The 56,623-nt window shown below is 39.3% G+C and carries 64 protein-coding genes, 8 tRNA genes and 1 rRNA gene (1 of these 73 cut by a window edge); 8 read left to right on the top strand and 65 right to left on the bottom strand.

Going from position 1 to position 56,623, the window contains the following annotated elements:
• From IHV10_RS21540 to acpS, 14 genes are all read right to left on the bottom strand, one after another.
• Window positions 1-1,382, bottom strand: the 5' portion of a protein-coding gene (locus IHV10_RS21540; protein WP_197134397.1) for a Tex family protein. It extends 748 nt beyond the left edge of the window; the window shows 1,382 of its 2,130 coding nt (coding positions 1-1,382); its start codon is at window positions 1,380-1,382; its stop codon lies off the left edge, out of view.
• A gap of 564 nt (window positions 1,383-1,946) precedes the next feature.
• Window positions 1,947-2,558 (bottom strand): SpoIIE family protein phosphatase, encoded by a 612-nt coding sequence (locus IHV10_RS21535; protein ID WP_197134384.1) that lies wholly within the window; start codon window positions 2,556-2,558, stop codon window positions 1,947-1,949.
• Window positions 2,555-3,346 carry an RNA polymerase sigma factor SigB gene (gene sigB, locus IHV10_RS21530; RefSeq protein ID WP_066390807.1) on the bottom strand — a complete coding sequence of 264 codons (792 nt, stop codon included), beginning with the start codon at window positions 3,344-3,346 and terminating at the stop codon, window positions 2,555-2,557. Before sigB ends, IHV10_RS21535 begins: the two co-directional genes overlap by 4 nt.
• Window positions 3,312-3,800 (bottom strand): anti-sigma B factor RsbW, encoded by a 489-nt coding sequence (gene rsbW / locus IHV10_RS21525; RefSeq protein ID WP_197134381.1) that lies wholly within the window; start codon window positions 3,798-3,800, stop codon window positions 3,312-3,314. Before rsbW ends, sigB begins: the two co-directional genes overlap by 35 nt.
• Window positions 3,797-4,129, bottom strand: coding sequence for an STAS domain-containing protein (locus IHV10_RS21520; RefSeq protein WP_191755225.1), 333 nt, complete (start codon window positions 4,127-4,129; stop codon window positions 3,797-3,799). Before IHV10_RS21520 ends, rsbW begins: the two co-directional genes overlap by 4 nt.
• Before the next feature lie 63 nt (window positions 4,130-4,192).
• A complete protein-coding gene (locus tag IHV10_RS21515) occupies window positions 4,193-5,200 on the bottom strand; it encodes a PP2C family protein-serine/threonine phosphatase (protein ID WP_197134378.1) in 1,008 nt (335 codons plus the stop codon).
• Window positions 5,201-5,211: 11 nt separating this feature from the next.
• Window positions 5,212-5,613: an anti-sigma regulatory factor gene (locus IHV10_RS21510; RefSeq protein WP_066285716.1), complete on the bottom strand. Its 402-nt coding sequence runs from the start codon at window positions 5,611-5,613 to the stop codon at window positions 5,212-5,214.
• Between the two features lie 2 nt (window positions 5,614-5,615).
• Window positions 5,616-5,972 carry an STAS domain-containing protein gene (locus IHV10_RS21505; RefSeq protein ID WP_066239455.1) on the bottom strand — a complete coding sequence of 119 codons (357 nt, stop codon included), beginning with the start codon at window positions 5,970-5,972 and terminating at the stop codon, window positions 5,616-5,618.
• A 17-nt stretch (window positions 5,973-5,989) separates the two neighbouring features.
• The gene (locus IHV10_RS23040) at window positions 5,990-6,808 is read right to left on the bottom strand and encodes an STAS domain-containing protein (RefSeq protein WP_305069395.1); all 819 of its coding nucleotides are present in this window, start codon (window positions 6,806-6,808) and stop codon (window positions 5,990-5,992) included.
• Between the two features lie 401 nt (window positions 6,809-7,209).
• Window positions 7,210-7,560: a type II toxin-antitoxin system PemK/MazF family toxin gene (locus IHV10_RS21495; protein WP_066239453.1), complete on the bottom strand. Its 351-nt coding sequence runs from the start codon at window positions 7,558-7,560 to the stop codon at window positions 7,210-7,212.
• Window positions 7,561-7,563: 3 nt separating this feature from the next.
• Window positions 7,564-7,845: a CopG family ribbon-helix-helix protein gene (locus IHV10_RS21490; RefSeq protein WP_066390801.1), complete on the bottom strand. Its 282-nt coding sequence runs from the start codon at window positions 7,843-7,845 to the stop codon at window positions 7,564-7,566.
• Window positions 7,846-7,986: 141 nt separating this feature from the next.
• Complete coding sequence (gene alr, locus IHV10_RS21485; protein ID WP_197134375.1) at window positions 7,987-9,159, bottom strand: alanine racemase; 1,173 nt, start codon at window positions 9,157-9,159, stop codon at window positions 7,987-7,989.
• Window positions 9,160-9,447: 288 nt separating this feature from the next.
• Entirely contained in the window at window positions 9,448-10,455 is a 1,008-nt protein-coding gene (locus IHV10_RS21480; RefSeq protein WP_197134371.1) for a LolA family protein, read from the bottom strand.
• Window positions 10,456-10,581: 126 nt separating this feature from the next.
• Window positions 10,582-10,941, bottom strand: coding sequence for a holo-ACP synthase (gene acpS / locus IHV10_RS21475; RefSeq protein ID WP_197134369.1), 360 nt, complete (start codon window positions 10,939-10,941; stop codon window positions 10,582-10,584).
• Window positions 10,942-11,170: 229 nt separating this feature from the next.
• Between acpS and IHV10_RS21470 the strand changes: the two genes are divergently transcribed.
• Window positions 11,171-11,776 carry a rhomboid family intramembrane serine protease gene (locus IHV10_RS21470; protein WP_197134367.1) on the top strand — a complete coding sequence of 202 codons (606 nt, stop codon included), beginning with the start codon at window positions 11,171-11,173 and terminating at the stop codon, window positions 11,774-11,776.
• 16 nt (window positions 11,777-11,792) lie between these two features.
• On the opposite strand, the gene IHV10_RS21465 is transcribed toward IHV10_RS21470, so the two are convergent.
• The 11 genes from IHV10_RS21465 to IHV10_RS21415 form a co-directional block, all read right to left on the bottom strand.
• On the bottom strand, window positions 11,793-12,563 hold the full coding sequence (locus IHV10_RS21465) for an STAS domain-containing protein (protein ID WP_197134365.1): 771 nt from the start codon (window positions 12,561-12,563) through the stop codon (window positions 11,793-11,795).
• A complete protein-coding gene (locus tag IHV10_RS21460) occupies window positions 12,560-13,210 on the bottom strand; it encodes a cobalamin B12-binding domain-containing protein (RefSeq protein WP_197134363.1) in 651 nt (216 codons plus the stop codon). Before IHV10_RS21460 ends, IHV10_RS21465 begins: the two co-directional genes overlap by 4 nt.
• Before the next feature lie 21 nt (window positions 13,211-13,231).
• Complete coding sequence (locus IHV10_RS21455; protein ID WP_197134361.1) at window positions 13,232-13,612, bottom strand: hypothetical protein; 381 nt, start codon at window positions 13,610-13,612, stop codon at window positions 13,232-13,234.
• Complete coding sequence (locus IHV10_RS21450) at window positions 13,609-13,914, bottom strand: antibiotic biosynthesis monooxygenase family protein (RefSeq protein ID WP_144704740.1); 306 nt, start codon at window positions 13,912-13,914, stop codon at window positions 13,609-13,611. Before IHV10_RS21450 ends, IHV10_RS21455 begins: the two co-directional genes overlap by 4 nt.
• A 280-nt stretch (window positions 13,915-14,194) precedes the next feature.
• Window positions 14,195-14,677 (bottom strand): DinB family protein, encoded by a 483-nt coding sequence (locus IHV10_RS21445; protein WP_197134360.1) that lies wholly within the window; start codon window positions 14,675-14,677, stop codon window positions 14,195-14,197.
• A 52-nt stretch (window positions 14,678-14,729) separates the two neighbouring features.
• Window positions 14,730-15,833 (bottom strand): HD-GYP domain-containing protein, encoded by a 1,104-nt coding sequence (locus tag IHV10_RS21440; protein WP_197134358.1) that lies wholly within the window; start codon window positions 15,831-15,833, stop codon window positions 14,730-14,732.
• Window positions 15,834-15,979: 146 nt separating this feature from the next.
• Window positions 15,980-17,182 carry a D-alanyl-D-alanine carboxypeptidase family protein gene (locus tag IHV10_RS21435; RefSeq protein WP_197134356.1) on the bottom strand — a complete coding sequence of 401 codons (1,203 nt, stop codon included), beginning with the start codon at window positions 17,180-17,182 and terminating at the stop codon, window positions 15,980-15,982.
• Window positions 17,183-17,368: 186 nt separating this feature from the next.
• A complete protein-coding gene (locus IHV10_RS21430) occupies window positions 17,369-18,304 on the bottom strand; it encodes a magnesium transporter CorA family protein (protein WP_197134354.1) in 936 nt (311 codons plus the stop codon).
• A gap of 32 nt (window positions 18,305-18,336) precedes the next feature.
• Window positions 18,337-18,636 carry a hypothetical protein gene (locus tag IHV10_RS21425; RefSeq protein ID WP_197134352.1) on the bottom strand — a complete coding sequence of 100 codons (300 nt, stop codon included), beginning with the start codon at window positions 18,634-18,636 and terminating at the stop codon, window positions 18,337-18,339.
• 47 nt (window positions 18,637-18,683) lie between these two features.
• Window positions 18,684-19,094 (bottom strand): NUDIX hydrolase, encoded by a 411-nt coding sequence (locus tag IHV10_RS21420; protein ID WP_370629686.1) that lies wholly within the window; start codon window positions 19,092-19,094, stop codon window positions 18,684-18,686.
• A 99-nt stretch (window positions 19,095-19,193) separates the two neighbouring features.
• Complete coding sequence (locus tag IHV10_RS21415) at window positions 19,194-20,096, bottom strand: hypothetical protein (RefSeq protein WP_191755210.1); 903 nt, start codon at window positions 20,094-20,096, stop codon at window positions 19,194-19,196.
• Window positions 20,097-20,320: 224 nt separating this feature from the next.
• Here IHV10_RS21415 and IHV10_RS21410 point away from each other — a divergent pair, with 224 nt between their 5' ends.
• Together IHV10_RS21410 and IHV10_RS21405 are read left to right on the top strand one after the other, a co-directional pair.
• Window positions 20,321-21,574, top strand: a complete 1,254-nt coding sequence (locus IHV10_RS21410; RefSeq protein WP_197134348.1) for a helix-turn-helix domain-containing protein — start codon at window positions 20,321-20,323, stop codon at window positions 21,572-21,574.
• Window positions 21,575-21,589: 15 nt separating this feature from the next.
• Complete coding sequence (locus tag IHV10_RS21405; RefSeq protein ID WP_197134346.1) at window positions 21,590-21,802, top strand: hypothetical protein; 213 nt, start codon at window positions 21,590-21,592, stop codon at window positions 21,800-21,802.
• 25 nt (window positions 21,803-21,827) lie between these two features.
• Here IHV10_RS21405 and IHV10_RS21400 read toward each other — a convergent pair whose 3' ends face one another.
• From IHV10_RS21400 to IHV10_RS21385, 4 genes are read right to left on the bottom strand one after another with little or no spacing between them, the layout of a single operon-like run.
• Window positions 21,828-22,166 (bottom strand): L,D-transpeptidase, encoded by a 339-nt coding sequence (locus IHV10_RS21400; protein ID WP_370568862.1) that lies wholly within the window; start codon window positions 22,164-22,166, stop codon window positions 21,828-21,830.
• A gap of 44 nt (window positions 22,167-22,210) precedes the next feature.
• Window positions 22,211-22,708 carry a DNA-3-methyladenine glycosylase I gene (locus IHV10_RS21395; RefSeq protein WP_197134343.1) on the bottom strand — a complete coding sequence of 166 codons (498 nt, stop codon included), beginning with the start codon at window positions 22,706-22,708 and terminating at the stop codon, window positions 22,211-22,213.
• Between the two features lie 51 nt (window positions 22,709-22,759).
• Window positions 22,760-23,317 (bottom strand): signal peptidase I, encoded by a 558-nt coding sequence (gene lepB, locus IHV10_RS21390; protein WP_197134340.1) that lies wholly within the window; start codon window positions 23,315-23,317, stop codon window positions 22,760-22,762.
• 8 nt (window positions 23,318-23,325) lie between these two features.
• On the bottom strand, window positions 23,326-23,727 hold the full coding sequence (locus IHV10_RS21385) for a VOC family protein (protein WP_197134337.1): 402 nt from the start codon (window positions 23,725-23,727) through the stop codon (window positions 23,326-23,328).
• A 113-nt stretch (window positions 23,728-23,840) separates the two neighbouring features.
• Here IHV10_RS21385 and IHV10_RS21380 point away from each other — a divergent pair, with 113 nt between their 5' ends.
• Window positions 23,841-25,676, top strand: coding sequence for an LTA synthase family protein (locus tag IHV10_RS21380; RefSeq protein ID WP_197134334.1), 1,836 nt, complete (start codon window positions 23,841-23,843; stop codon window positions 25,674-25,676).
• A gap of 780 nt (window positions 25,677-26,456) precedes the next feature.
• Window positions 26,457-27,203, top strand: coding sequence for a metallophosphoesterase family protein (locus IHV10_RS21375; protein ID WP_197134331.1), 747 nt, complete (start codon window positions 26,457-26,459; stop codon window positions 27,201-27,203).
• 58 nt (window positions 27,204-27,261) lie between these two features.
• Here IHV10_RS21375 and IHV10_RS21370 read toward each other — a convergent pair whose 3' ends face one another.
• From IHV10_RS21370 to IHV10_RS21320, 11 genes are all read right to left on the bottom strand, one after another.
• A complete protein-coding gene (locus IHV10_RS21370; RefSeq protein ID WP_197134328.1) occupies window positions 27,262-27,717 on the bottom strand; it encodes a VOC family protein in 456 nt (151 codons plus the stop codon).
• 37 nt (window positions 27,718-27,754) lie between these two features.
• Window positions 27,755-28,132 carry a VOC family protein gene (locus IHV10_RS21365; RefSeq protein ID WP_197134326.1) on the bottom strand — a complete coding sequence of 126 codons (378 nt, stop codon included), beginning with the start codon at window positions 28,130-28,132 and terminating at the stop codon, window positions 27,755-27,757.
• A gap of 11 nt (window positions 28,133-28,143) precedes the next feature.
• Window positions 28,144-29,169, bottom strand: a complete 1,026-nt coding sequence (locus tag IHV10_RS21360) for an S-adenosylmethionine:tRNA ribosyltransferase-isomerase (protein WP_197134323.1) — start codon at window positions 29,167-29,169, stop codon at window positions 28,144-28,146.
• The gene (locus IHV10_RS21355; protein ID WP_197134320.1) at window positions 29,169-29,894 is read right to left on the bottom strand and encodes an SDR family NAD(P)-dependent oxidoreductase; all 726 of its coding nucleotides are present in this window, start codon (window positions 29,892-29,894) and stop codon (window positions 29,169-29,171) included. Before IHV10_RS21355 ends, IHV10_RS21360 begins: the two co-directional genes overlap by 1 nt.
• Window positions 29,895-30,055: 161 nt before the next feature.
• On the bottom strand, window positions 30,056-31,021 hold the full coding sequence (uvsE, locus tag IHV10_RS21350; protein ID WP_197134316.1) for a UV DNA damage repair endonuclease UvsE: 966 nt from the start codon (window positions 31,019-31,021) through the stop codon (window positions 30,056-30,058).
• A 124-nt stretch (window positions 31,022-31,145) separates the two neighbouring features.
• On the bottom strand, window positions 31,146-31,607 hold the full coding sequence (locus tag IHV10_RS21345; RefSeq protein ID WP_197134313.1) for a C40 family peptidase: 462 nt from the start codon (window positions 31,605-31,607) through the stop codon (window positions 31,146-31,148).
• A 305-nt stretch (window positions 31,608-31,912) separates the two neighbouring features.
• A complete protein-coding gene (locus IHV10_RS21340) occupies window positions 31,913-33,073 on the bottom strand; it encodes a GerMN domain-containing protein (RefSeq protein ID WP_197134310.1) in 1,161 nt (386 codons plus the stop codon).
• The gene (gene sigX / locus IHV10_RS21335; protein ID WP_197134307.1) at window positions 33,060-33,605 is read right to left on the bottom strand and encodes an RNA polymerase sigma factor SigX; all 546 of its coding nucleotides are present in this window, start codon (window positions 33,603-33,605) and stop codon (window positions 33,060-33,062) included. The genes IHV10_RS21340 and sigX overlap by 14 nt, the downstream gene beginning before the upstream one ends.
• Before the next feature lie 427 nt (window positions 33,606-34,032).
• Window positions 34,033-34,644: a TetR/AcrR family transcriptional regulator gene (locus IHV10_RS21330; protein WP_197134304.1), complete on the bottom strand. Its 612-nt coding sequence runs from the start codon at window positions 34,642-34,644 to the stop codon at window positions 34,033-34,035.
• Between the two features lie 51 nt (window positions 34,645-34,695).
• Window positions 34,696-35,613 (bottom strand): GNAT family N-acetyltransferase, encoded by a 918-nt coding sequence (locus IHV10_RS21325; RefSeq protein WP_197134301.1) that lies wholly within the window; start codon window positions 35,611-35,613, stop codon window positions 34,696-34,698.
• A gap of 180 nt (window positions 35,614-35,793) precedes the next feature.
• A complete protein-coding gene (locus IHV10_RS21320; RefSeq protein ID WP_197134298.1) occupies window positions 35,794-36,093 on the bottom strand; it encodes a hypothetical protein in 300 nt (99 codons plus the stop codon).
• Window positions 36,094-36,204: 111 nt separating this feature from the next.
• On the opposite strand from IHV10_RS21320, the gene IHV10_RS21315 reads away from it, so the two are divergent.
• Entirely contained in the window at window positions 36,205-38,607 is a 2,403-nt protein-coding gene (locus IHV10_RS21315) for a transglycosylase domain-containing protein (RefSeq protein WP_197134295.1), read from the top strand.
• 30 nt (window positions 38,608-38,637) lie between these two features.
• Here the strand turns inward: IHV10_RS21315 and IHV10_RS21310 are convergent, their stop codons facing one another.
• Window positions 38,638-39,507 carry a metal-dependent hydrolase gene (locus tag IHV10_RS21310; RefSeq protein ID WP_197134293.1) on the bottom strand — a complete coding sequence of 290 codons (870 nt, stop codon included), beginning with the start codon at window positions 39,505-39,507 and terminating at the stop codon, window positions 38,638-38,640.
• A 132-nt stretch (window positions 39,508-39,639) separates the two neighbouring features.
• Window positions 39,640-40,128, bottom strand: a complete 489-nt coding sequence (locus IHV10_RS21305; RefSeq protein ID WP_197134289.1) for a DinB family protein — start codon at window positions 40,126-40,128, stop codon at window positions 39,640-39,642.
• A 127-nt stretch (window positions 40,129-40,255) separates the two neighbouring features.
• Here IHV10_RS21305 and IHV10_RS21300 point away from each other — a divergent pair, with 127 nt between their 5' ends.
• A complete protein-coding gene (locus IHV10_RS21300) occupies window positions 40,256-40,429 on the top strand; it encodes a YjcZ family sporulation protein (RefSeq protein ID WP_197134286.1) in 174 nt (57 codons plus the stop codon).
• A gap of 63 nt (window positions 40,430-40,492) precedes the next feature.
• Here IHV10_RS21300 and IHV10_RS21295 read toward each other — a convergent pair whose 3' ends face one another.
• The 13 genes from IHV10_RS21295 to sigW form a co-directional block, all read right to left on the bottom strand.
• Window positions 40,493-41,497, bottom strand: a complete 1,005-nt coding sequence (locus IHV10_RS21295) for an ABC transporter permease (RefSeq protein WP_197134281.1) — start codon at window positions 41,495-41,497, stop codon at window positions 40,493-40,495.
• A complete protein-coding gene (locus tag IHV10_RS21290) occupies window positions 41,494-42,348 on the bottom strand; it encodes an ABC transporter permease subunit (protein WP_197134278.1) in 855 nt (284 codons plus the stop codon). The genes IHV10_RS21295 and IHV10_RS21290 overlap by 4 nt, the downstream gene beginning before the upstream one ends.
• 9 nt (window positions 42,349-42,357) lie before the next feature.
• Window positions 42,358-42,852, bottom strand: coding sequence for a hypothetical protein (locus IHV10_RS21285; protein ID WP_197134275.1), 495 nt, complete (start codon window positions 42,850-42,852; stop codon window positions 42,358-42,360).
• Between the two features lie 89 nt (window positions 42,853-42,941).
• Entirely contained in the window at window positions 42,942-43,364 is a 423-nt protein-coding gene (locus IHV10_RS21280; RefSeq protein ID WP_153236608.1) for a pyridoxamine 5'-phosphate oxidase family protein, read from the bottom strand.
• Window positions 43,365-43,456: 92 nt separating this feature from the next.
• Entirely contained in the window at window positions 43,457-43,918 is a 462-nt protein-coding gene (locus IHV10_RS21275; RefSeq protein ID WP_197134272.1) for an SRPBCC family protein, read from the bottom strand.
• A complete protein-coding gene (locus tag IHV10_RS21270) occupies window positions 43,912-44,262 on the bottom strand; it encodes a MerR family transcriptional regulator (RefSeq protein WP_197134269.1) in 351 nt (116 codons plus the stop codon). The genes IHV10_RS21275 and IHV10_RS21270 overlap by 7 nt, the downstream gene beginning before the upstream one ends.
• A 189-nt stretch (window positions 44,263-44,451) precedes the next feature.
• Window positions 44,452-46,161, bottom strand: a complete 1,710-nt coding sequence (locus IHV10_RS21265) for an ABC transporter ATP-binding protein (protein ID WP_197134266.1) — start codon at window positions 46,159-46,161, stop codon at window positions 44,452-44,454.
• Window positions 46,162-46,389: 228 nt separating this feature from the next.
• Window positions 46,390-48,192 (bottom strand): glutamine--fructose-6-phosphate transaminase (isomerizing), encoded by a 1,803-nt coding sequence (gene glmS / locus IHV10_RS21260; protein ID WP_197134263.1) that lies wholly within the window; start codon window positions 48,190-48,192, stop codon window positions 46,390-46,392.
• A gap of 480 nt (window positions 48,193-48,672) precedes the next feature.
• Window positions 48,673-50,013, bottom strand: a complete 1,341-nt coding sequence (glmM, locus tag IHV10_RS21255; RefSeq protein ID WP_197134260.1) for a phosphoglucosamine mutase — start codon at window positions 50,011-50,013, stop codon at window positions 48,673-48,675.
• Window positions 50,014-50,031: 18 nt separating this feature from the next.
• Entirely contained in the window at window positions 50,032-51,351 is a 1,320-nt protein-coding gene (locus tag IHV10_RS21250) for a CdaR family protein (RefSeq protein ID WP_197134256.1), read from the bottom strand.
• A complete protein-coding gene (gene cdaA / locus IHV10_RS21245) occupies window positions 51,335-52,168 on the bottom strand; it encodes a diadenylate cyclase CdaA (protein ID WP_197134253.1) in 834 nt (277 codons plus the stop codon). Before cdaA ends, IHV10_RS21250 begins: the two co-directional genes overlap by 17 nt.
• Window positions 52,169-52,370: 202 nt before the next feature.
• A complete protein-coding gene (locus IHV10_RS21240) occupies window positions 52,371-53,045 on the bottom strand; it encodes an anti-sigma factor family protein (RefSeq protein ID WP_197134250.1) in 675 nt (224 codons plus the stop codon).
• 5 nt (window positions 53,046-53,050) lie between these two features.
• A complete protein-coding gene (sigW, locus tag IHV10_RS21235) occupies window positions 53,051-53,626 on the bottom strand; it encodes an RNA polymerase sigma factor SigW (RefSeq protein ID WP_197134246.1) in 576 nt (191 codons plus the stop codon).
• A gap of 200 nt (window positions 53,627-53,826) precedes the next feature.
• On the opposite strand from sigW, the gene IHV10_RS21230 reads away from it, so the two are divergent.
• Entirely contained in the window at window positions 53,827-53,997 is a 171-nt protein-coding gene (locus IHV10_RS21230; RefSeq protein WP_171005666.1) for an aspartyl-phosphate phosphatase Spo0E family protein, read from the top strand.
• Between the two features lie 32 nt (window positions 53,998-54,029).
• On the opposite strand, the gene rocF is transcribed toward IHV10_RS21230, so the two are convergent.
• The 10 genes from rocF to rrf all read right to left on the bottom strand — a co-directional run bounded on the left by rocF (window position 54,030) and on the right by rrf (window position 56,470).
• Window positions 54,030-54,929, bottom strand: a complete 900-nt coding sequence (gene rocF, locus IHV10_RS21225; protein ID WP_197134243.1) for an arginase — start codon at window positions 54,927-54,929, stop codon at window positions 54,030-54,032.
• Between the two features lie 572 nt (window positions 54,930-55,501).
• Window positions 55,502-55,577: transfer RNA gene (locus IHV10_RS21220), tRNA-Ala, on the bottom strand.
• 12 nt (window positions 55,578-55,589) lie between these two features.
• A tRNA-Gly gene (locus IHV10_RS21215) sits at window positions 55,590-55,663 on the bottom strand.
• 45 nt (window positions 55,664-55,708) lie between these two features.
• A tRNA-Tyr gene (locus IHV10_RS21210) sits at window positions 55,709-55,793 on the bottom strand.
• A gap of 70 nt (window positions 55,794-55,863) precedes the next feature.
• A tRNA-Thr gene (locus IHV10_RS21205) sits at window positions 55,864-55,939 on the bottom strand.
• A gap of 12 nt (window positions 55,940-55,951) precedes the next feature.
• Window positions 55,952-56,027, bottom strand: a tRNA-Val gene (locus tag IHV10_RS21200).
• A gap of 15 nt (window positions 56,028-56,042) precedes the next feature.
• Window positions 56,043-56,117, bottom strand: a tRNA-Glu gene (locus tag IHV10_RS21195).
• Between the two features lie 31 nt (window positions 56,118-56,148).
• A tRNA-Thr gene (locus IHV10_RS21190) sits at window positions 56,149-56,224 on the bottom strand.
• A 9-nt stretch (window positions 56,225-56,233) separates the two neighbouring features.
• Window positions 56,234-56,308: transfer RNA gene (locus IHV10_RS21185), tRNA-Asn, on the bottom strand.
• Between the two features lie 46 nt (window positions 56,309-56,354).
• A 5S ribosomal RNA gene (gene rrf / locus IHV10_RS21180) occupies window positions 56,355-56,470 on the bottom strand.
• Window positions 56,471-56,623: the final 153 nt, after the last annotated feature.

Raw genomic sequence — 56,623 nt, 5'->3', positions numbered from 1 at the left:
CTTTTTTGAGAAACATCATGCTGATACTGGCCAACTCCGATAGATTTTGGATCGATTTTTACAAGCTCGGCCAATGGGTCTTGAAGTCTTCGCGCAATGGATACCGCGCTTCTTTCTTCAACTTGAAGGTCAGGGAATTCCTCTCGAGCGACCGTGGATGCGGAATATACACTCGCTCCCGCTTCGTTAACAATCACATATGCTACCGATCTCTCTAAGTCCTTTAACGTCTCTGCGATAAACTGTTCTGTTTCGCGTGATGCCGTACCGTTTCCGATTGCAACGATCTCGATATCATATTGGTCGATTAGTTTCTTCACGATTGCTGCCGATTTTTCTACCTCTGATCGAGGCGGTGTCGGATAGATCGTCTGAATATGAAGCACTTTCCCGGTTTCATCTACTACACCTAGTTTGCAACCCGTTCGGTAAGCGGGGTCAACACCTAGAACAACTTTTCCTTTTAGAGGTGCTTGTAATAGAAGACTTCTTACATTTTCAGAAAAAATATGAATCGCACGCTCTTCCGCTTGTTCGGTTAATGCCGCGCGAATTTCTCGTTCGATGGAAGGTGCAATCAATCGTTTATACGCATCTTCAATCGCTTCTATAATAAAAGGTGCAGCTGGTGAGCTCGAGCGTTTCACTACTTTTCTCTCCATCTTTGAAACGATCAGTTCGGAAGGAGCAGCGATACCTACTCTTAAAATGTTTTCTTTCTCCCCACGATTGGTGGCCAAAACACGATGGGGAACAATCTTACGGATGGGTTCTTGATATTCGTAGTACATTTCGAACACTTTCTTCTCATCCAATTCCGTTTTCTTACCATCTGTTTTGATCTCACCTTTTGAAAATGTGTCTTCCCGGATCCATTTTCGCATATCAGCATCGTCAGACAGCATTTCAGCGATGATATCTTTGGCACCTGTCAATGCATCATCAGCAGAATGCACTTCTTTTTCTTCATTTATGTATGCCGCGGCTTCTGTTAGTGGGTCATCATTTCTTTGCTCTAAAAGCCATAAAGCTAGCGGTTCGAGACCTTTTTCTTTCGCTACAGTCGCTTTCGTTCTTCTCTTTTGTTTATATGGACGATAGATATCTTCTAGATCTTGAAGCTTTTGGGCTTTTGCAATTGCTGCTGTTAATTCTTCAGTCAGTTTTCCTTGTTCTTCTATTAAACGAAGGATTTCCTCTTTACGTGAAGCTAAGTTTTGCAGATATGTCCATCGGTCCATAATGTCTTTGATCTGTACTTCATCTAAACCACCCGTTAATTCTTTTCGATAACGCGCGATAAACGGGACCGTGTTCCCTTCTTCTAAAAGAGCAATAACCTGGTTGATTTGTTTTCCTTTTACGTTCAATTCTGTTTCCATTGTTTTCAACGCTTGTTCACTAATAGGTTGTCCCAATAAGAACACTCCTTTTTCAATCAATTAGTACTATTATAAACCAATGAAGTGGTGGCGTAAAAATTGCATTGGTTATTTCTGAGTTTGTAGACCACTTTCTTGTAAGTGGATGATTTCCATTTCAGGTTGCTCGCTTTCCGCGGGGCAGGCGGTGAGCCACATTTGTACGTTTCACTCTTAAGTGTCTCACCTGGGTAGTTGCGGTGGCTAGCCCCTCGAGGTCAAAAGGTGAACGGTCAATAAGGCAAAATGCGCCTTCCTAGCCCATTCACCTTTTGCTTGTCGGGGCTGGACGAGCCACATCCACTTCAAGGGCGGCCCACCTTTAGAAGTTCCTTGCTCCTGCGTCTAAAAGTTAATTCTCCTTAGTAAGCTTCCTCGTCGCATGCCTTGCAAGAAGTATCTCATGTGGCTGGCACGCACCTTCCATTCCAATCAACTGTCAAAGTAGACGAGGATTTAAAAGCAACAATCTTTTAGAAATCCAAAACAAAAAACACCACCCTACAAACTAATGAAGGTGATGTTTTACGAAATCAAATTTATTTGTCCGACGAGACAAGTTGCATCGTCATTGATGTCTTGAGGCAATCCACTAATATAGAGGACCGACTCTTTTGGTGATATCATTTTCGTTAACAACGAACGGCTTTGTGTATGAATATCCATACCATCGGAATAAAGCATCAGAGTTAACTCTTTCTCGAATTTAAAGTCTTGTACTTTAAACTTTTCAGGCTTTCCTGCAAGAAACCCGACTTTCGGTAAAGGGTGTATCGCTCTTTGTCTTTCAGCAGAGATCATAAAACGGATGTTACCAACTCCTGAATAAGTAGCTGTATGATTATGATAATCGACTTTAACGATGGCAATCACGGCCCCACGAGTATGTCTAAGCCCTTCATTACAAAGATGCATTAATCCCTCGACAGTTTCATGATGATTTTGATCGATAATATCAGTAGCGGCCCCAGAAGCTTCTTTCGCCATCTTACCGCTCCCTAGACCATCCGCCACTGCACAAATCAAATAATCTTCCGTTTCTTTCACATAAAAACTATCTCCGCAAAGATCATTTCCCTTTTTCGGTTTTTGATAAGAGGAAACAGATGCCTTGCTAAACTGATAGTGTTCGATCATCTAAGAGCCTCCGAAGGTGATACACGCAACGCTTCTTTTAGCTTTTCAAGTGCTCGTCGTTGAAGTCGTGACACATGCATTTGAGAGATATCTAAACGTTCTCCCGTTTCCTTTTGGCTTAAATTCTCGAAATACGTACATTGAAGAATTTCGCGTTCGCGTTCAGAAAGAACAGCAAAAGCTTTCTCCAAAAGCATCCTTTTATCAATCTGATCAAAACCAACATCATTGGAACCAACTAGATCGAGTAATGTAACCGTACTTCCTTCTTGATCAGCTTCAATAGAACTATCCACGGATAGAGCTTGATAACTTTTGCCCATCTCCATCGTCTCTAGAACTTCTTCTTCAGAAACTTCTAGATACTCTGCAATTTCAAAGATTTTCGGTGATCTCTGTAAACGCGTAGTTAGTTCTTCCACGGCTTTCTTGATTCTTGGTCCTAGTTCCTTAATTCGACGAGGTACGTGGACACTCCATGTTTTATCACGGATAAAACGTTTGATCTCCCCAACGATTGTTGGAACAGCAAATGATTCAAATGATCTTCCGAACGTTTTGTCGTACCTTCTAAAAGCGGCAAGCAATCCAATCATACCGACTTGTACTAAATCGTCATGGATACTTTTGCCTTTAGAAAACTTCCGAGCTAGTGAATGAACTAAGTCTTGATACTGCAACACAAGGTTAGTCTGAATCTCTTCATTCTTCGGGTCTTGCTGCAGTTCATCAATCCAAGCATAGACTTGTTCTTTACTGTGAAGGCGCTGGTGAGATTCTGTCGACATGTTCCTCCACCTCATCTCTGTGAAGATACTTCGTCATCATTACAACGACACCGGCTTCACTGCTTATTTCTACCTTGTCCATTAATGTGTCTATCAGAAAGAGGCCTAAACCTCCCTCATGCAGTTGATCAACTGATTTACCATCTACAGGGCCAAGATTTTTTGAGATAGATTCGACGTCAAAGCTTTTTCCTTGGTCGACAACCGTAATTTCCATGCGGTCATCATATATATTACAGCCAATACGAACTTGGCCTTTGTCTTCATCGGTATCAGTATAGGCATGATTTACAACGTTAGTCACAGCTTCTGATACTGCAATCTTGATATCTTCAATTTCGTCAAACGCAAAACCCATGCGGTTTGCCAAGCCTGAAATCGTTAGCCTGACGACGCCCACATAATCCGGTTTTGCAGGGACCTTCATTTCAATATAGTCGGACGCTGTTCTCATAGCGCCTCCCCCTTTACTCCACTTTCAATATCCATTACTTCTGTTAATCCAGTAATTTCAAAAATGCGCTTAACGCGTTCTGTCATGCCTCTTAATTTTAAAGAGCTGCTATTTGCTTTGGAAGATTTTAAAGCTCCCACGAAAATACCTAGCCCTGTGCTGTCCATATATTCAATTCCAGAAAGATCTACAATTACGATGTTTCCTTTTGTCTCTGTTAATGGAAGCATCACTTCTTTTAACTTAGGAGCCGTATAAGCATCGACTTCTCCTGTTAGCTTTAATTCGTATGTTTCATTTATTTGATCTTGATTTATTTGCAAATTCATTTTATTTCCCCCCAAGCTTTGTATGGAACCATATAAGGTACCTTTACCCTAATCAAATACTGATTAAACCAGTCGTTTTAAAATAATTAAAGTAAAATCATCTCTGAGCTCAAAGCCTTGAAGGCGATCAAGCTCCTGAAATACATTCTCAACAATCTTTTGAGAGGGCAGATCCATATATTTACGAATAAGAGAAACAACTTCTTCTCTTTCGATGAATCCTTTGCTCGTTCTGCACTCAGTCACTCCGTCTGACAGAAGGATCACCATGTCTCCCACTTCTATCATCTTTTCGTAAGGATGGTAGGTGGTTGTTCTGGATACGCCGAGTACAAGACCTTTTGCGATCAAGTCCTGAAACTCGTCTTCCTTTGCGTGATAGAAAAAGCCTGGTTCATGACCAGCACCCGCATAGTAAAACTTATGACTTTCTGGTTCATATACCCCATGAAACATGGTGATGAACATGTTGCTATGAACGTTTTGTTCCACAACACGGTTTAAGTTTTCTAAAAGCAGATGAGGCTTCATCTGTTCTTCAGGCAAACTGTCCATCGCGTATTTAATCATAGACATACACAGTGCAGCGGGTATGCCTTTACCAATGATGTCTGCTACTGCAACACTTAAACTGTTTCCGCTCTTAACAAAATTATAATAATCACCATTCATTTTTTTCGCTGGAACACTGACAACCCCTATGTCCAACTGATCAAATCCTGGGACATCACTGAGCAGTAACGTTTGCTGCATGCTTGCGGCAACTTCAATCTCTGATTCAAGCTGTTGTTGCTTATCACGTAAGCTTTGATGCTCACGATAAGCAAATCCGTAGCCGATCATCGCTTCGAGCAGAAAGTCAAAAGAATCTCTCATTTCTTCAGACATATCCGGAAACAGCTGATCCATCACTTGAATGTGTAAACTGACAAGATCTTCTGGTGATATCTGCTGTTCTAATAACTTCCTGCTGAATTGTTGCCCTTTATAGAGGGTCGTCTCTGTTTTAGCTTTTAGATAGACCGATAATAAATCTTGGTAACGTTCCGTTAGTGCGTCTTTTGCAGTCAAGAGCTCTCCTCCTAACGAAGCCATTTAGTAGCTGATATCTCCGTTCCCACATCAACTGTGGATTCGATTGAGAATTCATCCATTAAACGCTTCACGCCTGGTAACCCAGCTCCTAATCCGCCAGAAGTGGTATATCCATCTTCCATAACTTTTCGGATCTCTCGAATTCCAGGACCATTATCTAAGGCTACGATTCGCAGTCCTTTTCTTCCTAATTGATCGATTGGTTCAATGCAAATCTTACCTCGTCCCGCATATAAGTAGATATTACGAGCGAGTTCAGATATCGCTGTTGTTATTCTTGCTTGATCAACGTTTCCGAAACCTAACTCTTTCGCCATGTTTCTTCCAAGTTGACGGGCACTTACGATGTCCCACTCGTTGCGTACTTCCACACAGGATTGGATGTCCATAGTCATCCCTCCAGTTCCAGACGCAATTTATCAAGCCCCTGTTCTAAGTCAAGTGCTGTCGAAACTTCCCTCATTGAAATTCCAAGGTCAATTAAAGTAATAGCAACTGCCGGTTGTATTCCTGTTAATACAACTTGAGCTCCCATTAATTTTGACATCCTCACTACATCTCCAAGAACCTTAGCTATAAAGGAGTCGATCATGTCTACTGACGTTAGGTCAATAACAACTCCTTTCGCACCTGTATCGTGAATTTTATTTAGTAAGTCTTCTTGAAATTGAAGAGCTGTCTGATCATCCATCTCTACTTGAATGGTGATCAGTAAATATTCGTGCAATTTTAAAATAGGAATTCTCATTTTTTTACTCTCACTCCCTATTTATTGCTAATTAACTGCTGATTTGTGATTTCCAGAGCGTTTTCCATACCCTTTTGAAGCGTACTTTTCGTCGGGAACAGACTTAGATCAATTCCTAAGCTTACGATCGTTTGTGCAATTTCAGGACGTATTCCTACTAGGATACACGTAGAACCTAATAACCTCACAGCATCTGCTGCTTGAATAATATGATGAGCAACCATCGTATCAACGACCGGTACTCCCGTAATATCGATCAATACCACTTCCGAGCGATACTTGATCACTCCGTTTAAAAGGTTTTCCATAATCAGCTTCGCACGCTCTGTATCAATCGATCCGATAAGAGGCATAACACTGATATTTTTGAACACTGGGATTAATGGAGCAGAAAGCTCTAATAAAGCCGTTTTTTGAACGGATACGGTTCTCTCCCAAATCTGAGAGGAGTTTTCAACAACGCGATTTAAAATCGGATCTAACCAGCGATCGATCTCACGGTATACAGCCGATACCTTCTCTTTGTCGTTTTCCGTTTCCACTAAAAGATTTAAAACGACACGACGTGCCGCTTGAAGTCCTTGTGTTAAATAACTTAATGGTAAACCTGTATGAAGAACTTGATCAAAAAAATCATCAAGTGTTCCGTCTTTAGAAATATCGTGAAAATTAATGTGCTTAATTAACATAGCAAAAAACTGTTGGTCCGTTTCTTCACTAAACTTTAAAGTTGTTCCAATCAGTTCTTTTTCTTTAAAAAGCTTAACTTCTTTAAGCCAATTATTTTTTAGGGTTTCTTGATTTTCATTGATCATCTGTACAATCAAGTTGTCCAATTTTTCTTGCACCCCCACTACATGTAGTCTCAATTCTATTATTTCACTTCTGAATATATTGTGCAATGTTTACTCTTTTACTAGCTTTGGATATATAACCCAAGATTCAAAAAGCTAAACATGTATTTTTTTACAAAAATATTTAAATAGTATTCGTATACTTGTTCCCATTAAAAGGGGTTCATTCCTTGCTGAGTCAGAGAATGAGTAATATGAACCTTAAAACTTAAAGTTTATCTTCTTTCATTAAAATACCTGATAACGCTCTAAACACCTTATGAATCCTTTTTGCATAATAGGAAAATTGTACCTAGTGTTCCAACTATCCTTTTAACTTCCGTAAAAAAATAAAAAACCGCCAGACATCCCCGTCAGACAGTTTCCTAAATGATGTTATAAAGTTAAAAATCAACCAGACCAGTACTGATCTGCAATGCGTCGTCTACCCTGCGCATCATGTCTTCATCCAGTTGTGTTATTTTATCTGTTAATCTTTGCTTGTCAATCGTCCTGATCTGTTCAAGCAAAATAACTGAATCCCGTTCAAAGCCGTATTTTTTCGAATCTATTTCAACGTGTGTTGGAAGTTTAGCTTTCTGAATTTGAGCTGTGATTGCTGCAACGATAACAGTAGGGCTAAAACGGTTCCCGATATCATTCTGTATAATCAGGACAGGACGAATTCCGCCTTGTTCTGATCCAACTACCGGTGAAAGATCTGCAAAGTAAACGTCTCCGCGTTTGACTATCAAGGACTACACCCCGCTAACTAAGCGGTCCAAGGTATGATCGGCTTCCTCCTCTAACATAAATGCTTCTGAAGCAATCGTTAGATTGATCTTAGCCATTTCCATGTAACCTTGTTTCATCTCATCACGAAACTGACGCTTATTCTTCCGCTCACGAAGAAACATCTCAGTAGCTTGATGGATAAATTCGCTGCGGTCCAAATTTTCTTTTTTTATGACGCGATCTACCTCACTTAGTAATTTCTGAGGAAGACTAATCACTATTCGTTTTGTGTTCAATTCGGACACAACATACACCTCCAGCGCAAAGCTATACTACGATCAAATTCCTTTTAACCACATTTAATCTTATCACTTCAATAATCCATTTGCAAAGCGATTTCAAAGTATTTATTCTACAAAATTTTTAATAGTCCTTCTAATATTCTGCTAAAAATTTAGAATTACATTCATATTTTCTAAAATTCGACCCTTTTTTGTATAAACTCTCGGCACTCGAGCAGAAATGAGGCACGGAATTTCATAATTTATCGTATTTGCGATACGCGCGATCTCATCCATTTCTATTCTCTCTGACTGCTGATTTCCTATTAAAGTAGCAACTTCACCAACATCTAGTCTCTTTGGCAGCCTAACCATACATTGATCCATACAGATTCTGCCGATGATCGGCATTCGTTCCCCCTTTATAAGCACCGAAGCTCCTGGGGAAAATCTTCTTTGCCAGCCGTCCGCATAGCCGATTGGAAGTGTACCTACCCACTCCTCTTTTGTTGCTGTATAAGTAGCTCCATAGCTTACAGTATCCCCAGGCATCAGTTTTTTAACATGAATGAGCTGAGAGTGCAGACTGAACGCCTCTTGGAGCGGAAAAGGCAAGTCTTGTTTTAATTCGTTAGATGGCGCCAATCCATACATACTGATTCCGAGTCGAACCAGATTGAACGGCCCTTCTACTTTTCTAAGAGCCGCAGCGCTATTGGCACTGTGAATGAGAGCCGGATTCAATCCCCATGTGTTAAGCAAGTCTATATATTTAATAAAGCTCTTTCTCTGTTTCTCAAAAAGTTCTGATTCCCATTCGTCTGCTGTTGCAAAATGGGTAAAGACACCTTCTGCTTCAAACGTAGATGATTGTTTGATGAAGTGCGCTACTTCTCGCAACTCACTTTCTTCTCTAAACCCTACTCGCCCCATACCGGTGTCGATCTTCAGATGAACCTTCACACGGTGATTTGTGTCTTTAATATATGGTTCGGCATCAATCAGCCATTTTTTTTGAAAGACGGTAAGGCTTAATTCATTTTCTGCCGCAAGATTAGCATATTCGGGTCTTACCCGGTTCATAACTAAAATCGGTGCTGAGATTCCTTGTTTACGTAAAGCTAATCCTTCATCGAGCATCGCTACAGCAAGCCACTCTGCTCCAGACCTCAAAGCTTCTTCTGCAATTTGAAAAGCGCCATGGCCATAACCATTTGCTTTTACAACAGCCATAATCTTTTGATCAGGGAGATGTTTCTTAAATGATTCTACATTTTGACTGATCTTGTCTAAGTCAATTTCCGCCCACGTGTCTCGATAATAATGATGTTTATCCATGATGTTTGCCTCCCTGTTTAGATTGCTGCCTTCTATTTTACCCTCTTAGCGTGATTTATGTAAGCATCCTAACGCTTCAATCCACAAATATGTATGTACAATCAAAAAGTTTTGAGGATTTATCAACGAGTTTTTGTTCTCAGTCCAAAAGTTTTGCTACTTTATCCACGAGTCTACAATCCTCGACAATGTAAACACTAGCCGCTACCTCTAATACCTTACAATCAAATAAAAACAGGCTAGCATCATCGCCAGCCTGTTTTCCTATTAGTATATATAATGTAGAAATTATTTAATCGCCTCTCCGCTCACTGAGCGGGCAATCGCCATCAACTCTTCTTCACCGAGGTTATTAGAGACAAGCAAGTAATCCACACCGTTAAAATTCCATGTAATCGATTGATCTGTCATCGCGCCAACAGTAAAACCTAGATCAACAGGTTCACCACTAGACATTGTGAGACGGGAAGCTGTTTCAACAGCTGTGTTTTTCTGCTGCATCAATGTAAAAGATTTGTCTTCATCAGCATAGTTTAATACCACTTTGGAATCATCTTCGCCTTCTGCGACTTCTCTTTCATTTACGATGTTCAAGTTAGCTGTATAAGTCGGATACAGCACCTCGAACTCTTCTCCAGCACCAGAGAATGTAGGTACTTCAAATTGAGCACTGCTCATGTTTGATTCCATATCAAAAGCGTTCTTATCAAATTTTGCGTTAAACTTAACTTTTGAGAAATCCAGTCTTACAAGCTCTTTTTGGTCTTGATCCATAATTCGCACTTGTTGAGGATCCAGATCTTTATTTAGTGTAATCTCCTGCTGATATAGATTTTTGTTTTGGTAATTAGTTTTTGTATGGAAAACATAGCTTTTCTCTTTTGATTTAAATCCTCTGTCCGTATCGTTCAAGATGTCCGAAATGAGTGATTGGAACAAATAAACTTGGCTGTTATTTTCTGGCCAGTCACTTTGGAATCGGAAACTTTTATTCAGAGCTGGCGTAAGAACGAAAACTCCATCTTTGTTACGCAGTATCATCTGACTTTGATCTTTTTCAGCATTTTTTAAGCTGACTCGATAAAAATCGGGCTTCTTATGCCAAATTTCTAAATCGTAAGTCAGTGGCTTCTCTCCTGTGCTCAAAGTCATCTTGGCTTCAGCTTTGTAGCCTGTCATGGATTCCATTCTTTCTTCCAAGGAATCTAAAACATCGTTCTGGCTTTGTGCACCACATGCCGACAGAACCAATACGATCATGAACGCCGTCAACATCATTGACAGTGTTTTCTTCATTTTTTGCCATCCCCTTTGTCCCAAAGTAATTTCGACATTGAAGGGGGACCAACTCTCTGCACCTTGCAAAGGACTACCCCTTCTACCGCATTACAATATATGAGACAACCCTGGACAATATGCAGACTAGCTTGACGAGCTTTCTAAAACCACTTGTGCAATCGCGTATTCTTTCGTATGAGAGATAGAGAGATGGCATAAATATGGGTAAGGGGATGTAAGAAAGGGCTTACCTTTTTCATCCGATTTAATTTCCATGTCCTGCCACGAAAGTTCAGCGCCGATTCCAACACCGAGCGCTTTAGCCATTGCTTCTTTTGCTGCAAAACGTCCCGCAAGATATTCAAATCTTCTGTTCCCATTTAAAGACTGAAACCTTTTTTGTTCGAACGGCGTTAACACACGCTCCAGAAAACGAGGTTGATGGGAAACCACTTGTTTGATTCGTTTTAGTTCGATCATATCGATGCCTGTTCCTACAATCATTAAATAAAAGCTCCTTTACAGCTATATCTTTCGCCCTATCTACCATCACATGGTAAACTTAAGAAAGATGAATAAATATGTTTAAATTTGGGCTGTTTTTAAAAGTTTGTTTTTCTTGCATGAAGATGATTTCGTTTCATGTGCTTCGCGTTCTTCTGCGGGGCAGGCTTTAACTCCACTCAACGAAAAAACAGCCTACACTTTATATAAAAAGGGTGATACTATTTCCATGTTTATAAGAGATGAAAGCTTTCAGACCTTTATCAGACGCTATCCTATTGTTACCTTTTTAGTTGCTGCACATATTATCGTGTTTCTTCTTATTAATTTTACCCCTTTTTCTACCTCTTTGTATCATTTTATGGTTGGATCTAACTATTACATTACCGCTGGAGAGTATTGGCGTTTATTTACCCCTATTGTTACACACGAAGCTGCAGGTCATCTGATCTTCAACTCGTTCTCACTTGTTTTGTTCGGTCCTGCACTTGAAGGAATCCTTGGAAAAGCACGATTTATTATCGGGTATGTAGGTGCTGGATTAATCGCAAATATTGCTACTCTACTGCTGCTTCCACTTTCTTACGCTCATATCGGTGCATCTGGAGCTATTTTCGGTTTGTTCGGCATTTATGTTTACATGCTATATAACCACCGTCAATATATTGATCAAGCCAACACACAGATTCTTCTCGTTGTATTGGGAATTAGCTTAGTCACCACGTTTATGAATGCACGGATTAACGTCATGGGTCACCTGTTCGGTTTAATCGGTGGGGCTGCTCTCGCTCCAATCATTTTCGCTTCCCTTCATCGTAAGAAAAAAAGATGGTAACACAAAAAGCACCTCATCACGTTTGAGGTGCTTTTCCTATTTGAAGATGCTCGATCAAGACATCTTTTAAAGAAGTTTCAAAATAGACAGGCCAATCCACATCCAAAGCGTTCAACTGCCTAGCATGTTTAGGCTTTACTCCAATGATTTTTACTGGTTTCCCATTCATGTATTGAAGCATGCGGAAAAGCTCGCTTAATTTTTGCACGCCACCCTCATCAATTTCTCCTGTTGCCGATAGATCGAAGAAAATCTCTTCAAATTGACCTTCGTACGCGGCTTTCAAAGCATTACCTGTTACGGTGATCATCTTGCTCTCATTCACATCACCAAACAAGGGAACAAACGCCATCTTTTCTGAGATCGGAATGAACGGTCCAGACAATTCATCAAGACGTTTCATTGCATCTTCTAACGCTTCTTTCTTTTCGAATAACTCAAAATCTGTAGAAGATAACCTGAGTCTAAGTTCTAAAAGTTTTTCTTCAAGCCCTTGGACGTGTTTCCCGATTGGAATAAAAACAATGTGCGCGAATTCGCCTTCCCAACAAATAGAGATGTCGCAAAGCAAGAACGGTTGATTTTTAGCTCTTATATTTGCTTCAAATGTCTTTTCGCCTTCAAACGGCATCATAAACTTCATTAGCTTGTTATGACTTTCTTCATCAAAACAATCCCGAATTGTTTCAGCCTGCAAATCCAACATTTCAATGGCTTTGGAGGATCGATCGTGAATAACTCCATGCTTATCTATCTTTACGTACGGTACAGGTAAGACACTGCTCATTTGTAGGCATTGATCCTCTCTTGGGTATATTCATCCAGCCATTTTTCTGCCTGTTTAAGGTTTTTTATAATGATTCCCTGATTATTTACATATGGTTCTAAATCGTATTTTTCTGTTAGTCGTCCGCCTACTAAGATAACAGGCTTATTCGGCAGCGCGGCTAACGACCGAACATAATTCTTTAACACAGGAAGATTGTATACGATGGAAACGGATAAGCCAATAACTTCTGGCTTCCATTGCAGAGCAGATTTCAAAGCATATTCCAGCGGCAAGCTTGCTCCATAGTATTTCGTTTCCCAGCCTTTTTCTTCAAAAATACTGTTGATCATTTTAATTCCAAGATAATGCTGTTCACCTTGCAAGCACAAAAACATGGCTTTCTTTTTACCCGGTGTTTCATCTGCTGATAATTGAAATAATCTGGAAAGAACAAAATCACAGACTCCCGTCGCTAAATGTTCATCAGCGACTGAAATCTCATTGTTTTCCCAGAGGTCTCCAATCATATACATTGCAGGAGTAAATAGGTCTCGAAACAAAACCATTCGATTTTGGTCAGGCTGCTGTTTAATAAAACGTAATGCCTCAACATGATTACCTTCTAAAAACAGACGAGCCAGTTTTTCAGCTTCTGAAATAGCCATGGATGGGACCTCTCCTTTAATTTAGTGTGATTCAACTTTACTACGCAAAACATCGTTTGCTTGTTTCAAATATCCGATATAAATACCGACACGGGTATTTTCTATTCTTTGCTTTTCCTGTTCTTCTAAAAGAACCTCTATAATTAAATCAAAATTGTCCATTAAAAGCTGTGTACTCATTCCAAACTTTTGCAGAATACCATCTAGCCAGATCGCATAATCCGTAAAGAATGCACTGTTATCAAGTTCGTATGCCGTTTCTAAGTGCTTAAAGTGATGGTGATTATCTTCGATGCACTTCACTCTCCCCTTGTCACCATATCTTTCGACAAGAGAAGGATCTTTTTGGTAAATTTTTTCTGTTATTCTTTCTACCATATCATTTATGTTAAATTCCGTCATTTGGCAACCACCTTATATTGCTTAACAGTGGGAATGACAGCTGCTAATTCTTGATCGGGATACTTCTTTTCTAAATCATGAATCTTCTTAAACTCCTCACTTCTTACCCATTTTAAATAAGCTTCCTTAGACGTAAATATGAGTTGAACGGTCAGCTCACCTGCGCGCTTATCGTTCTGAAGCAACAAGAAGTCAACAAAGCCATCGGCATTATCTACTGATCTAGAACGGTTCTTATATATATTTATTACTTCGTCTGCTTTTTCGTTTGGAACATCAAACGTAGAGAAAACGGTATACATGGAAACATCACCTCTTGGATGTATTTAAACGACACAAAATGTTTATCTCATAAAAGATTCAATAAAGACTATATTTTTCCTGCTAGCTATTTTAACTAGGAACACCTTTTAAATTTGAACCACTCATATTACAGGAAATATGCAAAGAAGTCGAATTTAAGTAAAAATGCACAAGGAGAATTAGGCCCTAAAACAGTAATTATTTTTCAAACTTCTGAACATAGAAAAAAGGATAGAACCCACTCGATTATGAGCTGGTTCTATCCTTTGGTTTTTTACTTTAGTAAAGATCAAACATATTTACATCGTGATTGGTCTGTTTTAAATAAGTAAACAACTGACCACGATGATGATAGCTATGAGTGACAATTTCCACCAGCCATTTTGCCTGAGTAGCACCCTTCTCAGCATAAAAGGCCTTCGTTTCTTTCTTCAAAAAATCGTCTTCGGAAAGAGATAGGAAATATGACTTCGCCAGATGATAACCTTCTTCTAATACATGAGTTAATTCAGTAACATTTTCTGCAGATAACTTCTTTTCAAGCTGCCGAATGTCTTGCTCTGATTTTTCCTGTAAAATCGCTAAATCAATATGAGGAATCTGAACCAAATGATTAGCTAATTCTAAAAAAGAGCGCATGTTATCAACAGGGCGAAAATTGTAAACAGAAGGATCTGCTTTTTTTAATAATTGATTGGTCGTTCGAACCACAACATACAATTCTTCGAGTAATGTTTCTGTTAAGGAAGCCGTTGCATTCATATCTTCTTTCCTCCTGCTATGTAAAATAACTACTCGTATTAACTTCTTCGTCTCAAGCGTTTTTTCCTCCGTTTAATCCAGAAGCTATCTCATTATGTGCGGAGTTGCTCATCAAAATATTCTCAGAGTGGTCTTCACAGATCAAAAGCATATCGTAATAAGCCCGCATAAAGACTTCCACGATAAATGGATCGTACATTTTTCCTGATTGATTCTCGATCTCTTTCTTTGCTTCCCAAGGCGTCATACCTTTACGGTACGCACGGTTACTCGTCATCGCGTCAAAAGAATCAGCAACGGCTAAGATACGAGAATAGATCGGTATATCCTTCCCTTTTAAACGGTGTGGATAGCCTTGACCATCGTATCTTTCATGATGATGAAGAATTCCTGTTAAAACACGGTCCGAGTATCCAAAAGATTTTGCTAGCATCATCCCATCAACAGGGTGCTTTTTCATAATTTCGTACTCTTCTTGTGTTAATTTTCCTTTCTTCAAAAGCACGGCATCTGGCGTTGAAATCTTTCCGATATCATGAATGAGAGCTGTCAACTCAAGCTCTTGCCATTCTACATTTTTAAATTGACCATGTTTGGCAAGAATCATGGCATAAAGCGCTACTCTTTTTGAATGACCTTGAGTATAAACATCTTTCGCTTCAACAGCTAACGAGAATGCTTTTACACCTTGCTGAATCGCTTCTTTTTCTGCAACGGACTGATAAACGATTCGTTGAGCCATGAACAGAAGTGAACAAAAAATTACATAGATCGAAATAAACGCCAGATAGTCTTTCAGTGGTTCGTTCGATAACAAGAGATATGAACTCAATCCACCTATACTTGAAACATAATATAGCCTCTTATCATTTAAAAGTAGCGCAGATACAGGCAAAAAGAAGTATGCGGCCTGCACGATCGGATATGTAACGAAAAAGTAGGAAATCGAAACGACATATATACTGCACAAAATAAAAGCCAATTTTGTGTATGGTTCTTGTATGCGGTTGACTCCCCAAGCAGGAAGAAACCCGATTAAAAATAAGAATAGAAATGGATAGAAATTATCGATTGGTTCTATAAAAAAATGATGGAGAGCCTGAATGAAGGCACTCCCCACAATAAATAGCTGTGCTAGCTTAATATTACGTATCATGAATGAAACTCCAATTGTCGAATTTTGTAATTTAATGTAATTATATACTATAAAAGCTTTTTATCCTATAGTTTGTTCGTATTTAAAACATGTTTGCTTCATCATGTCTATTTTTATGCAAGCAAAAAAACCGCCAAACGACGGTTTTATTTTACGTAACTGCGAGCAACTTGTCTCATTTTTTTATGTTTATGTTTTTGGCTTCTCATTCTTAATATAACTAGAAATGCGAGTAATAGCAGTAATCCACTGTATAAGAAAATTCCGGTCTTTACAACAGATTGCATAAACGTTGAATCTACTTCCTCGACAGATTTGTTATCGATCGTCGCCGTAGCTTCTTTTTCTCTCTCTTTAAACAAGGTATGCGTGAGTAGAACATTTCCGTTAGAATCTTTCAGTTGAAGCTCTCCATCTGAACTCACTTCCTGAACCGGTTCTTCTCCTTTTGGCAAAGTAACGGACAGGTCCTCTTTCAGCGGATACGTTTCTCCGTTTAACGCTTCAATCTTTGTACCACTAGTCAGAGTTTGTCTTTCGAAGTTTGCAAATCCATAATCACCAAGCGCCATCGTATCCCAATAAGCCGCTCGACTCGTAGGAGCTTTTAGTGTAACGATGATAACGTCTAGGTTATCGCGTGAAACAGCTGTAACTAAAGTGTGCTTGGATTCATCAACATAGCCGTTCTTAACACCAATCGTACCCGGATAATCCCATAAAAGCTGATGGTGATTCCTTAACGTGGTTTCCCAGCCTTCTCCGACCCAAGGCAATTCTTTTGTGGATACGATCTCTCGGAATTCTTCATTCTTCATTGCGTATTGCGTAATCTTCGCCATATCTTCGGCTGTTGTATAATGTTCCTCATCAAAAAGTCCGTTTGGATTAACAAAATGAGTGTTTTCTGCTCCCACTTTTTTCGCAAATGCGTTCATTTGGTCAGCGAATGAATCGACATCCCCTGCCAAGTATTCTGCAATCGCAACAGCTGCATCATTACCCGAGTTGATCAGAAGGCCTTGAACAAGTTTTTTCAAAGGTACTTGTTCGTCTTCCATCAAATAGACACGCGTCCCCTCAGCTCTCACAGCATCACTGCTCACGACAACAGAATCATCCAACTTGCCTGATTCTATAGCCAGAATCCCTGTAATGATTTTCGTAATACTTGCTGGATACATTTGTTCTGAGCTATTTTTTTGATATAAAATATCCCCTGTTTTCGCATCGATCATTACAGCGCTTTCGCTTTTAATTTCTGGTGTGTTCTCCCCCGTTGCTTGTACAAACTGCGTATTTACAAGCATAATCAGTGAAAAAACAAGAATTAGGCTAAGTTTTTTCATTTATTTCCGCTCCCGTTAGTCATTTAATCTTCATATCTCTTCGTTGTTTGTTTCGTTTCTTTTATGGTTGAAATCAAAATGAAATCTAGTAATATTCGCCATAAAAAAACAGGCGTTTTATCAATTGATACCGTTCGACAAAATCCGCCTGTTTCCTTTTATATATCGTTCATATCTTTAGTTTATTTAGTCAAAATGTTTTCTACTTTTCTTTCCTTTTAATAAATCTCCTGTCCACCCCTTCATTCTTAGCCAGATATATATGCCTAATGTGGAGACAACGATTGAAATCATAGCGTAAAGGTAACCAAATTTCCAATCAAGTTCTGGCATATTCTTGAAGTTCATACCCCAGACTGCCCCTAGAACCATTCCAGGAGTGAAAATGACGGTAAAAACAGTTAATGTTTTCATTATTTCATTTCCTCGATGAGAAGAAAGAACTTCTTCAAGGTTTAACAAAGTATCGATGTCCTGTCTGTAATGAGAAAGAAGCGAAGTTGTTCGATCGATCCTAGTTTCAATTCGCTTATACGCTCGTGTTTCTGTAATGTCATCCAGAAATGCTTCCTTAATAGCCATCTGCGTTTCATGAACCGGAAGTGTTAAGTCACTCCAGTTAATAAGCTCGATTCGTCGATCATAGATGCTGTTCAATAGATTGGTATGATTGTTTCTTTGAACATCACGTTGCAGCTCCTTGAGCTTAATTTCCAGAGCGTCAATACCGTCCAAAAAGTGATTAATTAATTCACCCAGTAATATTAAAAAACCTTCCACAGGTGTCTTTTCTTCCAGAATCATATGATCACAAGAATCACGGTGATCCCCTTGGATACTTGAAAGGTCTAAGCCCACTGTTATTAAGGATTTGGGACGTATATAAAAATGAAAAACTTTAAAATCAGATTGATTCTCCGGATCCTGTTTATACGTAAGTGATCCACGAACAATTTGATCACCGTCACTGTCTCTTTCAATCCTTAAATAGTTGACCTTATCTTCTTTAATGTTACGCAGCCAATTTTTACAGCCTTTCGTATCTGCGATCAAGTCATGAATTGTTTCTTCATGACACACATGACGATGCCACTTCCAACTATAAACACTTGTTTCTTCCATAGAATGATCCATCCTTTATATAATGATCGCTTTTAGATAACGTTATATTCTTTAGCGCCTTGTTTTCTTAACCAGTTTAGTGAGAATTGCATGATATCAGGATGACTCTGCAAATTTTTATTCTTTGAATAAATCCAGATATAACCCTTCTTTTCGGTTTCCTGTACCTTTAACAATGCAATGGCTAATATTTCATGTTCTTCTACTATCACAACGCTTGTATCATCACGATCCTCTAAATATTGAGAAAGTTTCTTCTGATATTCTGGAGCGTCACTACACCATTCCAACAAACGGTTAAGGTCTTCCTTTTCTGCGAATATCGGTTTCACTGTCATCCTCCTCCATTAGAGTTCCCTTATAAAAATGTGAACAAACACTATATTATTTCTTTAGTTGGTGCCAGATAGCTTTGTAAAAGTTCTCGGTCTTCTGGAAAGGTTAAGGTAAGCGTCTCTAACTCTTTCAAGGATACCCACCTTATATCGTGTATTAAACCATCTGGATCTTGAATGACCGAAGAACCGCTCACTAGATCTGTTAAAAAATAGTGAACGTTAAAATGGATGCTTTGAGAGATTCCTTCTTTAATATGTAGCTTTCTAACAATTTTTACGTCATAACCCGTTTCTTCCCACACTTCACGAATGCCGCATTCCTCAAGACTCTCGTTGCCTTCTCTACCTCCAGAAGGAACACTCCACGTCTTCTCCTCATCTGCTGCTCCTTGTAAAACCATCAATAGCTTTCCATCATTCACACAAATACAACTTGCACCTTCCCACTTCATAGCCATTCCCCCTTATACAGCTATTTTCTGGACATGAAAAAAAGTCCTGCGCTTGAATGCCAGGACTTTTCTACAATTATATGACGTTAAATTACTAAACTATATGACTTTAGTTTGTTCAGCTACTTTTTGAGTGTTCACAATGCAACATTTGCAATGATCCCACGTGTATAGCGTCTTGCTGTTTTGTTCTAACAAAGACAGAGAATCATCCGTACATTCGACGATCTTCGAATGTGGAATATCATGCTCCTTTTGTTCACCTGTCTTCATATCGATGTATACGATTCGCTCACTCTTTCCCGTTGCAAGATCCAATTCGTAGACTAAAAGTTGATCATCTACTTGATATAGGGCACGTGGGGAAATGGATAGCTTGTATTCTGTAACCACTTTATCTTTGTCATTCAACACCATGATCTTCTTTGGGTCCCCGTTTAGAACGGGAGCACCTGAAACGTATACAAGATCTTCATGACATAAAATATCAGTAGGTGCCATGTTACTTCCTAGATTTATACGCTTTTTCTTCCCGTTGCGGATGATGTAAAGAACCGCTTGATCTTCTTCAACAATATAGGAAGAAATGTAGAGAACATCTTGGTTCATCTCTACTTCCCATAGGAAGCCATTCACTTTCCACTCTTTTACTAACTCAGGGCCATCTTTAGAAAAGATTAAGACTGAGCCTTTTGAACCATCACCTTCACAAGCGACTACAACACTTGATTCGAATTCATAAAAGTTGGGTTGTCCTTTAATAACTTGAGATTTCAAGCAGCCGTTTTTATGGTCAAAGATGAAGAGCTTGTGGTCCCTTGACTGATCATCTACCTTCTTGGAGAACCAGTAATTCTTCTGTTTGTCCATGAATACTTCGGAGTAGGCAAAAGCGCCTTCCTCATTTCTTACTATACTTCCGGCCACTTCAGGATCACGTGAGACATACAGCGATTGATTCTTCTCTGCAGTTCGTGATGATAATTGATACATTTTAGCCATAGTACTCTCTCCCTTCAAATTTGACGCCGGCTCGGTGCTGACATAGGATTTATGTAAATCGTTCTTTTCAAAATTATCAATTTCTAGCAAAAACTTTGTATTTTCTGTTATATTTATCTTATCAGACATTCCATTTATTCTGTATTGGGAAAAATGGTAGGATAGATACTTGTTTAGTGAGGGTTCTGCATGACAATTTTCCCAAGTTCTGAAAGGGGGATTTTATGGTCGGTCAACGAATAAGATATTATAGAAAAACCAAAGGCCTAACCCAGGAAGAGCTGGCACAGGGAATTTGCTCTGTCTCATACTTGAGTAAAATTGAGAAAGGGGACGCCAAATCAAGCGAAGAAGTCATTAATCTGCTTTGCGAACGTCTAGGTATTTCGCCGGAGGAAGTGGACGAAAGTAAGATCCTTGAGATGTTAAATGAGTGGAATATGATGATGGTTAATCGGCAGTTTGAGGAAGCACGAATTTTCAGGACATCTCTTATTGACAAATTGGAAGGTGTTAGTGAACCGAATTTATTACTTAGGTATCAATTATTTAATGCTAGACATTATATTGTTTGTGACAATCCCGATGCTGAGGCAGCAAAAGAAGAATTGGATAGAGTATCTGAGCTGTTAACTCAATTGCCAAATGATTTGAAATTTTACTATTATACATTCACCGGAATGTATTACAATTTTATTAAGATGTATCAAAGTGCACTTGACTATTTTTATAAAGCTGACAAACAATTTACCCAAACATCAAATATAATAGATATAGAAGCAGCGATAGTATATTACTTTATGGGGCTCACACATAATCATTTGCTTCGTATTAGCAGTGTAGCGAATTATGCATATAAAGCGATTGCAATATTTGATAGAGAATATTGTTATTCTAGGAGTGCTGACTGTCAAATTCTATTAGGACTAAGTTATCGTAGAGCCAGAAACTACGATAAAGCTAATTATCACTTAAATTTAGCATTAAAATACTCTACTCTTTTTAAAGATGATGCTACAAGTGGTATCATTTACCATAACTTAGGTTATGTCGCATCATGCCAAAAGAATCATAACAAGGCTATAAAATTCCTCGAGAAGAGTATGATTTATAAAGAAAGTCAATCTGTTCAACACTCAGCAAATACAATATATCTTCTAGCTTCGGAATACTTTGAATTAGGTAACATTAAACAAGCTAAGATATTAATTACTAAAGGATTAACAAAAGTTACCGAAGTAGATGAAGTATACTATCATCTGAGAATACTGGAGTATAAAGTTAACGTATCAGATGACTCTGAATTACAGCTTTTTTTAAGTAAATCTGCAATACCATTTTTTGAAAAAAAGGGTATACTAGAATACGAGGCTTTGTACTCAGAATTGCTAGCTGATATTTACTTTGACCAAGGTCTATATAAAAAGTCTAGTCTGTATTATCGAATAGCTAACAATGCTAGAAAAAATATCTTTTAAATAGGAGGTTTAACAATGAAAAGTATTAAGAAATTTTTAATATCTAGTATCCTTATACTTTCCCTTGTAATACCAATTAAGATAGCTTTAGTAGAAAATAACCCTCCAGGTACTTCTCCATCTGTAGCTGTAGAGAATAACCCACCAAGTAATAGTCCTAGTTTATTAACTTTATCATTAGTTAAGTTTACTCTTATGAAGGTCGAAAATAATCCACCAGGTACTTAAAAAAATAACCCATTAGGGTTATTTTTTATGCCCTTATAACCACCTTCGTCCCAATTGGCACGATCTGCGATAATTCCAAAACATGATTATTATGCATCCGCACACATCCTTTGGATACGTTTTTGCCGATGGATGATGGTGTATCTGTGCCATGTATGCCGTAGTGAGGACGTGAGAGCCCCATCCACATGACTCCATACGGTCCTCCTGGGTTAGGTGCTTTATTAATTATCGTATAGGTTCCTGTAGGTGTAGGTGTCAGGATTTTGCCCACACCTATCGGGTAGCGTTTGATTACTTTCCCATCTTTTACGAGGGCTAGTCTTTTTCTTGTTGTTGAAATATAGATCTCATAAGGCATCATCATACCTCCCGCTTTAGCTTATGCAGGACAACTATGAAATGACTCTATTTGGTTACCATGAAGCATTGCTCACTATGGGAGGCTTGTATCCTCCCTGTAGCTTCTAAAAAGCTTTCTGCCGTTGTTAAGCCAACGTGCTTAAAGGTTTTTCTCAACACTTTTTGTTTTTCTGCTGTTTCATGTGGCAATTGTTTTAAAAACTCTTCAAAACTGCCAAACTCTTTTATTAGTGCATGAACTCTCTTCGCGTTTTCAATCGTTGCTTGGATTTTTTTTCTATGCCTAACGATCCCAGCATCATTTAGTAGTGCTTCAATCTCTTTCTCCCCAAACTGCATGACCTTTTCTACCTCAAACTGCGCAAAGGCTTGCCTGAAGTTCTCTCTTTTGTGAAGAATGGTCTTCCAGCTTAAGCCAGATTGAAACAGCTCTAGTGTTAAGCATTCGAATAAGGCATTGTCTCCAACCACATACTGACCCCATTCGTTATCATGATACTGTTGCAGCATCTCGCTTTCTTCACTCCACTTGCATCGGTTCATCTCACATACTCCTTTTATAAAAATAAAAAGCGCAGCCTGGCTGCACTTTTGTTATTGGGTTGCACGCATTTCTGAAAAAGGGTAGATGACGACTTCAGAACGACCTTCGATTGCTTTCGTTTCGATCAAACCTAGCCCGTTTCGTGAATCCATACTATTAAGACGGTTGTCGCCCATTACGAAAACTTTCCCTTTTGGGACTTTCAGTGGACCAAAATCCTCCGTTAGGTACACCCCTAAGCTTTTCGCTTCTGATTTATTTTCTTGAAGATAAGACTCTTTCACTTTTTTATTATTTACATAAAGGCTGTCACTCTTCATTTGAATAACGTCACCTTCTAAACCTATCACTCGTTTTACGTACCGCTTATCGTCACCTTTAATGATAACAATATCGCCTTTTTGGGGCTCAGAAAACGCATAAACAATTTTATTAACATACAGCTTTTCTTGATCGTGAAGAGTAGGTGACATAGATGCACCTTCTACCATATATGGAGCAAAGAAATAGGCTTTTGTGATAAATACAAAGACTAAAGCAAATCCAATCGCCTTTAACCAGCTAACCCATTCACTTTTTTGCTTTGTTTCTTTTTCTTGTTCTATCATATCTTTATTCACCTCGGCGCAACGATTTCAATTTTTAATCGATCTGGATCTTCAAAGAATAAAGCATAATGATTTTCTCCACCTGCATAAGGAAACTTGTCCTCATATAAAAAGGAAATATTTTTCTTCTTCAATTGTACACGAAGGTGCTCTATTTGCGCACGTGATTTAGCCCAAAAGGCCAGGTGATTAAGTCCTGAACGCTTTCGGTGAAAAGGGATGTCCATATACATTTCTTCTGTTTGTACAAAAACAAGATAAGACGATTCTATCTTGTAGCTAAAACCATTTTCCCATTCCTGAAATAGAGAAAAACCTAACTCTGGCATCAGCCATTCATAAAACTCACTCGTTTTCCTCAGATTCTTCACATTAATTTCGATATGATGGAAGCCTTGTAGTGGTGTCATCGTTTCTCCTATTTCTTTCTGTACTTAAAAAAAGGTCCTCTATCACTTTTAATCTTTCGAGAAATAGCCTACAATGGTAAAGATTTCCGTTTCACTACAGGAGGGTTATACATATGAATCCTAAAACAAAACACGCAGCAATCTTCCTGGCTATTTCTTTGCTTTGGTTGAAAACCTATATTGTTTATAAAGTTTCATTTACGCTGCCTATCGATCATTTCCTGCAAGAAATTTTATTATTTTTAAATCCGCTCAGTTTTCTCGTACTCTATTTTTGTTTAGCTAACCTTGCTTCACCTGGTAAAAGAAGTCGAATCATTCTATGGCTGTCCTTCATTTATAGTTTTATCTTGTATGCGAACGTCGTCTATTATCGATTCTTTACGGACTTCCTTACGATCCCGGTACTGTTTCAAACCAAGAATGTTGGAGATATCGGAAACAGTGTTTATGAACTGGTCTATGTAACAGACATCTTCTTTTTTGTTGATTTGTTTCTATTAGCATATCTATTAAAGCAGACAAGATGGAAGGCTGATCATCTATTAAAACCTGTAGATCGCAGAAGAATATTTTTATGTGGTGTGGCTGTATTTGCCGTTCATTTGATCCTTGCAGAAATTAACCGACCACAGCTTTTAACCCGTACATTTGACAGAGAAATACTTGTGAAGAGCTTAGGAACGTTCAATTATCATCTGTACGACATCATGCTTCAATCGAAGTCTTCTATGCAAAAAGCACTAGCGAGCAACATGGATGCAGAGGAGATTCTCTCAAATGTGAAAAAAGAAACAGCTAACGACCCCGAGCTCTATGGAATTGCAAAAGGGAAAAACGTAATCATGGTATCCCTAGAATCCACCCAAAATTTTGTACTAAACTACAAAATAAACGGTAAAGAAGTTACTCCCTTTTTAAATGAACTTGCTGAATCTAGCTATTATTTTAATAACTTCTATCATCAAACAGGACAGGGAAAGACATCTGATTCTGAGTTTTTAATCGATAATTCCCTATATCCACTGCCAAGAGGTGCTGTTTTCCAAACACACCCATTAAATGAATACAACGCAATGCCTGAGATTTTAAAATCAAGTGGCTATTATTCAGCTGTTTTTCACGGCAATAATAAAAGCTTTTGGAACCGAGACGTTATCTATAAAACGATGGGCTATGACAAGTTTTATAGTGAAGAATATTATCATGTAACGGACGATAACTCGATTAACTATGGACTTAAAGATATACCTTTCTTTAAACAATCCATGCCGTATTTAAAGAAGCTGCCTCAGCCCTTTTATGCCCGATTTATTACCCTAACCAATCATCATCCATATTTAATTCATGAAAAAGAACAGTGGATTGAGCCTTATCCTGTAGATGATGGAACGGTTAGCCGCTATTTTACAACCGTTCGCTACGCGGACGAAGCACTGCGCCAGTTTTTTGAAGAACTGAAGAGCTCTGGATTATATGAGAATTCAGTCGTTGTCGTATATGGGGACCATTATGGAATATCAGAACGGCATCAAGAAGCGATGGCAGATGTGTTGAGCAAAGCAACACTTACTGCTTACAATCAAGTGGAACTGCAGCAAGTACCCTTATTCATTCACGTTCCAGGGAAAAAAGGGAAGCAGTTAGATACAGTTGGCGGACAGATTGATCTCAAACCTACTCTATTACACTTGCTTGGAATTGAGTCGAAGGATGACGTTCATTTTGGAACCGATCTTTTCTCAAAAGATCATCATGAACTAACCGTGCTCCGTAACGGCTCCTTCATTACAGACAACTATATTTATACAAATGAGACTTGTTATGTAAAACCATTTGGAGCACCAGTAGAAGAAGATAAGTGCAAGTCATACATTGAGCAGGCAAAAGAGGAACTTGATCAGTCAGATCGAATCATATATGGTGATCTGCTGCGATTCTTAAAATAAATATAGCCCCTTGTGAGGGGCTATATTTTTTAGTGTCTATCAAGATTCATTTAAAACCTTCTTTTACTTCTTTTGATATGCTAATTATGGAGTTAAGACCTAGGATTAAACACGAAATAAAAAATATGTTACTCCACTCACCTATGAAGATTAAGTAAAAGATGCTTAACAAAGCAGCTAAAATAATAATACAATCTAAAATAAAGGCAAACTTCACTCTCATTTTCTTAACCCCCTAAGTCTTTTTATAAGGCTGTTTTCGAAAACTTTGTTGCTTTTGGAAGTGTTGATTTCTGTTCCAGGCTGCTCGTTTCCACGGGGCAGACGCTGAGCCACATTCGTACGTTTCACTCTTAAGTGTCTCAGCTGTCCGCCTGTCCCGTAGGAGTCTCGCACCTTCCACTCCAATCAATAGCAAAGGTGACAAGGAGTTAAAAGCAACAAACAATTAATAAAGTGCTTTTTGCAAGAAGCAGCTTAAACTAGTATAAAAAATTGGTGAGGGCAATATTTTTCTTTCATACAAATCCTATCTATCTACGTCTTAAATATTTTTAAATAACCTCAAAGCAGAACCAACAGCTACGATTAGGAATGTTAAGAAATAAATACTCTTCCACTCATCTATGTAGATAAAGTACAACATACTTAATAGGGCAATAAGAAATAAGACTAATTCAAAAATAAAACCTAACTTCTTTCTCAATTCCTTAACCTCCTGGTCTTTTTGCAAGAATAAGCTTATTTCATTATAAAAGATAATTTGTTGAAGGTGGAAATATGTTGAAACCTCTTTTTGCTTATTTTACAGATATTCACGGTAATTTAGATGCTCTTCAAGCTGTTATTGATGACGCTACAAGATTGGGAATCTCTCGTTTTATTAGTGGCGGTGACATGATTGGGATCGGTCCGTTTACAAACGAGGTGCTTGAACGGTTATGTAACTTGCCATCTATTAAGATGGTTACGGGAAATCATGATGAATCGATTTTGGCGTTAAAATATGGTCTGCCTCACCCTAAGAGTCACTGGCATGCGAAACAACATCATCAATGGATTGCCGACCAGCTAACGGATACTTATGCTCATATTTTAAGCACTCTTCCCCGAGAACTAATATTTGAGGAAGAAGGTTTTCGTTTTCTCATCACACACTATCCTTATAAACATGGAAAAAAGGAATCTCCAATATCTGAAGATCCCTTTATGCCGATTGTAAGTAAACCTGATTCTTTAGCTATGAAAGAGCTCTTTAAAGGCTTATTCACCTATGATTTTATAGGATTTGGTCATCATCATATCCTTCACGACTTTAAGGTAAATCAAACGCATTTAGTGAATCCTGGTGCACTAGGATGTAATAAGGTTGCCGAAGCGCGTTATGCCATCGTCTATATCGCAGATGAAAAGGAACTTAAGATTGAATTTAAATCTGTAGCGTACGACCAAACAAATCTGTTTAAGACTTATAGAGAACTTGAAGTTCCAGATGGTCCATTTTTAATGAGAGCTTTTCATAGTTAGGAGGTAGCTCTTTTTTTGCGACTCATTTTATACTGTGCTTCTTTGTAGTTGAAATCATTTATTTGGTTAGATTCCATTCATCTAATGTCATCATATTAAATTCTTCTTTAACATCCAATCTTAAAGGAGCCATTAATTCGATGCTATTTCCATCTGGATCTTTAAAATAAATGGCTGCGTGAGCTTGTGGGTTATTTGGTAATACTAAAGGTTGTTTTTCAGGTGAAAATCCAAAATTAGTAGAGACTTCTATAGCCCTTTCTTCTAACCACCTCTTTATATTTAACATATCATCTCTATCAATCTGAAAAGCGATATGTCTTAACGATGGGTGATAGGGTGTTTTAACCTTGTCTGTTTCCCATAACCCTAACCAACTTCTTCCTTTCTCAATCCAGAAAAAAACTAAATTTTCTTGTTGATACGCGATTTCTAAATCTAGTTTCTTATAAAAATCTATGGACGTTTTAAGATTACTTACCGGTAAATGTGCTTCGTAAAGTCCTTTAATCATTTGATTACTCCTGTTATCTTATTCTATATATTATTTTCTAATTTTCTTTGGGATGAAGTACTAGAGGGTTGGTAGTTTGTATAAATTCAATCTCTTCTCCGTCTGGACCTTCATAAAAAACAGTTCTCCAACCGTTAGGAAGGTCATACGGTCCTTCTGTTAGAAAGATTTCCTCCTGAGATAGTTCTTTGATTTTCTCCGTTACAGAGATCACACTAAATGCGATATGACTGCATGTAGCATAATTTCCTGACTTAGGCATCAATTCAAGCTGAAATCCTTCCCCTATTAAAAAACCTAGCTCTGTATCGTTCCACATGAAACTTTCTTTCTTTTCGATAGGTAGAATCTTTTCATAGAATTCACTAGACTTTTTCATATCACTTACGTAGAGACCGATATGATGCAGCATCATGATTTTCTCACTTACAGAATTAGATTCATATCGCCAAACTCGTGCCAGAGATATCGCTTTTGAATCGCATCATTGTAAGCTTTATATAACTTGGATCGGTCTACGAATGCAGAAAGCAATTGCAGATGACTCGCCTCCGGTTCATGCATCCCTGTAATTAATCCATCACATACGGCCAGTTTCGTATTTTCAGTAATATATAGATTCGTCCATCCACAAGCTGCCTGGACCCTTCCGTTTTGTTCCGCGACTGTCTCTAGCGTTCTTACAACTGTTGTACCAACTGCTATGACGCGACCTCCATTGTTTTTCGTTTCAGAAATAAGGTCTGCCGTTTCATTCGGGATATGATAGTTTTCGAAGTTTTTATCTGGTCCTTTATGCCACTTATCATCCAGCAAATAACTTAATCCCGTATGAAGCGTAATATAAGCGATCTTAACGCCTTTTTTCTGAAGTCGAAACAGAAGCTCCCAACTGAACGCCCTTCCAGCAGAAGGCATCTCTACAGACCCTGGAATGGTTGCGAAAACCGTTTGATAGTAATCTAGATTCCAAGGCTTCTGGATGTATTCGTACCTGACGGGTTCTCCTAAATCATAGATTTGGTTGAACAGCGAAGAGCAGCATAGATTAAAGGCTAATGATACAAAAGGTGTGTCTTCTGACTGTTCGATAATAGCAGCCGTTAATGTTGGAGAAAAACGGATGATATCACCCTCTTTTACAGTTCCGCTAACGGGAAGTGCTTCCCATATTGATTCATTCTTCCTGTGAGCCAGTCGGATCTCTACCTCAGAGCCATCAGCTTCTTTTCGACTCTTTAAAACTGCTGGAACTGTTCGGCTCGCGTTAAGTACGAGCAGATCACCTTTTTTCAAATAACGGTCCAGTTGGTAGAATTGTGTATGATCTGTCTTTCCTGTGTTTTTGTCGAGCACCATCATTTTCACATAATCTCTGCGTAATCCTCTTCGTTCTGGTGGTTCTATTGCATTTAGTTCATCTGGAACCTCAAACTTCATCGCTGTTTCCATTAAAACTCACTCCCCTCAAGCTGAAACATCTGTGCTTCAAATCGCTTGCCGGTAATGAGGGAAGAGGCATCTGATGCTAAGTATCCAAAAACAGCCGTCAGATCTTCAGGCTTTGCAAGCTCATAATCACAATCAGGTACAGCACGTGCATGCATGTCTGTATCCATCTCACCAGGATCAACCATGTTCACACGTACACCAGATTCACTAACTTCGTCTGCCCATGTTTCGGTCAACCCTTCAAGTGCAAATTTTGAGATTCCATATGCCCCCCAACCTGCATAACCAGTTGCTCCCGCTTCTGATGTAATATTAATGATGCTTCCCTGTTGTTTTTGCAGCATGATCGGTAACACTCTTCTTGTTACTAAAAATGGTCCGATTGTATTTACGCGAAGAACTTCTTCAAAATCCTGTTCTGGATAATCAAGTAAATAAGGAATTGGGCTAGGACCTATGATGGATGCATTGTTAATTAAAACATCTATTACTCCAAAGTGCTCTTCTGCCAGAGCTACGAATCGTTCTACATCTTTTGACTTCGACATATCTGCTTCTATCGCTAGAACGTCTGCTCCAAGCTTAATCGCTTCACTCTTCACACTTTGAAGGGCATCTTCGTTTCTTGCGCATATCGCCAAATTATAACCTTCCCGGGCAAAATATAGAGAAAGCGCTTTACCTAAACCTTTTGAAGCTCCTGTTATCATGATTACTTTTTTCATTTCGTGTTCCTCCTGAATTTATATTTTATACTTTTTATATATTTATGTTTACTAAGTATTTTTATTATAGTGACACTTCTTTTCATTCGTCAACGATTTAATTTACAAATTTTTCGACAAATTTCCCGGAAAATAAAAAAACCTCTGCCGTAGCAGAGGTTTTACTTTAGCCGAAACGATGCTCCATCTATGATTTCAACATCGTTTCTTTCTTTTATTTCCCTCATAAGCTGAAAAAGGGCTAAATCTTTTTTCTTGGATTCAATCATACAGTCTATTTCTTCCACACTGCCTTTTACTTCTTTCAAAAAATCAAAAAACATATTCACATCCACATAGTCAGCATGATTCCTAAATTGCTTCTCGCTCTTTGGACTCGAGATATGCATCTTCAATGGCAACGGTGATGCTTTCCAAGACTCTACTACGCGTGGCCAATGCTGTATCCAGTTCTCGTCATGATGGTATGCAAGGTGATGGTGATAATCGAACACGAGGGGAATCTGCAGCTTTTCACATAGGTATAGTGCATCCGCCATTGTAAAAGATGTATCGTCGTTCTCTAGCATGATCATTCTTTGAATCGATAACGGAACGCTTCCCCAATTCTGCACGAAGCGTTCAAGTGCTACATCGGTTTCTTTATAGTTACCACCTACATGCATCACACAACGATGCTCTGTATCGATTCCCATGCTTTTAAGTATTTTGTAGTGAAGCTGTAGCGTCTTTAGAGAATTTTTAAGAATCTCTTTTTTCGGAGAATTGATCAGTACAAAATGGTCCGGGTGAAAATCTAGCCTCATATTATGTTGTTTTGCATATTGTCCCATCTCATGGAGTGCATCACGTAAAGGAGTGATATAATCCCAGTCTAAGAGCTCACTATGATTGGCTAGCGGAATGATTCTAGAGGTCATTCGATAAAACCGTACATCGTTAGCCACGGCATGCTTTAACACTCGTAGCGTATTGGTTATATTGGCTAGCGATATGCGCTCAAGTTTCCTCAACCCTGCTTCTCTATTCTGCAGCTGGCTGAATTGTTTATAGGTCATCGTTTTGGACGGAGAAGCATTTTTTAACTCCATGCTCATCGCCACAAAACCAAGCTTAATTATAGTCATCTGTCACACCTCTTTTTCATCACTAACAGTATGACCCTATTGCTTTTGTTTTTATCCAATATGATGAATAGAATAAGAACGCATATAAAAAAACTGCCCTCAACATCAAGGACAGTACACGCATCTACTCAGGTAAATATCTTTTAGAACCTACATACGTTCCCTTCCAGTACTTAGCATCGAGTGACTGTATCCGTACACCTTTTGAAGTAGCTGCGATAAACTCTTTATTCCCCATATAGATGCCTACAAATGAGACGCTTTTACCATTTGTTTTGAAAAATACGAGGTCACCTAATTTTTCTTTTCCTTTTGCAACGGGTGTGCCGCCTTTATACTGATCAGCCGCCGTTCTTGGCAAACTTTTGTTCACTACTGTTGTTTTGAATATATATGTGGTAAACCCTGATGCATCAAATCCTTTTGGTGTTGTGCCACCCCATTTAAATGGAGCTCCTTTGTAGAGTTTAGCCGTTTCTGTCACTTCTTGATCATAAGATGGAGATGCTTTTGCTGCAGATACACCACCTAAGATCAACAGAGCTGCGAGTCCTAATGAAACTACTGCGACGAGTAAACGTTTCATGAATAACATCCTCTCTTTAATGAACTCTTTTACTCTATTAGTCGTCGGCCACAGAATTTAAGTTACTTTCTTTTCATAAAAAAAAGACTGCAAATTGCAGCCTTTTTCGACATACGTATTTATATTAGATTCTTTTCTAAAAGATTGTTGCATTCTCTTTTTAAATTACGTCTATGACAGTTGATTGGAGAGGAAGGTGTGAGACACTTATACGTGAAACGTACGAATGTGGTTCACTGTCTGCCCCGCGGAAAGCGAAGCACCTGGAGTGGAGATCAACTACTATCGGGAAGCAACATTGTATATCATTGATAGAAGTTTGCACCGGTCACTCCTTCAATCTCTTCATCAAGCTGATAAGGGCCAATTGAATCGAGCTTTGTGTTATTAAACTTCACAGACTCAAAACCGTAGCTCTCAGCTGTTAATAGAATAGCATCGATCATCATCAGGTCTTCCGTATCATCTGCTGATAATTTTATAGAGTCAGGAAATGTAACCTCTACATCATCCTTGTTAATTATTTTCACACCTAATACTGTATCTTTTGGTAACAATGGCTTAAGTCCACGCTTTTGCTCATCATCCATCATCTCAAGCGCATCTGTAAACTCTTTTGGCATTGAATTAGCGTCTACCCCCGTTGAAAACAGACTTACGATAAACGAATCTGTTGATGGTGCGTCATAACGGAAATGCGGAGCTCCTGGAACCTGAAGATCCCATTCTGAAACTGTACCATATCGCGGAAATTCATAGCCATTTTCACCGTTCATGCGAAATTCAACCTTTGCCTTCTGCCCTTCATTGGCAAAAGTCATTGAAATGAGTGCTTGTAGCAATGGTTCTTCTGCTTCGTTAATCGTATCCTTTGGGAAATCAACAATGACCGTTTCTTCTTCTTCGGTTATTTTAGCCTTTTCTAATGGACTATTTGTTAATCCAACATCGCTTGGATTAAATGTGTTAAGTTCTTTATTTACTTTATTGACGTAATAATCTGCATCAGTTAAAAAACTTACAGGTATGACAAGCTGTGCTTGTTCATCCAAGTAACCTACAGTCACCCAGTCTTTGTTCATTGCTTTAATATTTTTATCCAGATAAGGTGCATGATAAGCAACGGAAGGTTCAGTTTTCATGATTCCAACTGAGTTTTGATCCTTATCCGCTGAGTCATCTAAAGACTTTCCTTCCATCTTATCGTTTTCAGCGACCTTGGAGTTTTCCATCTGCACACCGTTCTTGATCAGATCTGGGGCAAAAACACCAAATATGACGAGCGCGCAAGCTGTAGCTAGAGCCGGTAGACTCCATGAAGGAAGCCGCTTTCCCTTATTGTCCTTATAATTAATATTTGCCTGAACCTTTAAGAAGAGCTCCTGCTTGGATCGGCGGTCTCTTATCGGGGGCAAATGCTTAAGGTGCTGTTCAATTTTTTCTTCGTCCCACTTAATTGGTTCCATCTTTCAATTCCTCCTCCAGGCCCGGTTGCTGATCCAGCCATTTGCGCAATTCTTTTATAGCCCGGTGCTGGGTGGTCTTCACTTTACTTTCGGTCCAACTTAATATTTGCGCAGTTTCTGAGATCGATAATGACTGAATGTACCGAAGTACAAGCACTTGCTGCTGATCGAGTGAACAACGTTTCATCATTGTATATAAATCTCTGTAAGACTCTTTTTTTGCAACTAACTCTTCTGGAAGGGGATCCTGATCACGCAATAAACTCTCACTTTCTTTTATATCAAAAAATAGGAACCGTTTGTTGCGTCTTGATTGTTTTCTAAGCCAGTCAATGGCCACGTGCCTGGCAATGGAATACAACCATGTTTTCTCTGAACTTTTGCCTTCGAAACTTTCGTAAGCGTTTAACACTCGGATATAAACCTCTTGCACAAGATCTTCTGCCGATTCACGATTTCGTACCATATAGAAGATAAATTGAAATAATGCCGTATGGTACTCATCATACAGTCGGTCGAACGTTTCTTTCACTTCGGGTGGCCCCCTATCTCTATGTATTTATGTAGTCGAATATTCTTATAAAAAGTTACATTACAAATATGTTACTTCTAAGTCTACTCTTTTTTATATCATCTCGATAGGACCATTTGGTCGATAAATCCCAACAAAAGTGGAACTCCTTAGACAAAACTAGCCAGTAAATATGCCTCCAGCAAGATAGGTGGTATTTTGGGGTGAGAAAGCAAACCAGCATCGATACGTAGCGGGGTATTTTGAATGTTTATTCAAGAAATATTTATGATAAGACCATGGAGTTTTGGATTTAATCCCGCGAGTTTTTCTCATATATCCGCGAGTCGACATATCTCGATGTCTTAGTATATTCAAATACCCTCACTACTCTCTAGCATCTCTTAGCACATATAAAAAAGACACCAAAAAATATGGTGCCTTCTCTTTATTTCGTTTTCACATAGCTTAAAAACATCTCTTCAATCGTATCCCAAGCAATTCGATACTGTTCTTCTTCTCCTAAAAATGAATAATGAAGTACATTACCATCACGAACAGCCCAAAAAATTCGTGATACATTTTGCGGATCCAGCTCTTTTTTGATTTCTCCCGATTCCTGACCCTCTACTATGATTTTAACAATATAATCGATAAACCGATTGTATCGTGCTGCAAGAATAGACCGTAGATCTTCTTGTCTTGATCCATAGAGCCAGAATTCAATATATACACGCATCGTCTGCTGATCATCTTCTTTTAACTCTTGCTTTTTCCAACGTTTGAATAGATTTTCAAGCTTTCTGCTAGCACTTTTAAGAGAGGCGTTCTCTTGTTCCATATCTTCAAAAAATTCATCTGTACGCTTTTTTAACAGCTGAAGATAGATCTCTTCTTTACTCGCAAAATAGTTATAGATCGCACCTTTACTAATGTTCGAATCTTTCACTATATCGTCAATAATCGTAGCTTGATATCCCTTTTCACTGAAGCATTTTAAGGCGCTCTCAAGAATGTGGTTGCGTTTCTCTTCTTTATACTCAGCTGAAACTTTAGGCATGATGCTTCCTCCATTTATGACACGTCTTCCTTGATAAGTATAACAGAGTTTTCAGTCTATTTCGGAAAAAGTTTTCACCGCTCGATAGTCGTTCGTTTGTCTGATCCCTCGTTCCATGTGTACTTGTTCAACATACGTCGAAAACCCTGTTTTACGCAGCAGTTGGTTTACGTGATCCTCTTTTTTAGGAATATTAATCGTCATCCTTTTTACTGACCCTTCAGCGGGTGCGAATACCGATTTTACTAGTTCTCTAACTGTGTCTTCTTGTAAGGCATGCTCATCGTCAATCACACATTGATAGAGTAGGATAGCAGATAGCTCTCCCGTTTCTTTATAGATTCTTTTATAAACGGCGTATCCGAGTGGTACTTCTTCCTTTACCCCAATCACACAGATAAAATCTTTTAAACTTTGAAATTGCGTCTGCCATGCGGTAGTAGATTTAAAAAAAGGCAGTTGTTGTATATCATGCATGGATACTTCCTGCACCTTTACATCTGAACATGTATCGTTCCAAGTGCTAATGACTCCTTCATGCTGAAGATATGTCAGCTCTTCGAACGTCACATAACCCATACTTTCATATAGTTTAATAGCAGTTTCATTTTCTTTGATGGCTTCGAGCCTTGCGATTTCAACTTTCTCTTCTTCATATATCTTTAGGCAGACCGATATAAGCTTCTTACCTACACCCATCCCTCTAAAAGCTGGAGCAATCGCGGTTCCACCGTTCCATACGTATCGTTTGCCGTTGATCGTTCGAAAGCTGTTCAGCACAAACCCTGCTAACTTGCCATCGTAAACAGCCACGACTGACTTTTCTAAAGAAATCCCTTCACCAGCAATCTTTAGTATGAATCGATTAAGGTCCATGGTCATATCTGAGAAATAATGCTTCCACGATTCGTTCCATAACAAGATCGCTTCATTAAAAGTTAACTCACTAAATCGTTTAATGACTAACACCACAATCACTCCTCTATCCTCTTTTAAAACGACTGGTCGTTTTATTAAATTTTATAAAATAAAGGATGCAATGGCCAACATATTCGTTCGACAAAAACAGTATTGTTTCTAAAGGCTTAGTAAAATCAATAATAAAGCTGATATCAAGTGGTTCATTCAAGATATCAGCTTCTTATACTTTTATGATTTTTCTTCAAACAGCATCTTAAAGTGATCATAATACTCTTCTACTTTTTGATCTTCTTGCTTCAAGTAATCGTCTAGTTGTTGTTCTGATGATAACTGAAGAGCCTTTTCTCCAAATTCACTCATATCATCTAACACACCAGATGTTTTTTCTCCAATCTCAACATCTTCTTTTAAAAGTTGAGCGACTTCCGTTAGCTTATTGATTTGTTCTTCATTTATGTTCTTGTTTTGATGAATTTCTTCCAACATGGAGTAAATGATCTGAGCTCTTTCTTTTGTCTGTGTTTTCATAGAACCACTCCTCTATTTAACCTTTCCCTCATCGTGTGCCTTAATAAACTGTTTTATATTTACAAGTATTGGGTAAATCAGGAGTAGTAACTTAGAGAAAGGAAGAGTGCTGTGGCGAAAAGGTCTGTACTTCGTCAGAAAAGAAAACGTTCAGTCTGGATTCGGCGAACGGCTATTGTTACATTAATTCTTTTCTTATCCAGCGTGACATTTGGAGGTGCTTTAATCTATGCATACGTGAACGGTACTCCAAATCTTACAGCGGATGACTTAAAAGATCCTCAATCATCGATGATCTATGACATGAACGATGAGTTCATCACATATGTAACAGGCTCTGAACGACGAGAATATGTCAAGATCGATAACATTCCAGAACTCATACAACAAGCATTTATTTCGACAGAAGACGTTCGCTTTAAGGATCACATGGGAATTGATGTGAAGCGAATTGCCGGAGCTGCCGTTGCAAATGTACAAGACGGATTCGGTGCTGAAGGGGCAAGCACGATCACACAGCAAGTTGTTAAAAACTCTGTCCTGTCATCAGAAAAAACTCTTGAACGAAAAGTGCAAGAAGCCTACCTTGCTATTCAGTTAGAACAAAAATACTCTAAGGATCAAATCTTAGAGATGTACCTCAATAAGATTTACTTTGGAAGCGGTGCTTATGGAGTTGCAACAGCTTCAAAGACATATTTTAATAAACCGCTGAAAGAGCTATCACCTGCTGAAGCGGCTCTTTTAGCTGGTCTGCCTCAAAGACCGAGCAGTTATGACCCCTTTCTTCACCCTAAAGTGGCAGAAGAAAGACGCAACACCGTACTGCAGCTCATGTATAAAAATGGCGCAATCACAAAAGAACAAAAAGAAGAAGCTGTTAACACACCCGTAACAGACTCCCTCTCAAAGGAAAAAGCAAAGCGATTAAAATACGATGCCTTTATTCAACAAGTAATTAAAGAATTAAAAGAAAAAGGGGTATCTGAACGTTCTATATATGAAGGCGGATTAAAGATTTATACAACACTTGATCCAAAAGCTCAAACTCACACCGAAAAAGTGTTATCGACTGAAGAATATGTGAACTATCCAAATGACAAATTTAAGGCCGGTGTCGCACTGCTCGATACAAAGACAGGTGTGATTCGGGCACTAGGCGGGAACCGAACAAGCGGTGACCAAAACATTGAAAAAGGCTTTAACTACGCCACTGATATTACACGCCAGCCGGGCTCGACCATTAAGCCAATCTTGGATTATGGTCCAGCTATAGAAAAGTTTAAATGGTCTACCTATAAACAGATTAAAGATGAGGAGCTAGAGATTGACGGTTGGGAAGCTGGAAACTGGGATGATGAATTTCATGGAGATGTTTCTATGAGAGAAGCACTCGTTCATTCCTACAACATTCCTGCGATCAAAACCTTTATGGAAGTTGGCTCAGAAGATGCTGTAAGCTTTGCCAAACAGCTAGGCATTCCCATTAAAACGGCTCATCCCGCCTATGCGATTGGCGGATTTGGCAAAGGACCCTCACCTTTAGAACTAGCAGGCGCTTATACAGCATTCGGAAACCAAGGCGTCTATCATAAACCGACCACTCTTCGTAGTGTGAAGTATCCGGATGGTTATGAAACGAAGTACGAATCTAAGCCTGTTGCAGCCATGCATGATTACACGGCATATATGATTACCGATATGCTAAAAGATGTTGTTAACCGAGGAACAGGAACGCTTGCCGCTATCCCTGGGTTAGAGGTTGCAGGAAAGACCGGAACGACGAATATGCCTGATGGTCTTGATCACATTGAGAAGGGCTCTAGTGACTCCTGGTTCGCAGGTTATACAACTAACTATACAGCAGCCGTATGGACGGGATATGACAAAACAACAGCTCAGAGCTACCTAACACCTGAAGACCAAAAGATCGCCAAATACATCTTTAAATCCATTGTCTCAGAAGTTTCAAAGGATAAAAAGACTGCAGGATTTTCTAAGCCAAAGTCGGTTGAGGAAGTCTATATTAATAAAGATACCGGCTATGTAACGAAAAGTAATAGTGGTTCTAACGTCACAAAAGAATTGATCGTAAAAGGTACATCACTAAAAGAGATGACTGCTCCGGTTAAGACCAAAAAAGCAGGTAAGAAAGAACGAGCGAAGAGTAACAAGAATGATGAAGATAAAAATAAAGACGAAAAGAAAGATTCAGACAAGGTTAAGGAAGAAGAGAAAAAGAAAGAAGACGAAAAACAAACAGAGCCTCCTCCAACAAAACCAGAAGATGAGGCCGATCCGCCACCACCACAAGATGACAACCCGGATGATCCTGGAACAGATCCTGAACCTGAGGATCCACCGACAGTGCCAGATCCACCTCCAACGGAACCGCCTCCTACAACAGACCCGCCACCAACCGATCCACCACCAGCGGACGATGGTGAAGGTACGGGAACAGGTACGGGAACAGGAGCTGGTGCTGGTACAACCGGCACAACAACTACACAGTAGTAAAAAAAGTAACCCGCTACTTTTAGCGGGTTACTTTTCTATAAACTCATACAAAAAGGATTCTCCGTTACGATAAAAACGAGGATCATAGATTCCGAGTTTTTCCTCTTCTTCAACCACGACAACGAATGGAGACCAATCATAAAGTGTTTTTGCTCGTGGATTCTCTTCAAACAGCGGCTCTAGATCCGCTTCATCGCTGGAAACCAATCGATGCTCGATCTCAGGCTCAATAAAAATGCTATCTTTTATAATTTCTACTTCACTATCTTTTTTCCCGATCACTTGAAACTGAGTAGGAACAAAGCCAGCTGCTAATGCTACCTCATCATACTTTTCTTTTGCTTCGTTATAGACCACATAGCCTTGGAGAGATTGGATCGCAACATGTGCAACCATCAAAATCCATACCACGCGAAAAACTTTGAAACGATCGGATGGCTCTTTTTTTCTTGAAACGATAAAACCAGCAAGCATCAAGAACCAATATACAAAATCAACGATTGGAATCGTACCAAATGTGACTCGATAGCTTGAAAAAGGCTCTAGATACCCTGTTCCCCACGTGTTAAAGAGATCGCTCGTATTATGAATAAACACGGCCAAAAGCGCCCAGTAGAAAAGCCTTCGATCCTTCACTTTAAATAAAAGCCTGCTAAGAAGATAGATGATAATACCCCAAACAGGTACGAGGAAAAAAGAGTGTGTTAATCCTCTATGCCACATTTGCTGCATGATGCGGCCCGTTTCTGTAAGGTTTACGACCACATCTATATCAGGGATCTGACTGCCGACCACTGTCGTAAACAACAAAGCCCTCTTGTGTGACTTGTCCATATTCATTTTATTCGCAGCGCCATACAACGTTAAACCAAACAATGTGTGAGTTACTGTATCCATAGGTCCTCTTTAATTCGTTTTTCTTTTATGTTAACGAAAAAAAGAACTTCTGTCTTGATAGAAGCTCTTTTAAAGTTTACCATTATTTCCTAAGATAATTTCCGGGGAAATTCGACTTTATTTCCTACTTGTTTACACTTCTTGTTTGGATAGTTCAATCCCTTTGTTCAAAAGGAATTTTTCAATCTGCTGTTTGTGATGATTGTCGTGTTCAACCAATCCCTTGATATATTCACATAATGTAACCCATGAATGACTCATTTGGATTTTCTCTTCCCATATAGCAGTCGGCACTTCTTGAAGTTTCCTAGCTAAAACGAGTCTGCATTCAATCACTTCATCAATTAAAGCATTCTTAGAGATACCCGATTTAGCTTCATGGGCAGCATTTCGGTTTATTTCTTCTACATCCCCTTTTTTTGGCGGAGTGTTCAATTTCTTTAAAAAATAAGAAAGTCTTTCATCCCAAACAAAGACATCCCACGCTTTTAGATGGGCGATGATTTCACCTGTAGACCACTTACCTTCATGAATAGGCTCTAACCAATATTCTTCAGGCATTCTTCTAAGTTCATCGAGCGAATTCACTAAACTGCTATACTGCTTAATCACTTCACTCATTAACATGTCCTCCTAGCATTTCATTAAACTTTTTCACTTTAATAGGATTTTGTCCATGTCACTCCTTCTTCTGGGACATACACTAAGATGAAAGCATAAGGCACAAGAAAGAAGGAGGACTTACAGCATGTTTGGAAAAAGACAAAAACAACAACGTAACTGGGGCTATCCAGGTTACGGATATGGTTCCTGCACTCCATGTGGTTATGGCTATGGTGGTTACGGCGGCGGAAGCGGAGTTTTCGCTTTAATTGTCGTGCTATTTATCCTTCTCATCATCATCGGTGCGACGTTGAGATAGTAATTCGTTAAAAAGGCAAGAGTCTATGCTCTTTGCCTTTTTAATTTGGAATCATGTGCTGGTTCAACCTGTCTTCTTTTGTGATAAAAATACAAATGACTTTCTTTCTACCAAGCTAATGTTTGGCTTTCGTTCACCCCTGCTTTTCACCTTTTTGGGGATAGGCAGCTTGTTCACTGACCGTTTGATGCCCTCTCCCATAAAATTAAATGCTAATATGACAGCGGCAAAACTGAACACTGGAAAGAACACGAGCCATGGTGCTAAACGAAGCTGATAATAATACCCTCCTATCAGCCCTGACCATTCATTGGAGTCTGATGCTGGTATTTCATATTCGTTTGTAAATTCCCTCATCGTTGTTCCTCCAAAGAATACGCCTAATATTCCTAGGTGAGCTAACAAAAGGAGGACAGCAATCACTTGTTGTACATAGATTAATAACAACTTTGGCCATAGATGGGGCAGTATGTGTTTTGATAGAATTCTTACTCTTGAACCCCCCATTAATTTAGCGCTTGTAATAAACTCTTCTTTTTCGATCAAGTTAATCTCTTCTTTTATTAAAATAGACGTGTTCGGAACAGCGATTGCTATGATAAGTAGCATCTCAAAAAATGCTTTCTCCCAGAATGTGAAGTTTTCTAGTTGTATTATCGGTCCTACAATAAAAAAGATTAACAACGCTGACGGAATGTAATAGAACGATTGAGATAATCCTTTTATAAACGGCATCACTCTTCCCGCTCTCCACAACAGAAACGATCCGATGAATGATAGACCGACTCTAAGCAAGCTGACGACTAGCGCGATACCAATCGTGTATTTGGCTCCAGATATAATCTGAGAGAACAGATCAGCTCCCATCCGGTCACTGCCAAACCAGTAAAGACTGGACGGTTCAAAAGGCGCCTTTTCTTTGGGCATTCCCTCTTCATCGTGTATATACTGTTCTTCATAAATTTCATTATCCAGCACGATTTGATGATAGAAGCTAGCGATCAGAAGGCCAAACACAAACAAGAATCCTACAATAAAGAAAGGATCTTTCCATATATTTTTTATCATTTTTCACCAACCCACTTAAACGTGATCACTCGTAACAATGTGAAAAAAAGAAACATCGGAACAAATAGCAGCAGCATGGAGATCGTAAAGACTGCCGGATTTCCACTAGTCCTGATAAGTGATGTAATGCCATAAATATTAAACAAAAATTCGATCATCAGCAGGTTGGATAGCATAAACCATAATATATTTCGTGACTGGTGAAATACACTTAGCAACGTATTTGGAAGAACATGGCGCCATAAGATTCGAAAGCGGCCCATTCCTTTACTTCTTGCCGTATCTACGTAAAGCTTTCCATACTCTTCTTCTATGTTTAATAATAGAATCCGCAAAATAAGAAAGGTCGGCAAAATGGTTAAGCATAAAATTGGAACAAAATACGTCTTCTGATCGTACAGAGATACAATCTGAAATAATAAGATGTTCGTTTTCTTAAAGAACCATACGATAAAAAACTGTATACCAATCGCGATTAATACATCTGGAATCGATTCAAAAACAAAAGAAAATACTCTTATTCTATTCTTTAAGCCCGATGGAAGCATGAATATGAATAGAGCAAACAATAATGCTACGATAATCGCTATAAAGAATGCAGCAAACAGAATGGTAACCGAGTATCCATAGATTCCCCACATGCTTGGAAAGAGCGGGTATGGACCACTTTCTGCAAAGTACATGATCTCTTCAGGGTTCAGCATGACTCTAAACATTTCAGTTATTCCATCCAAATAACCGCTAGTGTTGAATGTCATCCCACTGAACATATAGGGAACAGATCCTAATAGAATAATTCCAACGACAGAAAGAACCATTGATAGAAAACTATCTTTTAAAATATACGGCATGATAAACCCCTATTCCTGACTTTTATAGTCCGCTTTTGCTAGATTAAAATCTCTTGGACTGAATAGTGCGACTAATAGTGTAGAAACTTCTGTTGTACATCCATCTACCATCAAGTTTTGAGGGGAATCCAAAATATAGCTACATTCAATCTCACCAGTTGGCATACCGAATGTCTTGTTGTTGTTCCTGAAAATCGTTTTATCTTTATTCATATAGTGCAATTCACTCGTTGTCGATTCACCTTTTTTAGAAAAGACCGTTATCTGCAGCTTGCTTTCTTTGTCTGCTTTTACATCATCTAAAAAGGTGAACATTGGAACAAGATGCTCGGTTTTAGTCGCTCCTGTCATAAGTTCAGTTTCCTTTTCGGAAAGATTTTGAATGACCACATGATCTTTTTTGATCGCATCTTTAATCGTGAACTTCGACTCCTTTTCAGCTTCTTTTTCAGAGCACCCCGTAAGAAGAACACCTGCAATAAATAAAGCCCTCCATTTTTTCAAACTAATCCCCCTTTTTATTACAAATGTCTTTCTTTAAGAATTTAGACGTACAAAGGCCCCTCTTTTATTCAAAAGAGAGGCCTTTATTTTTATAATTCTAATGTTTGTGGTTCGTGTTCACCGTCATTCATAAGTCGGATCAAGCTTGGTTTGATTTCAAGCAAGATATAGTTAGGATCATTCGGACCTTCAAAATAATGTTTCATTTGATCGTTCCAAAACTTTTCCTTTAACCCTTGATCATCTCGAATTGTAGCTGTTCCTTCGATTTCAAGGTAAGGATCGTTGTATCCTTCTCCATCATAGCCGACTAGTACGTGAACATTTGGATTATCTTGAATTTCGTCCGCTTTATGTGTCTCGATACTTGTTGGCGTGTAAAATGTGAGTTCGTCGTGGAAGAAGGTCATATAGCGAGAATGTGGCTTGTTTTTCTTTACCGTTGCCAGCACACCTGTCTGTTTTTTGTCTACTACTTCAAATACTTTATTTTTCATCTGTTCTTTATCCATGTCATCCACTCCTTAAAGTTTGGCTCTATTATATCTACCTTTTAGGATGGAAAATAAAACATCATGTTATACATAGATGAAACAGAGAGTTTTTACACTGTCGCATTTGTTAGGCTTTCTCTTTCAACGGTCTCCATAAAATCATGAACGACTTTATTGTTGTTTTTGTCTCCAGCAATTTTTAACATCACTTTCCCTAAAAAGTTGATGCCTTTATTTGAACCTTCATAAACAAACTGAGTCGTATTTTCATCCATTTTAATAAGAGTGAACGCTGTTTGAATCTCAAATGCTTTTGCCAAGCTAAAGCCGATTTCCAGATGCTTACGATTAACAGTATCTTCGTATGCCAACGTTTCTACGATATACGTTTCTACCCTGCGTCCTTCTTTATAGGACTGCTTGTACGTAGTACCCACCACACCCTCTTTCTTCTCAATCGGTGTATGCTCTACAACGTTCGGCATGATCCTTTGAATATTCTCATCAGAAAAAAGCACCCAAACTCTTTCAATGTTTACTGGTATCGTTCTCTCTTCTTTCCACGTTAGCATTTTTCATCCTCTTCCTTTCCCCATAATAAAAATTGATCGATCTCATCTATCGTGCCGTATAGTTCATCTATCTTTTGTTGAATATTTCTCTTTTTTTCGTTTAATATGTGCTCTAGATTCTCGAAGGATTCATCTTCAATAACAGAAAGCATCTCTTGGATGGTGAAGTTAAAGGTTCTCAAACGAGCTAAGATCATTGCAATTAAGTAAGATCCGTTATCGTAGTATCGATACTTATTCTTAGGATCGACATAGACAGGCTCTAATAACTTCACTTCTGCATAATATCTAAGGGTCTCTTTGCTCAATCCTGTCATTTCAGAAAACTCACTTACTCGATACATGTATCATTCACCGCCTGCTATTTCATCATAAACCGTGTTGTGCACCACATGGTCAATTCTTTTTTTATATTCCTTTATTCTTCCTCAAGCATCTCTTTTATTCCTTTTATAGGACTAATACTTTCTTATCGTATAAAAAAGCCCCCTTCTCTATGTGAAAAGGGGACTCGTATGAATGGAGTAATCCACTCATCCAAATTGCGCTGCATGTAAACGGCTATAGATTCCTTTTGATGCTAACAGATCGTGATGGTTTCCTTGTTCTGCAATTCCTTCATTCGTCACGACCATTATTCGATCCGCATTTTTTATCGTTGCAAGTCGATGTGCAATTACGAGTGTCGTTCTTCCTTCTGTTAATTCTTCTAATGCTTTTTGAATCGCAACTTCCGTTTCCGTATCTAATGCAGATGTAGCTTCGTCAAGAATCAAGATCGGCGGGTTTTTCAAGAACATACGAGCAATGGCTAGTCTCTGTTTCTGACCTCCCGAAAGCTTGACTCCTCTTTCGCCGATCACTGCCTGAAGTCCTTCTGGCTGATCTTTAATAAAGTCATCCAATCGAGCTCTCTTCGCAGCTTCCATAATTTCAGCATCGGTCGCGTTTAGGTCACCGTAAGCAATATTTTCTTTGATCGTACCTGAAAAGAGAAAAACATCTTGCTGCACGATACCGATTTGTTTTCGTAACGATTGTAGCTTCATCTCTTGGATGTTGATCCCGTCTATTGTAATGGATCCATTTTGCACATCATAAAAACGAGGCAGCAGACTGCATAGCGTTGTCTTCCCTGCGCCAGATGGTCCGACAAACGCGACAGTCTCACCAGAGCGAATGGATAGATCGATATTATTCAAAACTGATCTATGACCTTCATAACCAAACGTCACACCCTGATAACGAATCGCTCCTTTTAAATCGACTTCAATAGCATCTTCTGAATCTGCTATATCTGGTTCAGTGTCCATGATTTCTACAAACCGCTTAAAACCAGCTATTCCTTTCGGATAGCTTTCAATCACAGCGTTTATTTTTTGAATCGGTCCGATTAAAATGTTTGATAAGAGAATAAAGGCAACAAACTGCCCATACGTTAGCTCACCTGAGATAACAAAATACGTCCCAAACAATAAGGTGAAAAGCGTAACTAACCTCATTAATACATAGTTGGACATAACGTTCTGAGCCATGATCTTATAGGATTGAAGCTTTGTAAGTCGATACTTCTTATTGTTTTCTCTAAACTTTTCCTGTTCATATTTTTCGTTCGCAAATGCTTGAACAACCCGGATTCCACCGATGCTGTCCTCTACTCTTGCATTGATCTCCGCTACATCTTGAAACATCTTTCTAAACGTGATCGTCATTTTTTTATTAAAGTAAATCGCTAGAATGATCAATATAGGGATAACGATAAAAGACAAAACAGCGAGCTTCCAATTGATCGTTAACATGAGGCCGAACGATCCGATCAATGTCATAATGGCCACAAACACATCTTCTGGCCCGTGGTGAGCAACTTCTCCGATCTCTTCTAAGTCTTTCGTAAGACGAGAAATACTATGACCGGTCTTATTGTTATCATAATAGCCGAACGAGAGTTTCTGCATATGAGTGAACAGCTGCTGACGCATATCTGTTTCAATATTGATCCCAAGCTTGTGCCCCCAGTACGTGACAACAAAATGAAGAAACGTATTTAAAAGATAGACGAGCAACAAACCTAGACAAGCTAAAGAGATAACTTCCCAGTTTCCATCAGGAAGAAGTTTATCGATCACTTGGTTTACAGCTAACGGAAAGGCCAATTCCAAAATTCCAACAAGAATGGCACATGAAAAATCAAGTATGAACAACCACTTATAGGGTCTATAATAAGCAAAAAAGCGAGCTAACACGTATAGACCTCCTTTTCTGTTTTAATTGAAATAGCACTAATTGAAATCCATTCTCAATTATACAGAATAATGGGTTTTCTTACAATTTAAAATGACTGCACCGTTGTATGATCTTTGAAAGTGGTTGCTTTACACTCCCAAAAACAACAAAGTTTACGAAAACAGACTTTTTTAAGCATGAAAAAACCTCCCGTATCACTACAGGAGGTTTTTGTGCTATTAAATGATCTATTCTACTGTTACTGACTTCGCAAGGTTACGCGGCTTATCTACGTCACAGTCGCGGTGAAGCGCTGCGTAGTAAGAGATCAGCTGCATCGGAAGTACAGATACTAACGGCGTCAAGTATGGGTGGATCTTCGGAAGAACAACACGGTCGCCTTCTTCTTGCAGACCATCCATAGAGATCACACATGTGTATGCTCCACGTGCCGCTACTTCTTTCACGTTACCACGGATGCTTAAGTTAACATGCTCTTGTGTTGCAAGCGCGATAACTGGTGTTCCGTCTTCGATCAATGCAATCGTACCGTGCTTTAATTCTCCTCCAGCAAAACCTTCTGCTTGGATGTAAGAGATTTCTTTTAATTTTAGTGCAGCTTCTAAACATACGTAGAAGTCAGCAGCACGCCCGATGAAGAATGCGTTACGAGTTACAGCTAAGAACTCGCGTGCGATCTTCTCCATCTCTTCTTTTTGGTCACAAAGTACTTCCATCGCGTTTGCAACAATTGCAAGCTCTTGTAGCGGATTGAAGTCTAACTCGATGCCTTTTGCACGAGCAGAGTCAACAGCTAGTATTGCTAGTACTGCAATTTGAGCTGTGTATGCTTTCGTTGATGCTACTGCGATCTCAGGACCAGCATACAAGTTAAGCGTGTAGTTTGCTTCACGAGAAAGTGTAGATCCTGGAACGTTCGTGATTGTTAATGCTTTGTGTCCAAGTCTCTTCACTTCAACCAACACGGCACGGCTGTCTGCAGTCTCACCGGATTGTGAGATGAAGATGAACAACGGCTTTTGTGATAAAAGCGGCATGTTGTAAACAAACTCACTCGCGATGTGTGCTTCAACAGGAATGTTAGCGATGTTTTCGATCAGCTGTTTCCCAACTAGACCAGCGTGGTAGCTCGTTCCGCAAGCGATGATATAAACACGGTCCGCTTCTTTCATCGCGGCACGGATATCATCATCCAGCTTAAGATCGCCATTTTCATTTTGGTATTGATTGATGATGTTACGCATTACGAAAGGCTGCTCATCTATTTCTTTTAACATGAAATGAGGATACGTGCCTTTTTCGATGTCGCTTGCATCTAATTCAGCTGTATAAGGTGCGCGCTCAACAACTGTACCGTCAAGAGTCTTGATCGTATAGCTGTCACTTGTCACGATTACGATTTCTTTATCCATTAATTCAACGTATTGATCAGTTTGAGAAAGCATTGCCATCGCGTCACTTGCAATAACGTTAAAGCCTTCACCTTTACCTACCAATAACGGGCTCTTGTTCTTACCAACATAGATGGTTTCAGGGTTTTGGTTGTCGATTAGTCCGATCGCATAAGAACCTTTTAACTCAGACAATGTACGGCGGAATGCTTCTTCCACTTCCATACCTTCGTTCACAAAGTATTCTACTAGCTGAACGATAACTTCTGTATCTGTTTCAGACAACAATTCAACACCTGAGATGTATTGTTTCTTCACCTGTTCATAGTTCTCGATTACACCGTTGTGTACAAGTGTAAAACGCTCTGTTGAACTTTGGTGTGGATGAGAGTTAACTCGGCTTGGAACTCCGTGAGTTGCCCAGCGTGTATGTCCGATTCCAACGGATGCATCTACCCCAAGATCTACGTTTTCGCGCAGATTTGCAATACGTCCTTTTTCCTTAAACACATGAACTCCGTCTTCATTAAGTACAGCGATACCAGCTGAGTCATATCCGCGGTATTCTAATTTTTCTAATCCGCGTAAAAGAATTTCCTTCGCGTCATTATTCCCAATATATCCAACGATTCCACACATAAATAAACGTCCTCCTTAAAGCCATCACACTCTGCTGACGGCTTTCATAAGGGGGGCCGTGAGCGGGGCTCACAACCCCACCTATGTTCTCTATTTTTATTTTTTTCACTTGCTTTCGTCTTTGTACAGGAAGTCACCTTACCTGGTTTGAACAAAAGCTTACGGAAGTGATGTTCCGAGAGGCATCCGCCGAAATATCGATGAACCTCTTCCTCGTCAACTGCTCTTTTCCCGGTCAGCAGTTCAGGCGCTTTGGATGAATGATTAAGTGTAAACTCCTTCCTTTTATTTGAAGTAAACAAAAATAATCATACACGGGTTTTTCAAAACCGTCAATTATTATTCTTTCCCAAACTGAGAAAAAATTGAAACATAATGTTCCATAATAATAAAAATATGCATACACAGCTCTTTCTGTGAGCCGCATATGCATATGTTTCGTGCCCTTTTTTATTTTATGAGGGACAGTTTCTTATTAATTTAAACGAGCTCAGCCTTTACTACTTCTACGATTTTATCTGCATGCTCTTGGCAGAGTTCTTCTGTTGGAGCTTCAACCATTACACGCACGAGTGGCTCCGTTCCAGAAGGACGCACTAGCACTCTGCCGTTTCCTTCAAGCTCAGTTTCCACTTTATCGATCGCGGCTTTAATCGCATCATTTCCGTTTAGTTTAGACTTATCTGCAACCTTCACATTGATAAGAAGCTGCGGGAATTTTGCCATCTCACCTGCAAGCTCTGATAATGGCTTTCCGGTTGCTTTTAGAATGGCAGCAAGCTGAATGCCAGATAGAAGTCCGTCTCCTGTTGTTGTGTAATCTAAGAAGATGATGTGACCAGACTGTTCTCCACCCAGATTAAAGTCGTTCTTACGCATCTCTTCCATTACATAACGGTCACCTACAGCTGTTTGTGCTGATTTCATCTCGTTTGCTTCTACAGCTTTATAGAAACCTAAGTTACTCATTACTGTTGAAACGACTGTATCTTGCTTCAAACGTCCTTGCTCTTTCAGGTGCTTTGCACAGATGAACATGATTTGGTCTCCATCGACAATGTTTCCTTTTTCATCGATCGCGATCAAACGGTCTCCGTCACCGTCAAATGCTAGCCCCATGTCGCATCCTTTTTCTTTTACAAGTTCAGCAAGCTTTTCAGGATGTGTACTTCCTACACCTTCATTGATGTTTAGGCCGTTTGGACTTGTGCCCATCGTTGAGATGTCTGCTTCAAGATCAGCAAACAGATGTGGTGCATGTGATGATGTAGCTCCGTGCGCGCAATCTAAAGCGATATGAAGACCAGAAAAATCTCCAGGAACCGTTTGTTTCAGATAATGCATATACTTTTGGCCGCCTTCAAAATAATCGCTGACTGAACCTAAGTCGCCGCCTACAGGACGAGGAAGTTCATCCGTTTCATTATCCAAAAGGGCTTCGATTTCTGCTTCTTGCTCATCTAGTAGCTTGAAGCCATCTGCTCCAAAGAATTTAATGCCGTTATCTGCTACTGGGTTATGCGACGCTGAAATCATAACACCTGCTTGTGCGCCTAAAGCTTTTGTTAAGAAAGCAACTCCCGGAGTAGAGATTACGCCTAAACGCATTACTTCCGCACCGATGGATAGAAGTCCCGCTACAAGAGCACCCTCTAGCATCTGTCCCGAAATACGCGTATCACGCCCGATTAAGATTTTAGGTCTTTCAGTATTTTTTGTAAGAACATATCCTCCAAAGCGCCCTAATTTAAATGCTAGTTCAGGCGTAAGCTCTGTATTTGCAACTCCTCTAACTCCGTCGGTACCAAAATATTTTCCCATTATTGCTCTCTCCTTCAACTATTGACTGCTAGTTTCTGTTTGAATTTCCACACTGGCTTCCTGAACTGTACCTGTCAGATCAACATCCCCTGGATTTTTCCAATCTATCTTCACTTTATGCGTTCCTTGATCAAGTGAGCTCACATCTACGATTCCCTGCAGATCTGACTTTTTAAGGGAATTAAGCACACTCTTTTTCCCTCTTACTGTTACATCTACAACACCATCTGCCGGATCTAGTATCGTTGCTTGTTTGTCGGCGTCCCTTCCAAGCAGCGTTAATGGAACATCACTGAACGTTTTTGTCGTCTCTTGATCGGTTTCTTGTTCTGCTTCTGTTTCTGTACCTGCTTCTGTTTCGGTTTCAGCCTCATTACCCGTTTCTTCAACGTTTACATCTACTGTCACTTCTTTTATTGAAACGTCGTCAATTCCGTCTGGTACGGGAACATCAACGGTCAGCGTCGTGTCTTTTTTGATGTCACTTAAATCTATCGTTATTCCTTTAAATGAATCGATTTTATCTAAAGAAGTTGTTGTACCTGTCAATGTGATCTCGCTCGGATCAGATGTGATCGATTGAAGGGTAAGCCCCTCCTCTAGTTCGCCTTTCGTTTCGATAGATATCGGTACCGTTTTCTTAGGCTTCTTGATCGGTACAGACACCTCCGCTACTCCAGGGTTGATCTGAACATCAATTATATCTCCTTGCTGATTGTACGCACGCAGAGGAACTTTGGTTTGGATCGTTTCATCTGCATCACTTACGTCCACAAATCCTGTGATGAATGAGATCTGTTCGATCATCCCCTCAGCACCTGTAACATTGACCGTTCTCGGTGAAAACTCAACCTCACCCGCTGTATATCCTTCAGGCAGTTTTCTCTTATTCTTCAAGTCCACGTTCACATTCATTTCTTTTGTTACTTTTTTATGCAGGATGACATCCACATAGTCGGGATTAATCTTAGCCTTTACCCCTTCAGGCAGACCTTGAACTTGAACTTTTACCCGCTTGTTGCCAGGTTTCATATTGGTTAGATCAATATAGACTTCGAATTCTTTATCCACTTTTGTCGCTTTTGTAATCAAACGGCTAGAACCCGTTAAAGTAAGATCAACCGATGATGGCATATCAGTAAGAACATATTGATCATCATCAAAGTATGGTTTGATCTGTACGTTCTCGATCGTTTCACTCTCAGTGTACATTTTTGAGAATATCGAATTGTTTGCTGCTTCTTCCTGTGTCTCCATCGTTACGATCGTATACATCATGAGGGCAAGAAGGAAAGCAATAATTTTTACAAACCATGAACTACTAAGGAGTTTGTCCATTTTTCTTTCCCCTCCAATTCCAGCGAGTTGAGGAAGTGGACTTGTTGGCAATAATCAATTCTGCGTTTAACAAATTTCTTAATGACTCTTCGTCCAGGTTACGATAGATCTCTCCATTTTTCGTAAGTGAGATCGTACCTGTTTCCTCAGAAACAATAACCGTTACAGCATCTGTAACTTCACTAATTCCTAGTGCGGCTCTATGTCTTGTCCCAAGCTCTTTTGAAACAAACGGACTTTCCGTTAAAGGTAAGTAACAACCTGCCGCGTAGATCTGACTTTGTTTAATGATGACCGCTCCATCATGTAATGGAGTATTCGGTACAAAGATATTCGTCAGTAGTTCTGATGATAGATGCGCTTTAATCGGAATGCCAGTTTCCACATACTCACTCAATCCCGTTTCGCGCTCGATCGACATGATCGCACCTATACGTCGCTTAGACATATAGTTCGTTGACTTACAGATCGCGGCAATGGCTTTTTCCGTTTCTTCCTCTTCAGGTAATCCTGTACGAGAAAAGAACTTCCCACGACCAAGCTGTTCTAACGCCCGTCTTAACTCTGGCTGGAAAATGATAATGATAGCAAGAAGCCCGTATGTAATCACTTTATCCATCAGCCATGACATCGTTCTAAGATCGAACGAACTACTCAGGAACCATACTACAATGATTACGGTGATCCCTTTTAACAATTGAACAGCTTTTGTTCCTCTGATCAGCATGATCAGCTTATAGATCACATACGTCACTAATAAAATATCTATGATCTGTGTAATGTAATTAAATATATTAAAATCAGCGATTGGTAACATAAATTCCCTCCCAACCCAGTTTGTCTTCCAAGTTGAAGTATTTAGTGGTGCTAAACAGGTTATTGCTATAATGAAATGCTATTTCTTCAAACACTACCAAGAAAAAATTTTTAACCCATTTATTATAGCATACCTCAATGTAAAGAAAACTTGGCATGACATTCACATGTTTTACTCATGATGGTTGGATGATGATTGCCATTTATACGATTTGCACATGAAAAAAAGCCGTATGAGAACGGCTTTCTATATGAGTATCATTCATTGCTTCATCATTTGTACTAACTAAAGATTTCAACTTATACCATACCCATTCGACCACTTGGCCGATTTCCTGACTGTGACCCGTTACTTCCCCTGCAGATGCAAGATATTGATCACCTTTTATGACCGTAACGTCACCTTCTACTCTGCCTTCTATTCGAACATCAGCATTCTCTACAACTAGATCGCCTTTAATAGTTTCTCCAGCAGGAACGACTACTACGCGTTCTGACTTTTTGATCTGCAGGTTTCCTTCACCTTTTACAACTGCTAAATCTTGCTGATTGTAACTCGTAAACACGGATGCAGCCATAAAAAACATAAAGATCGCCGCAGCTGTTAGAGCAGGATGACTCTTCATCCAGCGCATCCATTTTACCTGTTGCCTCTCTTTAGGCAATTTAGCCATCACAGCCTCTGTAAAGCCTTCTGGTGCCTTCATATGAGATTGCAGCTGCAAATCCTTCAATGTCGCAGTCAGCAGCTCAAACTCTTCCCTACAGTTCTCACAATCTTTAAGATGATTGTGAAAGTCTAATTCCTCTTCTTTTGTTGCATCACCATCAAGCACTTTATTCATTAATTCATCATATACGGAAACTTCACAATGCATTATTATCACCTCGTTTTTACAACCATTTGAAATACTTTCTTTAATGCTTCCCGTCCTCGATGTATACGAGTTTTTACTGTTGGAACAGGTATGTCCATAATCTTGCTGATCTCTTCTAACGATAGATCCTCAACGTATTTTAAAAGAATTGCGGTCCTGTATTTTTCAGGAAGCTTCATGATTTCTGACTGAAGTTCATTCCACTCTTCGTTCTCTGTAACTACTTCTTCAGGTAAAGGCTCCTCACTCGAAAGCTGGCTATACATGGTAGCACCATCTGTCCCTGGTACTTCTGCATCTAAATAATAATCTGGCTTCTTTTTCCTTAACCTGTCGATACAAAGATTTGTAGCGATACGAAAAATCCAGGTTGAAAATTTGTATTCACTATTGTACTTACTTATATTACGGTAAGCTCGTAAAAAAGTTTCTTGTGCTAAATCTTCTGCTTCATGTCCATTGCCGACCATCCGGAAACAATGCCGGTATATTTTATCTTTAAAAAGGTCAACAATGCCTTCAAACGCTTCTTGGTCCCCTTTTTTAACTTGGGTCACCATATTCGCTATTAAGGCGTCCATTATTTTATCACCACTCGGATTTTATTTACGTACCAGCATTTCATAAGTTTCAAATCTTTTCATATTATTTTATTTTATCATGTTGCAGAATTTGACGAAATAAAAAGGTATTTTTTTCTAAATAATGCGTTTTAAATAAATCAGACCTGGGAATATTAATCATATAAAATATTATGCTGAGGCAGAAAGGGGTAGTTTGTATGCATAGAGATTTATTAATCGAACAGATCGAACACTCCAGACAGCAAATGAATGAACTTTCAAAACATCTTCCACTAATCGCACAAGAAGTAGTTGAACTCTCACAAGAGATTGATCACCTGCTTAACCAATACCAACGCATAAATGAAAAAGAACAGTTGCATCTATAAAGAGGCAACTGTTTTTATTTTGTCTTCGTCTATTATAGTAGCTTTTCTCCAAATAAAGAACCCATTAAAGCTACAGCCACCGTCGCTGTTTTGTTCTTTTCGTCTAAAATTGGATTAACCTCTACAAATTCCGCAGATGTTATAACTTCCGCTTCAGCTAACATCTCCATTGCCAAGTGGCTCTCTCGGTAGCTGATCCCTCCAAGTACAGGCGTTCCAACACCAGGTGCATCATGAGGATCAAGACCATCTAAATCGAGACTCAAGTGTACACCATCTGTGTGAGCTAAGTATTCAATCGTTTCTTCCATAACCTTCGCCATCCCCAGACGATCTACTTCATGCATCGTATATACTTTGATTCCTCTTTCTTTTATCAGCTCACGTTCACCTTCATCTAAGGACCGCGCGCCAATGATTACAATATTTTCAGGTTTGATCTTTGGTTTATAGTCACTAATGTTTGTAAGTCTCTCATGACCGATACCAATGCTTACCGCAAGTGGCATCCCATGAATGTTTCCACTCGGTGAAGTATCGGCAGTATTCAGATCTCCATGCGCATCGTACCAAATAACTCCTAAATTCTCGTAGTGCTTAGAAACCCCAGCTAACGTACCAATCGCAATACTATGGTCTCCTCCAAGCACGAGTGGAAACTTCTTGTTGGAGATTACATTTGATACAGTTTGTGACAGCTTTTCACTCGCATCAATAACACCTTGTAAATTTTTCAGGTTACCTTCGTTTTCAATACTTTGTTTTTCTGGACGAGCAATATCTATATCACCAAAATCTTCAACACGATAATCCAGGTTTTCAAGGCGTTCAACAACACCCGCATATCGAATCGCACTCGGTCCCATATCTACACCACGGCGCATTTGTCCTAAATCCATCGGTACTCCGATTACTGTAATATCTTTCAACATTTTTCTTCCTCCCTTATGAAAAACACATAAAACATGAAAATCTATCTCTATTGTAGCTGTAAGGGATTTCATGGTTCAACTGGACAAAATGTTGCATAGATATACCAAAAAGAAAGCGCTTTCGACCTTAAGTTACATATTTATAAGGTTTCGGATAAGAAAGGACAAAAAAGAAGATGGCTTCGAGCCATCTTCTTTCCGTTTTTCTTAACTCTGTTTAACTTATCAGTACTGAAATGGGGTATATTTAGAGGTTCCGTTACATGAGTAGATAAATAGACCGCTAAAACAAATACCACTCGGGGTATTTGTGATGCTAATTCTAGAAAATATCAAGATATTTCGCAAATAATACGGCGAGTTTTGTTCCTATATCGGCGAATCGTCATAGTTCCACAATAAATATGAAGCACATACCCTTAACCCTATTCCATAACTGACACATGTATACGTGATCACACTATACACTAGCAGCCAAAAAGTTAATATCTCTATCAAACGAGAAGTATTTTAAAGTCTTCTAAACAATAAAAAAACTTCAGGCATCGCCTGAAGTGAAATGATTATGTATATGGTGGAGCTTAGCGGGATCGAACCGCTGACCTCCTGCGTGCAAGGCAGGCGCTCTCCCAGCTGAGCTAAAGCCCCGAAGAAATAATATGGAGCGGGTGATGAGAATCGAACTCACGACCAGAGCTTGGAAGGCTCTTGTTTTACCACTAAACTACACCCGCATATTCTATTAGTATCGTCTAACTTTTGTATCGTTAAACATAAGATGGTGGAGGGGGACGGATTCGAACCGCCGAACCCGGAGGGAGCGGATTTACAGTCCGCCGCGTTTAGCCACTTCGCTACCCCTCCACATAAAAAAAGAGAGTTACTCTTCAAGCACTTCGTTGTGCTCTGTGTCTACTATCAAAGAAAGTAAACATGGTGCCGGCTAGAGGACTTGAACCCCCAACCTACTGATTACAAGTCAGTTGCTCTACCAATTGAGCTAAACCGGCAAGCAAAAAAAATGGTGGAGGATGACGGGTTCGAACCGCCGACCCCCTGCTTGTAAGGCAGGTGCTCTCCCAGCTGAGCTAATCCTCCAAATATTTATAAAAATGGTGACCCGTACGGGATTCGAACCCGTGTTACCGCCGTGAAAGGGCGGTGTCTTAACCGCTTGACCAACGGGCCATAACTGTATGTTTTAAAAGTAAGTATGATATGGAGCTTCCAACCGGGCTCGAACCGGTGACCTCTTCCTTACCATGGAAGCACTCTACCTGCTGAGCTATGGAAGCAAGTAAAAATGGCTCCACAGGCAGGACTCGAACCTGCGACCGATCGGTTAACAGCCGATAGCTCTACCACTGAGCTACTGTGGAATAATGTAATGAAAATCCACAACTAAGTTGGAATTTTGAGATTTTAGCCCAGCGACGTCCTACTCTAACAGGGGGAAACCCCCAACTACCATCGGCGCTAAAGAGCTTAACTTCCGTGTTCGGTATGGGAACGGGTGTGACCTCTTTGCCATCATCACTGGACCTAGTTACTTATGTAACACTCTCAAAATCATTTATCCTGTTGGGACAAGATAAATTTTATTATATTTTAAAGCTTTTTGCAAGAGAATTTTTAATGATTTTCATCATTTTTTTATGTTCTCTCAAAACTAGATACGACGTTTCCAAACGTTA

The organism is Fictibacillus sp. 5RED26 (assembly GCF_015903895.1).
Lineage (GTDB): Bacteria > Bacillota > Bacilli > Bacillales > Fictibacillaceae > Fictibacillus > Fictibacillus phosphorivorans.
The sequence above is the reverse complement of the archived record's forward strand: the minus strand, read 5'-3'. Positions and strand labels throughout refer to the sequence as shown.

Bases quoted from the DNA above. Each gene is read 5' to 3' on its own strand.
- IHV10_RS21275 (WP_197134272.1), bottom strand. From the start codon at position 43,918: ATGCTAACGTGGAAAGAAGAGAGAACGATACCAGTAAACATTGAAAGA.
- IHV10_RS21375 (WP_197134331.1), top strand. From the start codon at position 26,457: ATGTTGAAACCTCTTTTTGCTTATTTTACAGATATTCACGGTAATTTA.
- IHV10_RS21430 (WP_197134354.1), bottom strand. From the start codon at position 18,304: ATGGAAGAAACAAGTGTTTATAGTTGGAAGTGGCATCGTCATGTGTGT.
- IHV10_RS21300 (WP_197134286.1), top strand. From the start codon at position 40,256: ATGTTTGGAAAAAGACAAAAACAACAACGTAACTGGGGCTATCCAGGT.
- glmM (WP_197134260.1), bottom strand. From the start codon at position 50,013: ATGGGAAAATATTTTGGTACCGACGGAGTTAGAGGAGTTGCAAATACA.
- IHV10_RS21310 (WP_197134293.1), bottom strand. From the start codon at position 39,507: ATGGATACAGTAACTCACACATTGTTTGGTTTAACGTTGTATGGCGCT.
- IHV10_RS21395 (WP_197134343.1), bottom strand. From the start codon at position 22,708: ATGAACCGATGCAAGTGGAGTGAAGAAAGCGAGATGCTGCAACAGTAT.
- IHV10_RS21510 (WP_066285716.1), bottom strand. From the start codon at position 5,613: ATGGACATCCAATCCTGTGTGGAAGTACGCAACGAGTGGGACATCGTA.
- cdaA (WP_197134253.1), bottom strand. From the start codon at position 52,168: ATGTTACCAATCGCTGATTTTAATATATTTAATTACATTACACAGATC.
- IHV10_RS21465 (WP_197134365.1), bottom strand. From the start codon at position 12,563: ATGAGCAGTGTCTTACCTGTACCGTACGTAAAGATAGATAAGCATGGA.
- IHV10_RS21455 (WP_197134361.1), bottom strand. From the start codon at position 13,612: ATGACGGAATTTAACATAAATGATATGGTAGAAAGAATAACAGAAAAA.
- IHV10_RS21365 (WP_197134326.1), bottom strand. From the start codon at position 28,132: ATGATGCTGCATCATATCGGTCTCTACGTAAGTGATATGAAAAAGTCT.
- sigB (WP_066390807.1), bottom strand. From the start codon at position 3,346: ATGTCGACAGAATCTCACCAGCGCCTTCACAGTAAAGAACAAGTCTAT.
- IHV10_RS21450 (WP_144704740.1), bottom strand. From the start codon at position 13,914: ATGTATACCGTTTTCTCTACGTTTGATGTTCCAAACGAAAAAGCAGAC.
- rsbW (WP_197134381.1), bottom strand. From the start codon at position 3,800: ATGAGAACAGCGTCCGACTATATTGAAATGAAGGTCCCTGCAAAACCG.
- alr (WP_197134375.1), bottom strand. From the start codon at position 9,159: ATGGATAAACATCATTATTATCGAGACACGTGGGCGGAAATTGACTTA.
- IHV10_RS21330 (WP_197134304.1), bottom strand. From the start codon at position 34,644: ATGCCTAAAGTTTCAGCTGAGTATAAAGAAGAGAAACGCAACCACATT.
- IHV10_RS21230 (WP_171005666.1), top strand. From the start codon at position 53,827: ATGCATAGAGATTTATTAATCGAACAGATCGAACACTCCAGACAGCAA.
- IHV10_RS21415 (WP_191755210.1), bottom strand. From the start codon at position 20,096: ATGGCTAAAATGTATCAATTATCATCACGAACTGCAGAGAAGAATCAA.
- IHV10_RS21480 (WP_197134371.1), bottom strand. From the start codon at position 10,455: ATGAAGAAAACACTGTCAATGATGTTGACGGCGTTCATGATCGTATTG.
- IHV10_RS21355 (WP_197134320.1), bottom strand. From the start codon at position 29,894: ATGAAAAAAGTAATCATGATAACAGGAGCTTCAAAAGGTTTAGGTAAA.
- IHV10_RS21340 (WP_197134310.1), bottom strand. From the start codon at position 33,073: ATGGAACCAATTAAGTGGGACGAAGAAAAAATTGAACAGCACCTTAAG.
- IHV10_RS21400 (WP_370568862.1), bottom strand. From the start codon at position 22,166: ATGATGCCTTATGAGATCTATATTTCAACAACAAGAAAAAGACTAGCC.
- IHV10_RS21410 (WP_197134348.1), top strand. From the start codon at position 20,321: ATGGTCGGTCAACGAATAAGATATTATAGAAAAACCAAAGGCCTAACC.
- IHV10_RS21460 (WP_197134363.1), bottom strand. From the start codon at position 13,210: ATGGCTATTTCAGAAGCTGAAAAACTGGCTCGTCTGTTTTTAGAAGGT.
- IHV10_RS21445 (WP_197134360.1), bottom strand. From the start codon at position 14,677: ATGAATGCAACGGCTTCCTTAACAGAAACATTACTCGAAGAATTGTAT.
- IHV10_RS21360 (WP_197134323.1), bottom strand. From the start codon at position 29,169: ATGGAAACAGCGATGAAGTTTGAGGTTCCAGATGAACTAAATGCAATA.
- IHV10_RS21435 (WP_197134356.1), bottom strand. From the start codon at position 17,182: ATGAAAAAACTTAGCCTAATTCTTGTTTTTTCACTGATTATGCTTGTA.
- IHV10_RS21345 (WP_197134313.1), bottom strand. From the start codon at position 31,607: ATGAAACGTTTACTCGTCGCAGTAGTTTCATTAGGACTCGCAGCTCTG.
- IHV10_RS21270 (WP_197134269.1), bottom strand. From the start codon at position 44,262: ATGTATCGAGTAAGTGAGTTTTCTGAAATGACAGGATTGAGCAAAGAG.
- IHV10_RS21405 (WP_197134346.1), top strand. From the start codon at position 21,590: ATGAAAAGTATTAAGAAATTTTTAATATCTAGTATCCTTATACTTTCC.
- IHV10_RS21370 (WP_197134328.1), bottom strand. From the start codon at position 27,717: ATGATTAAAGGACTTTACGAAGCACATTTACCGGTAAGTAATCTTAAA.
- IHV10_RS21295 (WP_197134281.1), bottom strand. From the start codon at position 41,497: ATGATAAAAAATATATGGAAAGATCCTTTCTTTATTGTAGGATTCTTG.
- IHV10_RS21420 (WP_370629686.1), bottom strand. From the start codon at position 19,094: ATGAAGTGGGAAGGTGCAAGTTGTATTTGTGTGAATGATGGAAAGCTA.
- uvsE (WP_197134316.1), bottom strand. From the start codon at position 31,021: ATGACTATAATTAAGCTTGGTTTTGTGGCGATGAGCATGGAGTTAAAA.
- IHV10_RS21305 (WP_197134289.1), bottom strand. From the start codon at position 40,128: ATGAGTGAAGTGATTAAGCAGTATAGCAGTTTAGTGAATTCGCTCGAT.
- IHV10_RS21240 (WP_197134250.1), bottom strand. From the start codon at position 53,045: ATGCATTGTGAAGTTTCCGTATATGATGAATTAATGAATAAAGTGCTT.
- IHV10_RS21440 (WP_197134358.1), bottom strand. From the start codon at position 15,833: ATGATACGTAATATTAAGCTAGCACAGCTATTTATTGTGGGGAGTGCC.
- IHV10_RS21380 (WP_197134334.1), top strand. From the start codon at position 23,841: ATGAATCCTAAAACAAAACACGCAGCAATCTTCCTGGCTATTTCTTTG.
- IHV10_RS21470 (WP_197134367.1), top strand. From the start codon at position 11,171: ATGTTTATAAGAGATGAAAGCTTTCAGACCTTTATCAGACGCTATCCT.
- IHV10_RS21280 (WP_153236608.1), bottom strand. From the start codon at position 43,364: ATGGATAAAGAACAGATGAAAAATAAAGTATTTGAAGTAGTAGACAAA.
- sigW (WP_197134246.1), bottom strand. From the start codon at position 53,626: ATGGACGCCTTAATAGCGAATATGGTGACCCAAGTTAAAAAAGGGGAC.
- IHV10_RS21535 (WP_197134384.1), bottom strand. From the start codon at position 2,558: ATGATCGAACACTATCAGTTTAGCAAGGCATCTGTTTCCTCTTATCAA.
- IHV10_RS21505 (WP_066239455.1), bottom strand. From the start codon at position 5,972: ATGAGAATTCCTATTTTAAAATTGCACGAATATTTACTGATCACCATT.
- IHV10_RS21320 (WP_197134298.1), bottom strand. From the start codon at position 36,093: ATGAAAACACAGACAAAAGAAAGAGCTCAGATCATTTACTCCATGTTG.
- IHV10_RS21290 (WP_197134278.1), bottom strand. From the start codon at position 42,348: ATGCCGTATATTTTAAAAGATAGTTTTCTATCAATGGTTCTTTCTGTC.
- IHV10_RS21385 (WP_197134337.1), bottom strand. From the start codon at position 23,727: ATGACACCACTACAAGGCTTCCATCATATCGAAATTAATGTGAAGAAT.
- glmS (WP_197134263.1), bottom strand. From the start codon at position 48,192: ATGTGTGGAATCGTTGGATATATTGGGAATAATGACGCGAAGGAAATT.
- IHV10_RS21250 (WP_197134256.1), bottom strand. From the start codon at position 51,351: ATGGACAAACTCCTTAGTAGTTCATGGTTTGTAAAAATTATTGCTTTC.
- rocF (WP_197134243.1), bottom strand. From the start codon at position 54,929: ATGTTGAAAGATATTACAGTAATCGGAGTACCGATGGATTTAGGACAA.
- IHV10_RS21520 (WP_191755225.1), bottom strand. From the start codon at position 4,129: ATGAATTTGCAAATAAATCAAGATCAAATAAATGAAACATACGAATTA.
- acpS (WP_197134369.1), bottom strand. From the start codon at position 10,941: ATGATTGTAGGAACAGGCATCGATATGATCGAACTAAAACGAATCAAA.
- lepB (WP_197134340.1), bottom strand. From the start codon at position 23,317: ATGATAGAACAAGAAAAAGAAACAAAGCAAAAAAGTGAATGGGTTAGC.